The sequence below is a fragment of the Pseudonocardia lacus genome, from assembly GCF_018531445.1.
Classification (GTDB): Bacteria; Actinomycetota; Actinomycetes; order Mycobacteriales; family Pseudonocardiaceae; genus Pseudonocardia; species Pseudonocardia lacus.
The window spans coordinates 54,682-112,078 of sequence record NZ_JAHDTH010000002.1; the positions used below are offsets into that span (position 1 = coordinate 54,682).

Sequence of the window (57,397 nt, forward strand, 5' to 3'; positions counted from 1 at the left end):
CTCGGCCTCGTCGGGCCCGAACCGGCGCGCGACCTCCTCCAGCAGCGCGGCCATGCGCTCGGCGAGCACCGAGACCTGCTGCTTCTCCAGCAGGACGCTGATCGTGCGGGCCTGCTCGACCGCCTGCAGGTAGAAGGAGCGGTCTCCGGGCTCGCCGACGGTGCCGGCGACGAAGCGCTCGGGGCGGCGGAAGACGTGAATGACGCGTGACATGACCCCATCGAGAGTAGACCGCTCCGGCGCGGCTGGCACACCGGATGCGTGCTCAACTACGTGGTGCCGCCCACGACGGCGTCCGACGACGGCGCCGCGTCGGTCACCTCCTCGCCCTCCACCTTCTTCGGCGGCGGCGGGATCAGCCCGGCGACGTCGCCGCCGACGTCGTTGACCCTGGCCACGAACGGCCGGGTCTCGGTGTAGCTGACGACGCTGATCGAGCAGGTGTCGATCATGATCCGCTGGAAGTTGTCCAGGTGGGTGGCCAGGGCGTCGGCCACCAGCGCCTTGATCAGGTCGCCGTGGCTGCAGGCCAGCCAGACCGCGTGCGGCCCGTGCTCGGCGGCCACCTCGGCGTCGTGCCTGCGGACCGCCGCGACCGCGCGGGCCTGCATGGCGGCCAGTCCTTCACCGTCGGGGAACACCGCGGCCGACGGGTGGGCCTGCACGACCTTCCACAGCGGCTCCTTGACCAGGGTCTTCAGCTCGCCCCCGGTCCAGGAGCCGTAGTCGACCTCGGCGAGGCCGGGCTCGGTGACGGGGGTGATCTCGCGCGCCGCGGCCAGCGGCGCGACCGTCTGCTCGCACCGCGTCATCGGCGAGCAGACGATCCGGGCCAGCGGGACGCCCTCCAGCCGCCCGACCACCTTCTCGGCCTGCGCGCGGCCGGTGTCGTCGAGCTCGACGCCCGGGCTGCGCCCGGCGAGCACGCCGGCGACGTTGGCCGAGGACCGGCCGTGGCGGAGCAGGATGACAGTGGGCACGGTGTCCGAGCCTACGTGCGCCGGGCGTCAGATCGCGGCGAGCCAGCCCTGGCTCAGCGCGAGGAACAGCACCGCGCCCAGGACCACCCGGTACCAGACGAACAGGTAGACGCTGTGCCGCTCGACGTAGCGCAGCAGCCAGGCGATGGAGGCGTAGCCCAGCACGAACGCGATGACCGTGGCCACGGTCATCTGCAGGCCGGTCGGGCCGGCGCTCTCGGCGGCGAATACGTCCGGGATCTGGAAGATGCCCGAGGCCACGACCGCGGGGATGGCCAGCAGGAACGAGTAGCGCACGATTGCCGGGCGGGTCATGCCGAGGAAGAGCCCCGCGGTGATGGTGCCCCCGGACCGCGACACCCCGGGGACCAGCGCCATCGCCTGGGCGAAGCCCAGCACCACGCCGTCGACGGGGCGGATCTGGTTGAGCTCGATGCGCTGGCGGCCGAGGTACTCCGCGAGCCCCAGCAGCAGGCCGAAGACGATGAGCGTGGTGGCGATCAGCCAGAGGTTGCGGGCGACGGTCTGGATCTGGTCCTCGAACAGCACCCCGAGCACGCCGATCGGGATCGTGCCGACGATCACCAGCCAGGCGACGCGGTAGTCGTCGGTGCGCCGGACGCTGGCGTCGGTGAAGCCGCGGAACCAGGTGGCCAGCAGCCGCCAGATGTCCTTGGCGAAGAACACCAGCACCGCGGCCTCGGTGCCCAGCTGGGTGACCGCGGTGAACGCGGCCCCCGGGTCGTTGCCGAAGAAGACGGCGGAGGTGATCCGCATGTGCGCCGATGAGGAGATGGGCAGGAACTCCGTCAGTCCCTGCACGATCCCGAGAACGATCACTTCCAGCCAACCCACCGGGGGACCGTACCGGGGCCCCGCGGGCGGCTGCGCATAGGCTCCCGCCGTGCTTCGCCGACGGGTCGGGACCAGCGGACTGGCCGTGTCCCGCCTCGGCCTCGGCACGCTGACCTGGGGAAACTGCGCGGACATCGAGTCGGCGACGGCCCAGCTCGCGACCTTCGTCGACGCCGGCGGCTCGCTCGTGGAGACCTGCGACGGCTACACCGGCGGCGAATCGCAGCGGATGCTCGGCGACGCCATCGCGAAGCTCTCGGTCGGCGGGATGCGCCGCGAGCAGCTGGTACTAGCGGGGCGCACGGACGTGCCGCCGGGCGGCCTGTCCCGCGGCGCGCTGCTGGCCGCGCTGGACACCTCACTGGCCCGGCTCGGCACCGACCACCTGGACCTGTGGCAGCTGCCCTTCCCCGGCAGCGCCGACCCGGGCGGGCTGGACGAGGCCCTCACCGCCGTGCAGGTGGCGGTGCTGTCCGGCCGGGTGCGCTACGCCGGGCTGGTCGGGCCGCGCGGCTGGCAGCTGGCCACGGCGGTGGAACGCGCCCGCGGCATGGGCCAGGCGGTCGTGCCGGTGTCGGCGCAGGTGGAGTACTCGCTGCTGGTGCGGGCGGTCGAGGGCGAACTGCTGGCGGCGGCCGGGCACCACGGCGTCGGGCTGCTGGCCTGGGCTCCGCTCGGGCGCGGGGTGCTGACCGGCAAGTACACCGACGGCACCCCCGTCGACTCGCGCGGCGCCTCCCGCGCCCTGGCCCGCTACGTCGAGGCCCGCCGCACCGGCCCCGCCGCCCGGATCGTGCCGGCGGTGCTGACCGCAGCCGACGGCCTGGGCACCTCGCCGCTGGCGGTGGCGCTGGCCTGGGCGCGCGACCGCCCCGGCGTGGCGGCCACGATCGTCGGCGCCCGCGACCGGGCCCAGCTGGCCGCGGCCCTGGCCTCCGACACGCTCACGCTGCCCGACGAGATCCGCGCCGCGCTCGACGACGTCAGCCGCCCGCACCCGCCAGCCTGAGCGCGTCGCCGGGCCCTCGTCGGCGGCGCGCGGCGAATCTGGTCGACGGCCCGAACCGGGCATATGGTGGTGCCTTCACCCGGGGTTTCATCGGGTCGCCGGTGACCGGGCGCACCGGCGCGACGGCTCCGGGACGAGCTGGTGGGAGGTGAGCCGGTGGCACGAGGCGGTCAGACCGGCGACGTGGACGCGGGTGACGGCGAGGGGAATACGACCGACGGCTGGGAGTACCGGCCGGTCCAGCTGCCCGGGGACGTGTCCCGGATGACGGCGGCGGTCCGGCTGGCCATCCAGGCCGAGTTCGGCGGCTGGGAGCTCTCCCGGGTGCGGCTCTACCCGGGCGGCGTGCGCAAGGTGTGGCTGCGCCGCAGGCGCCGCCCGTCGTCGTTGATGGCCGAGCCGACCATCTGAGCCGCCGGCCACCCGGACCCGTCAGACGTCCTCGCCGGCCCCCGCCGGCGGGGCCTGGTGGTTGCCCGGCCCCGGCACGCCGCGGAACCCGTACGGACCGGGCTCGCGGCCGGGCTGGACGTACCAGCACTCCCCCGGCTGCCCCCGCTCCAGGATCGCGGCCACCGCGTTCGCCACGTCCTCCGCGCTGAGCAGCGGGAACCCGGCGAACCGGTCCTTGGCCGCGGCGATCAGCGGGGTGTCGGCGAAGCCGGGGCACACGGCGTTCACCCGGATGCCCTCCGGGGCCAGCGGGCCCGCGGCGGCGCGCACGTAGCCGACGACCGCGTGCTTGGTCAGCGTGTAGAGCGTGTTCCCCGGGATCGGCACCAGCCCGGCCAGCGAGGCCGTGGCCACGATCGACCCGCCGCCGGCCCGGCGCAGCGCCGGCACCGCGGCGTTCACCCCGAACACCACGTGGTCGACGTTGACGCCGACGATCTTGCGGTAGCCCTCGACGTCGAGATCCTCGATGCCCGATTGGCCGGCGGTGATCCCGGCGTTGAGGTGCACGACGTCGAGCCGGCCGAAGTGCTCCTCGACCTGCCCGACGATGGTGGCCATGGCGTCGACGGCGCTGACGTCGCCGCCGATGGCCAGTCCGCCGACCTCGTCGGCGACCGTCTTGGCGCCGGCCTCGTCGAGGTCGACGACCGCGACCCGGGCCCCCGCCCCGGCCAGCAGCCGGGACGTCGCCGCCCCGATCCCGGACGCTCCCCCGGTGACCAGGGCGACCTTGTTCGACAGGTCCATGCGGGTGTTCCTCCTCGACGAGGTACTGCGGTGACGAGGTACTGCGGTCAGGACGAGCGCAGGAAGCGGTCGAGCACGCGGGCGCCGAACTTCAGCGCGTCCACCGGCACCCGCTCGTCGATGCCGTGGAACAGCGAGGCGAAGTCCAGGTCGGGCGGCAGCCGCAGCGGGGAGAACCCGAAGCAGCGCATGCCCAGGGTGGAGAAGGCCTTGGCGTCGGTGCCGCCGGAGAGCATGTAGGGCGCGGTGTGCGAGCCCGGGTCCTCGGCCTGCAGCGCGGCCACCATCGCGTCCACCAGCGGCCCCGAGAAGTCGGTCTCCACCGGCGGCAGGTCGGTCACCCACTCGCGGGTGACGTCCGGCCCGAGCAGCTCGTCGACCTCCCGCAGGAACGCCTCCTGGCGCCCGGGCAGCACCCGGCAGTCGACCACGGCCTCGGCCGAGGACGGGATCACGTTGGCCTTGTAGCCGGCGCTGAGCATCGTCGGGTTCGCCGTGTCGCGGATGGTGGCGCCGACGATCCGCGACAGCGGGCCCAGCTTGGCCAGCGAGCCCTCCAGGTCGTCCTCGGGGAACTCCAGCCCGGTCAGCTCGGTCATCCGCTCCAGGAAGGCGCGCACGGTGTCGTGCAGGGTGAGCGGGAAGGTGTGGTTGCCCAGCCGGGCGACCGCCTCGGCGACCTTGGTGACCGCGTTGTCGTCGTGCAGGAACGAGCCGTGGCCCGGGCGCCCGCGGGCGCGCAGCCGCATCCAGGCGATGCCCTTCTCGGCCGACTCGATGAGGTAGACGCGCTTGTCCTCGGCGAGGGTCAGCGAGAACCCGCCGACCTCCCCGACCGCCTCCGTGCACCCGGTGAACAGGTCGGGCCGGTTCTCCACCAGCCACTGCGCCCCGTACTTGCCGCCGGCCTCCTCGTCGGCCAGGAACGCGAACACGAGGTCGCGGGGCGGGACGGTCCCGTCGCGCCGGTACTGGCGGGCGATGGCGATCATCATCGCCACCATGTCCTTCATGTCGACCGCGCCGCGGCCCCACACGTAGCCGTCCTGCACGGCCCCGGAGAACGGGTGCACCGACCACTCGCTCGGCTCGGCCGGGACGACGTCGAGGTGGCCGTGCACGAGGAGCGCGTCGCGCGAGGGGTCGGCGCCCGGGATGCGGATGAACACGTTCTCCCGCTTCGGCGCCCCCGACTCGACCCGCTCGACCTCGTAGCCCACCTCGGTCAGCTGCGCGGCGACCCACTCGGCCGCCTCGGCCTCCCCCACCCACGTCTCGGGGTCGGCGGTGTTGGTCGTGTCGATCTGGATCAGCTCGGAGCACAGCCGGACGACCTCGTCCTCGGCCGCGGTGCCCTGTCCTCCCGAAGCGTCCCCAGTCATGCGGATCTTCCTACCACCGGCACGGCGGGCGCGGGGATCTCACGAGCCCGCGCCCGGGGTGACGTCGACCGCCCTCACCCCGCCCGAGTCGGCGTGAACTCCCAGCGCTGACCGGGGTCCAGCGGCACGACGTCCAGGCCCGGCGGGGCGATCCGGACGGCGTCGGCGGCCGATCCGTTCCGCCGGAACAGCAGCGACAGCGGGTCGGCGGCGTGCGCGTCGTGCACCGGCACGAGCACCCGCGCCCCCAGCGCTCGTGCCCCCGCCACCGCCTCGACCGGCCCCGTGACCAGCGACGGCCCGACGAGCGGGCGAAGGCCGTTGGTCGGCAGCAGGGCCACGTCCACCGGCGCGTACCGGCCGAGCCCGCTGACGTCGGCGAGCTCCCCGCCGAAGAACACCCGCAGGTCCCCCGCCGAGAACAGGTAGGCGTTGTTCGGCGCGCCGAGCGTGCGCCCGGACGGCACCGCCTCCACCCACACCCCCGGCGCCACCTCCCGCGACCGCCCCCACCGAAGTTGCTCGACGTCCGGATAGCCCAGCGCCCGCGCCGACCGCGCCATCCCCGCCGTGCTGACCACCACCCGCGTCCCGACCTTCCCGCGGTAGGCCCGCAAGGCCCGCCGGTCCCAGTGGTTGGCGACGGGATTGGTCGCCACGATCGCCGCCAACGCCGGCAGCTCCTCCACCCGAAGCCCCAACGGCTCCCCGCGCCGCAGGAACCACCTCTCGGTGAACCAGGGATCGGTCAGCACGGCGTGACCGCCGAACTCCAGCAGCACGCACGCGTTGGCGACCCGGGTGACGACGAGCGAAGGCTTGGTCATGCGGGGCAGGCTGGTTCTTGATGTGAACATGAAGTCAACCGGCGAGGAGCTCACCATCGGCGAACTGGCCGCCCGCTTCGGCCTCGCCACCCACGTCCTGCGCCACTGGGAGACCGTCGGCCTCCTCCACCCCCGCCGCGCCGCCGGCGACCGCCGCCGCTACACCCCCGCCGACCTCGTCCGCATCGCCGTGATCCTGATCAGCAAGGACGCCGGCTTCACCCTCCCCCAGATCCGCGAACTCCTCACCACCGACAACCCCATGGACCACCCCCACCTCCGCCGCCGCCACGTCGCCGCCCTGGAGCAGCGCATCGAGCGGGCGCGCGCGGCGAAGGAACTGATCGAGCACGCCCTCTCCTGCCCCCTCCCCTTCGACGAGTGCCCCCACGCGCGGGAGCGGATCGAAGCGAGGATGCGGCCCAGCGGCGGGGGTCCCGTGGTGAACCCGCTGGAGCCCATCGGCTAAGCTCCCACCTGCCGGTCGAGAGGCCGCGCAGCAGTCCGAGTGGCGGAATGGCAGACGCGCTAGCTTGAGGTGCTAGTGCCCTTCAACGGGCGTGGGGGTTCAAGTCCCCCCTCGGACACACGAGAATGTCTCTGACCAGCGATTACATATCTTGCCCGTCGTGGATGTTGACAAAGTACCTGGCCAGCACTGTGAGGGTTCATGATCCCCTCCGACTTGCGTTCATCCTCCACGTTGCAGGCGGGCTGCGCGGTCACGGACGAGTACCTTGATCACTCCGGCTGCTCTGGCTGGATTCTCGTGCTCCCAGATCCTGTCCACGAGCCACTCGGGATGGCGCGGGCGTAGCGGGCGGCGAGCAGAGCGATCCGCTCGACCAGCTCCGGCGGCTCGGTGACCTCGAAGTCCACGCCGAGCAGCCCCAGGTGGACGGCGAGGCCGTCGAGGGTGTCCGCGCCGGTGTGCAGGACGCACGAGCCGCCGTCGCGTGCCTCGACGTGCCCGGCTGCGGCCGGGATGCGAGGCGCGACCTGGTCCGCGGGGGCGTGCACGACCACTCGCGCCCGGTACCGCCATGCCGCGGCGGCGACGCGTCCGGAGAGGTAGGCAGCGACGTCGTCGGTCGGCAGCGAGCGCGGGGGGAAGCGCGGCCCGGTCGGGGTGCGCGGGGTGATGCGGTCGGCGCGGAACGTGCGCCAATCGCCGTGCTCCACGTCCCAGGCCAGCAGGTACCAGCGCCGGCCCCATGCGACCAGGCGGTACGGCTCGACATCGCGCCGCGTGGAGTGGCCGGCGTGCGAGCGGTAGTCGAAGCGCAGCCGCTCGGTGTCGCGGCAGACGGCGGCGAGCGTGGTGAGCACCTCGGCGTCGACCTGCGGTGCCGGCGCGTCGTCGGGCACCCGCAGCGCGAACTCTCCCAGCGCGGCGACCCGCCGGCGCAGCCGTCGCGGCAGCACCTGCTCCAGTTTGGCGAGAGCGCGCAGCGAGACCTCCTCGACCCCGGCCAGCCCGGTGGCGGCGCGCAGGCCGAGCACCGCGGCCACGGCCTCGTCGTCGTCAAACAGCAACGGCGGAAGCTGCGCGCCGGCCCCGAGCAGGTAGCCGCCCACCGCGCCTCGGTTGGCGGCCACCGGATAGCCGAGCGAGCGAAGGCGGTCGACGTCGTTGCGGACGGTCCGCTGACTCACCTCCAGCCGCTGCGCCAGTTCCGGCCCGGTCCACTCGCGACGCGACTGCAAGAGCGACAGCAGGCGCAGCAACCGCGCTGAGGTCTCCAACACGGAGGAAAGTCTGCCCGACCATCAGGAACGTTCCTTGCCTGATTGGCTCCTAGCGTTGCGATCATGGAGATCACGCCCTTCCGCATCGACGTCCCACAGGCCGACCTCGACGACCTCGACGACCGGCTCGCCCGCACCCGCTACACCGAGGAGCTCACGACCGGCGGCGACTACGGCGTGCGCGTGGACCCCGTGCGCGAGCTGGTGCGCCGCTGGCGCGACGAGTTCGACTGGCGGGCCGTCGAGAAGCGGCTCAACGAAATCCCGCAGTTCACGACCACGATCGACGGACAGAACATCCACTTCCTGCACGTCCGCTCCCCCGAACCGGACGCGTTCCCACTGATCCTGACGCACGGCTGGCCGGGCTCGTTCGTCGAGTTCCTCGACGTCATCGGCCCACTCACCGACCCGCGGGTGCACGGCGGTGACCCGGCGCAGGCCTTCCACGTCGTGGTCCCGTCACTGCCCGGGTTCGCCTTCTCCGGACCCACCACCGAGCCGGGCTGGAACCGCTACCGCACGGCGCGCGCCTGGGCGCGACTCATGGCGGGGCTGGGCTACGAGCGCTACGGAGCACACGGCAACGACGCCGGGGCATTCGTCGCGCCCGAGCTCGGCCGCGTCGACGCCGAGCACGTCGCCGGCGTGCACGTCGACCAGATCTACTCCTTCCCGTCGGGGGACCCCGCCGAGTTCGCAGGCATGCCCGAGGCCGAGATGGCCGAGCTGACCCGACTGCAGGAGTTCGGCGCCGACAAGCTCGCGTACAACGAGCTGCAGTCGACCCAGCCGCAGAACCTCGCGCACGCGCTCGCCGACTCGCCGGCCGGCCAGTTGGCGTGGAGCTACCAGCTCTTGGGCGACGCCGTCGACCCGGATTTCGCGCTGACCAACGTCGCCATCTACTGGTTGACCCGCACCACGGCGTCCTCCATGCGGTTCTACTGGGAGGACCGGCACACCCCCGAGGAGGAGAAGCCGACCGGGCCGACGACGGTGCCGCTCGGGCTGGCCGCGTTCGCGGACGACTTCTCGGGCATCCGGCGCTTCGCCGAACGCGACCACGCGAACATCGTGTCGTGGAGCGAGTTCGACCGCGGCGGGCACTACCCGGCGCACGAGGTGCCGGACCTCCTGGTCGGGGACCTGCAGCAGTTCTTCGCCGGGCTGCGGGACTGACGCCGTGAGCCAGGTGCTCGGCCCGCGCGCGCTGAACCGGGCCACCCTCGCCCGCCAGTTCCTGCTGGAGCGCACCACCCGACCGGTCCCCGACGTGGTCGAGCACCTGGTGGGCCTGCAGGCGCAGACCCCGCACACGTGGTACGTCGGGCTGTGGAGCCGTGTCGCCGGCTTCCGGCCCGAGGCCGCGGCCGACCGCCTCATGGACCGGACTCTGGTGCGGATCGCGCTGATGCGCTCGACCATCCACCTCGTCACCGCGCGGGACGCCCACGGCCTGCGCGCCCCCGTCCAGCCGGTGCTCGATCGCGACCTGTTCCACAACCAGCTCCACAGGGACGCCGCGCGCGGGCTCGACGTCGAAGCGGTCGTGGCCGCCGCCCGCCCGCTGCTGGCCGAACGGGCCCGTACCTCCCAGGAGCTGGGCGCCCTGCTCCATGCCCAGTGGCCCGACCGGACCGCCGCCGGTCTCGCGTACGTCGTCCGCAACCGGCTGCCGCTCGTCCAGGTACCGCCACGCGGCCTGTGGGGGCGCAGCGGCCCCATCGCGCACACCAGCACCGAGGCGTGGCTGGGTGAGGGCGCCGGGTTCTCCCTCGAGACCCTGGTGCGCCGCTACCTCGCCGCATTCGGCCCGGCGACCGTGATGGACGTGCAGACCTGGTCAGGGCTCACGCACCTGCGGGAGGTGGTCGCGCCGATGCGGCGAGAGTTGCGCCTGCTCCACGACGAGCAGGGCCGCGAGCTCTACGACCTGCCCGACGCCCCCCGCCCCGATCCGGACACCCCCGCCCCGGTGCGGTTCCTCTACGACTTCGACAACCTGCTGCTGTCGCACGTCGATCGCAGCCGCGTCAGCACCACCACGTTCCGCCGCGCCTTCACACGGCGCAGCGGGCAGGTACCGGGCGCGGTGCTCATCGACGGGTTCACCGCAGCGCACTGGACGCTCACCCGCGACCGGGATGCGGCCACTCTGTCGGTGAAACCGCATCGTCGGTTGGCCGACGACGAGGCCACGGCGATCACGGCCGAGGCGGCACGCCTGCTGGAGTTCTCCGCCCCCGGCGCGGACCTCGCGGTGCAGGTGCTTCCCGCCCCGTGAAGCACGCGCTCGGGGCGCCCGCTCTCGACGTCGATGCGACCCAGCCGTGCCGGCTCGCCGCCATCCACGTGAATCCGGCCGACCCCACCGCCCGGGTCGTGGAGCACGTCGAGCTCCCTGCGCAAATCGTCCTACGCCACGCGGAAGCTCCATCGCGTCTCCCGGAGAAGGCCGCCAACCGGGCTGGACCGCTCCTGCAGAGCGTTCAGGCAGCGAGAAGCGTGTGGTTAGCGCAAGTCGCCCCTCGGACACAAGATCGTATCCCTGGACGGCGACTCCAGCTGCCGCCACCTTCCGGCATCTGCCGAGCCTCGGCGAGAACGGCGGGGGTCGATCCCCGTTGACTCCAGCACGGTCGAGACCGCTTCGCGGTCCAGGGCACCTGCTGCGCCCTGGTCATGAAGCCAACCCGCCAGGTCGGGCTGGTCGTGGAGCAGCGCCAACAGCCGGTCGGAGATCGCAAAGACGGCATCGTCGGGCCCGTCGCGCACGATGGCGAGGACCCGCGCCGCGCCGCAGGTGTCCTGCTGGATCAACAACACCTCGGCGGCTGCGACGATCACAGCGAGGTCGGTGTCGTCGTCCAGCAGGGCGATCAGGCGGCTGTGGACGTCCGACCGTGCCGGGAAGAGCGCCAGCTCACGCACGGCACCGACGCGCACCTGCCAGTCGGTGGAACGGGTCCGGTCCAGCGCCTTCTGCACTCGGGAACTCGGTGGGTCGTGAGTCATGGCACCTCGTCGGGAGTGGCCGGGCGGACTTCGCGCGCCCGGGGAAACGTCTCGCCGGCCGGGTTGGTGTTGTGGTCGTACTCGACGGTGCGGGGCGTCGGGATGCCGTTGTGCGCCCGGCCGGTCGGTCGACCCGCCGCAACGCCAAGCCGTTCCCGCCGTACTCCACGAACCGTCCGGGGCGCGCTTGACGAGTATGCCGTTCGGGGCCGTTCATGATCGGCAGCAGCCGGCCGGTACGGGTCCTGAGCCAGCCGTACGCAGGGAGGGTTGAGCATCGGTCAACGCGCTGGACCTCGCCGCCACCACCCAAAGCACTTGCGAAGCTGCGGGTCAGTTCGGGATCGATGCAATGAACGGTGTCGATTCCCGCACGGTCCAGGCCTCCGGGTCGTCCAGCACCTCCGCACCCAGCGGACCCTCGACAGCCTCGCAGTGCGGCCAGGTCACCGCGTAGATCTGAGCCAGTCCCCCGTCGACGAACCGGCGGGCGATCCGGCGGGACAGGTCGATCGCGTCGTGCGGAGCCAACTCGGACGGACCCCCGTTGAGCGTCCAGATGAACTCGTAGAATCCGACCGGTCCCTCGTCGAGATCGTCTCGCATGTCCTGGTCCGACCACGACTCGACGGGCCCATCTCCCATCATGATCCCTCCAGGGTCGGTTCCCGGCGAGCGGGACCTCGGTTCGGGGACCGACGGGTCAAGACCCCATCTCCTCAGAAGAGCGAGTCTCCAGACATGCCGGCCGACCAGGTTCGTCGCCAGGTCGGGAGAGGTGTCATCGGTCGCCCACGCGGAAGCGGTCGGCGAGCTCGTCCATGAGCCGGTCGACGTGGGGGTCGACGACCTTGCGGTCGGGGTCCTCGTCGTGCCATCCGACGATCTCCCGGGCACCGTGCTCGAAGGGCACCGTCGCGACGAAGTCGGGCACGACGCCGCGCAGCTTCGACGTGTCGAACGTCGCCGAGTGCGTCTTGTCGCCGAGCAGCGACGCGCCCCACCCGGGGTCGGCGGCGGCGATGACGTCCGACGGCACGTGGACGATGCGGGCCTCGACGCCGGCTGCGCGCGCGACGGTGCGCGCGATCTCGTCCCAGGTCAGCACGTCGTCGGAGGTGATGTGGAAGGCCTCTCCCAGCGTGCGCGTGTGGCCGAGCAGGGGGACGAAGCCGCGGGCGAAGTCGGCGTGGTGGGTGAGCGTCCACAGCGAGGAGCCGTCGCCGTGGACGACGATCTCCTTGCCGTGGCGCATGCGCTCGACGATGGTCCAGCCGCCGTCGAACGGGACGACGGTGCGGTCGTAGGTGTGCGAGGGCCGCACGATCGTGACCGGGAAGCCCCGGTCCCGGTACGCCTGGAGGAGCACGTCCTCGCAGGCGATCTTGTTGCGGCTGTACTGCCAGAACGGGTTGCGCAGCGGGGTCGACTCGCGGATGGGCAGCCGCGCCGGCGGGGTCTGGTAGGCCGAGGCGGAGCTGATGAAGACGTACTGACCGACCCGTCCCTCGAACGTCTCGAGGTCTGCGCGCACGTGGTCGGGGGTGAAAGCCACCCAGTCGACGACGACGTCGAACTCCCGGCCGCGGAGCGCCTCACGCATCGACCGGGGATCACGGACGTCGGCGATCAGGTGCTCGGCCTCCTGCGGAACCGCGCGTCGGCCGGTGCCGCGGTTGAGCAGGGTCAGGTCGAGGCCGCGCTCGACCGCCAGGCTCGTGCACGCGGAGCTGATGACGCCACTGCCGCCGATGAACAGGACCCGCAACGCCGCCATACCCGCTCGCTTTCCGTGGTCCGTGGGCACCGAAGAGGCTGCCGGCTGCGCGGACGAAGACCCCGACAGCGGGTCCGATCGCCGCCCGGATCGAGCCGGCGCGACGACGCTAACCCAGCGCGTCGGCGTTCGGGCCGGCGACAGGGCAGCGACGGCCGAGCCGAGCAGGACAAGGACGGCGGCCGACCTGCGGGGCCACTCGATTCCGCGCCGTCATCCCCGCTCCCGTTCACGCCCGCAGGGTCGCCTCCAGGAAGGAGAACGGGCTCGGGGTCGCCACGATGCGGTCCAACGCGAAGCCTGCCGAGGAGAGGAGCTGCTCGAACTCGCCCGCGCTGCGCTCCTTGCCGCCCTGCATGGCGAGCATGACGAGGTCGATGGACTTGGTGAGGTGCGGCTCGTCGCCGTCCGGCACGATGCCCTCGACCACCACCAGCCGGGCTCCGGGCTCGGCGGCGGCCTCGATGCTGCCCAGGATGCGCCGGCACCTGTCGTCGTCCCAGTCGTGCAGGATGTAGGACAGGACGTAGACGTCGGCGGGCGGCACCGACTCGAAGAAGTCACCGGCCACCACGTCGATCCGGTCGGTGAGCCCCTGCTGTTCGAGGTGGCGCCGGGCGTCGGGCACCACCTCGGGGACGTCGAACACGATGCCCCGCCGGTCCGGCTCGTTCTCCAGGAGCCGGACGAGCACCGAACCGCTCGCTCCACCGATGTCGGCGACGACCGCACCGCGGGGGAGCCGGTAGCCCTCGAACATCCCGGCGCGCAGGCCGCCGGTCACGTTGGCCATCGCGCCCGACAGCAGCTCGACCAGCTCGGCGTCCTTGACGATCCAGTCGAAGAACGGCTGCCCGAAGTAGTGGGTGGCCGCGGTCTCGCCCGTGCGGACGTTGTGCAGCAGTTCGCTGAACGGGAGGTAGTGGGTCTCCATCCAGAACAGGGTCGCGGCTCGTGCGGAGTCGGCGCCGTTCGCGGACAGGGTGGCGCCGAGCGGTGTGGTCTCGACGGTGCCGTCGGGCAGGTGCCGGAATACGCCGACCGGGGCGAGGGTCCGGATCAGCCTGCCCAGCGGCTCCGGCTGCGCTCCGCAGGCGGCCGCCAGGTCGGCGACGGTCTTCGGGCCGTCGTCGAGCTGCGTGGCGATGTCGAGCTTCGCGACGACGTACAGCGCCTGGGAGAGCTGGAACCCGCCGACGAGCTGGATCATCTGCATCGCCGGGGGAAGCTCGCCGGTGGGCTGATCCGGAGCAGCGCCAGTGGGAGCGGTATCGGACACGTCAGTTCTCCTTGGTCACGTTCGCTTCGACGACCACGCGCGATCGTCGATGAGCACCCGACCACCTTCGGGGCGCGGACGGCTCCTCTCCATCCCGTGACCCAGGGACGGTGCCGATCCCGATCCCCCGATCGTGGGGGGTCCGGGGTCGCGGGCTGCTCCGCTTCGCAGCTGTCGACGGCCGGCGCGTCGGTCGACGTGGCCGGGGGGTGAAGCCCGCGTCACCAGTGCGTGTGCGCGGCCTGCCAGTCGATCCCTGGTCGGACGACGTCATCGAACAGCGTGGCCACGAGCTCGCCGCGGCTGGCCACGCCGACCTTGCGGAAGACCGCCTTGAGGTGGTCGCGCACCGTGTGCGGCGAGAGGTGGAGCTCCGCGGCGATCTCGTTGGTGGACAGGCCACCGGCCACGGCGCGGGTGACCTCCTGCTCGCGCGCGGTGAGGCCGTGGGCGTCGAGGAGGATCGGCGCGACGTGGCTCGACGACGCCGGCATGATGACCAGCGCCGTCGAGGCGGCGGCACCCCCGACCGCCGCCTGCCGGGACGCCGTGACGGTCAGCCAGCGACCGCTCGGCACCCGCAGCCGAACTGTCGCCGGGCCGTCGTCGCGTCCCGCGGTCACCGCCGCGGCCCGCGCGGCGAGGGCGGTGCTCACGGTCCGGAACTGGTACTTGTCCCACCACCCCTCGCCCGCGAGCTCGGTGAACCAGCGTTGGGCCTGCAGGTCCATCGACACCAACGCGTCGTCCGGCCCGAAGACGGCGATCCCGGGGTGGTCCGGGCCGGTGGATGCCGCGTCGGGCTGCGTGACGGCCGCGATCGTCGCCAGCGAGGCGGCGATCCGGGAACCCGCCGCGGCGACCCGGTCCACCTCCCGGGCGGTGAACGGCGGGCGCCCGACCCGGCGCATCAACACCGCGACACCCCACGTGCGACCCCCGGTGCGCATCGCGACGCGCAGCTCGTCGCCGTAGGCGAGCGGGCGCAGGAACTCCCGGTAGCGCGCGCTGCGCCGCAGGTTGCCGTCCGTGGCGGCGAGCAGGGTGGCGGCCGGCTGGTCCGAGCGGGCGAGATCCCGGAAGAGGAGCACGTCCTCCACCGTGTTCTCGCGATGCCAGTAGTCCCTGCACCTGCCCTGCTCGACGTTCTCGATGAGCACCGGGTTGGCGGGCAGCATCGTCGCCGGGTCGACGGCGAACCACCCGGCCGCGTCGAAGGGGACACTGCGACGCAGCCGCACCGACGCCCGGGCGAACACCTGGGCGTCGGGCTCGACCGGCGGAGCGGGCGATACGGCCGGCGGTGCCACGGCGGACGACGACCCGCCGCTCCCCGGGCGCGCTCGGGAGCCACCGCCGAAAACGGCGTGACCCGGCTGGTCGGCCCGGATCACGCCGCTGGGGTCGTAGCCGCTCTGCACCGCCCGGAGCCTACGCAGCGTCGCGATCGGGAGCACCCGCGTGCTCAGGCCGGTTGACGCAGGCGGTCCGGTCAGCACACCCTCGGCCCCGCTGGACGAGCTCAGTGCGACTGCCGGACGATCCGGTCGCGCTCATCGGCTCCGGCGACGCCGGACCGGATCGCCTCGATCAGCAGCCGAACGAGCTGCTCCACGCCGACCCGCCAGGTGTCCTTGGCCAGGTGCCCGCTGAGTTCCAGTTCGGCGATGCCGTGCGCGCTGGACAGCACCAGGGCGCCGTAGCGGTGTGCGTCGGGTTCGCCGACCACGTCCGCGACGAGGGTGAGGAACACACTCTCCAGGCGGCTCGCGGCGGCGGCGGACGCCGGCGTGTCGGCCGGGATGCTGAACATCAACGCGTACAGGTGCGGCTGCCGGCGGGCGACCGCGATCAGGCCCAGGACCGCTCGCTGGAGCCGTGCGCCCGGGTCGGCGTCGAGATCGGCACGCAGCTGCTCCACGTCGTCCGCCAGCGAGTTCCACGCCTCGACCGCGAGCTGGGTGAGCAGGTGCTCCTTGTTCTCGAAGTGCCCGTAGGGCGCGCCGCGCGAGACCCCGGCGAGGGCCCCCACCGCGCGGAGGGTGACGGCCTCGGGCCCTCCCTCGTCGAGCAGCTGGGATGCCGCGCGGATGAGAGCTCGCCGCGTCGCTGCCGCCGTCTCGGCTCGTGTCACCACGCCCGACAGTCTATTTGACAATGTCATCTGAAAGGGCCATCGTCGTTCACATGACACTGTCACATGAACTGCCCGCCGTCGATCCCGCCGTCCGCCGCCTGCATGATCGTGCCGAGATCAGCGATGTCCAGCTCCGGTACGCCACGGGCACCGACTCCCACGACTGGGAGCTCTTCCGCAGCTGCTTCACCGAGGAGGTCGAGGTCGACTTCAGCGACGGCTTCGGTCAGCCCGTCGTCCGGGTGGACGCCGATGACTGGGTCAGGGCCACGGCACCGCGGATGGAGTCCTTCCGGGCGACCCAGCACATGATCACCAATCTCGTCATCACCTTCGACGACGACGACCGGGCCACCTGCGTCGCCTACGTCCGGGCCAGCCACCACCTCCCGAACGGCACCGGCGACAGCGACCAGACCGTGTACGGGTACTACACCAACCGCTTCGAGCGGACCGCGCACGGCTGGCGGATCGCCGCGGTCAAGCTGACCGCTCTCTGGATGACCGGGAACTTCGGCATCTTCCAGGCCGCCATGGCTCCTCAGGAGCACGGTCGCAACAGGTGAGTGGCCGGGTCGGTCGCCGTCGACTCCTCAGCCGGCTCGGCGAGGGCGACGCCCCAGCGCGAGCGACGCCCCCAGCAGCGACAGGCAGAGCGAACCGATGAGGATGTTGACCTCCACACCCATCAACGTGTTGGCCGGCGAGTCGCGGAACTCCTCGTCGACCAGGGCGGTGCCCGGGAACGCGGCGGCGCCGTACATCCCCACCCAGGGTGCGGACAACATCGCCGTCGCGATCAGCCGGTTGTGGTCCGGGTCCCCGTGTGGGGAGGTCAGCAGCCGCAGGCCGACGGCACCGAGCACCGTGCTCATGACGATGTACTGGGCGTTGTGGAACTTGGCGTGCGCGGGCCAGCGGGGATTGCGCAGGTGCTGGCGGGCTGTCACGGGCAGCAGGGCGTCGACGACGAGCGGCCCGACGGCCGTACCGGCCGCGATCAGACCGACCAGTGCGCGCGACGCTCTCTTCCTCGAAGTCATGGGTTCCCCCGATTCAGCGCTTGACGGTGAAACCGGCGTCGACGGGCAGTGCGACCCCGGTGATGTAGCGGGCCTCGTCGCAGGCGAGCCAGGCGACGGCGTTGGCGATGTCGCGTGCCTCGACCATGGTCACCGGCAGCGCGTTCGCCATCGCGTGCCCCTGGAGGGCGGCGTCCCGGAGGAGCTTCTGCGCCGTGTCGTTGAGGATCATCGGGGTGTCCACGCCGGTGGGGTGCACGGTGTTCACCCGGATGCTGTGCCGGGCCAGGATGTTGGCGTAGGAGCGCATCAGACCGACGATCCCGTGCTTCGACGCGGTGTAGGCGAGACCGCCGGGTTCGGCCGCGTGGGCACCCGCACCCATCCCGTTGAGCCCGGCCGTGGAGCTGGTGAGGACGATCGAGCCCCCCTCGCCCTGCTCGACCAGGAGCGGGCGGGCCACCTCGACCGTGTTGAAGGTGCCGGTGAGGTTGACCTCGATCCCGTCGGCCCACTGGGCGGAGGTGCCCTCCCCCGCCTCCGCGAGCGGGAAGACGCCGGCGTTGGCGACGACCACGTCGACCCGTCCGAACCGGCCGACGCCCCGCTCGAAGGCGGCTTGCAGCGCCGCCCGGTCGCGCACGTCCGCGGCTTCGGCGTGGATCCGGCGATCGAGCTTCTCGACCGCGCGCACGGTCTCTTCGAGATCCTCGGTGGTGCCCAGCGGATAGGGCACGGTCCGCATCGGTGCGCAGATGTCGACCGCGATGATGTCGGCCCCCTCCTCCGCCATCCGGACGGCGTGCGCACGGCCCTGCCCGCGCGCCGCTCCGGTGATGAAGGCGACCTTGCCCGCCAGCGTGCCCGTCATGTGCTTCTCCTTCGTCGAATGTGGATGCGGTCGCGCTGGTCGGAGCCCGGCGCCGGTGTCGATGACCGTCGCCGTGCCGTGTAATGCCGACCACTCGCCGCCACGAGGCGGCGGACCGCGGGGCCGGCCGCCTCGAAGGGCCGGCCGGGTGCTCGGGCTGGTCAGCTCGGCTGCGGGATGTCGCTGACCGAGGACCCCGGGATCAGGCCGTGCCGGCCCGACCGGGACGCACGAGGGTTTCGAGCAGGGTCATCGCGGCGTCGTTGAGCTTCGCCAGGTCCGCCCCGCCGTCGCGCTCGACCCACTGGGCGTAGGCGACGGCGAACACCTGGCTGCCCACGCGCGCGGCGAGATGGGCCGCCTTCTCCTCCACTCCGCGGCGCTGCAGGGCGTCGATGAACCCCATCGTGATGTCGTGCTGCTTGATCAGGTCGCGTTCCAGCAGACCCGGGTTGGCCGCGATCACGGCATGGCGCTGGCGTTGCAGCTCCATGCCGGGACCGGTCCAGTCGAACTCGGCCAGGACCGTGGTCACGACGTGCAGCGGCTCCGAGACGTCGGGAGCATCGAGGACCGCCTGGACGAGTGCCGCGCGGATCCGCTCCGACTCGGCGAACAGCACCTCGGCCTTGTCCGAGAAGTACCGGAAGAACGTGCGGGTCGTGACACGCGCACGGTTCGCGATCTCGACGACGCTCGTGCTCTCGAAACCTTGTTCCTCGAACAGCTCCAGAGCGGCCCTCGTCAGTCGGTCCGCGCTGCCCTGTTCCCAGCGGGGCATGGCCTCCACCCTACCGGCGTCATGTCACGCCGTGACGCAGCTCGCCCGCGCTACGCCGGGACCGCGCCGACATGCTGTCGCAGGAACAGCGCCGCACGATCGAGGGCCTGGTCCGCCTCGTCGAGGAGACCCACGAAGTTCTGGAACACGTGGGGCACTCCCGCGGTGACGTCGAGCAGGACGTCCACGCCGGCCGACACCGCGCGCGTCGCCGCGACGACCGAGTCGTCGAGCAGGACCTCGTGGGAACCCGCCTGGAGCAGCATCGGCGGGAACCCGGTCAGGTCGCCGCTGACGGCCGGGCTCAGCAGCGGCTGGCGCACGTCCGCCCCGGGGCCGTACATCGCGACGAACGGCCGCAGCCGCTCGCGGGTGAAGATCGGGTCGATGCCCTCCTTGGCGCTCATGCTCACGCTGCTGAGGGTCAGGTCGAGGCACGGCGAGAAGGCCACGACCGCCGCGGGAACGGGCAGCCCCCGTTCGCGGGCCTGCATGACGGTCGTGACGGCGAGGCCGCCACCGGCCGAGTCCCCGGCGAAGGCGATGTGCGCCGGATCGACTCCGTCATCGAGCAACGCCCGGTAGGCGTCGACGCCGTCGTGGATCGCCGCCGGGAACGGATTCTCCGGCGCCAGCCGGTAGTCCAGCGAGAACGCGCGACTCCGCGAACGCGACACGAGATGGGCGGTCAGGGACAGCGACGTTTCCGGGGACCCGAGTGCCCAGGCGCCCCCGTGGAAGTACAGGATCGTCCCCCGGGCCTGCTGTTCAGCGGGCTCCACCACGAGCGCGCGACGGGTTCCCAACACCGTCTCCGAGGTGCCGACCGCCTCCGGGACGACGCTCATCGCCTGCCGCGCGGCGAACGCGGCGCGCATCTCCGCCAGGTCGCGCGGCACCGGCTGCGGCGCCCGCAGGATCGCGTCGACCTCGGCCCGCTGTTCGCTGCTCACGCCGCGCCCGACCCTGCGGGGACGACGACGACGGTCCGTCCGGCAGCGTGCCCGGCTTCGTTGCGCGCCTGCGCGGCCGCGGTGTCGGCCAGCGGGAACGCCGTCTCGACCGGGATGCGCAGCACCCCCTCGACGTGCAGCGCGGCGGCAGCGCGCAAGGCGGCGGCGATGTCGGTGGGCACGAACGAGACCTGCGCTCCGAGTCGCGGAGCGGTGAAGTCCGCTATGGACACGACCTTGGCCGGATCGCCGGTGAGCCCGATGCAGTCCGCGATGACACCCGAACCGGACACGTCCAGCGCGGCGTCGACACCGTTCGGGGCCAGCGCGCGAACCCGGTCGACGAACCCGTCGCCGTACGTCGTCGGCAGCGCACCGAGCCCGCGGAGGTAGTCCTGGTTGGCCGGGCTCGCGGTGCCGATGACGGTGATCCCCCGCTCCCGGGCGATCTGGACCGCGGCCGTGCCGACGCCGCCGGAGGCGCCACTGATCAGCACCGTGTGGCCGGGCTCCAGGCCGACCTGGTCGAGGATGCGGAACGCCGTCTCGACCGGGATCGGGTACCCGGCCGCTTCCTCGAAGGACAGGCTGTCGGGCTTCACCGCCCAGGCGTCGAGCACCGCGTACTCGGCGAAGACGCCGGTGCCGACACCGAACACCGCGTCGCCGACCTCGACGTCGGACACGCCCTCACCGACCTGGTCGACCACCCCGGACGCGTCCGAACCCGTACCGCTGGGCAGCCGGACATCGATCATCTGGCGCATGTGGCCCGCGCGGATCTTCCAGTCCAGCCCGTTGACCCCGGCCGCGCGCACCTCGATGCGGACCTGACCCGGCCCCGGGCGCGGCTCCTCGACGTCGACGAGAGCGAGCACGTCCGGAGGGCCGTACCGCTCGAATCGAATCGCCTTCATGCCACTCGCTCGCTGTCCAGCGCCGTGACGACCCGGTGGCCGATCCGCCAGTGGCCGTTGTGACGGCGCACAGTGTCCACGTGGTTCACGCTGTTGAGCGTGCCGTCCGCCATGATCATCAAGCCCTTGGAGCGCGCCGTCGCCTCGTCCGGGCCCACCGCGGAGATGACGACGTTCGTCACGTGGTGCGCCCGTGGGGCCGCGGCACCCAGCCTGCGGAACGCGGCCCGCAGGACATCGATGCCCTCGAAGGTCCCCAGCCCGGCATCGGTGAGGTCGTAGACGACGTCCGGGGTGAAGATCTCGCCCAGGCGGTCCAGTTGCGCCCCGTCGAAGATGTGCCCGTGCAAGGACAGGATCTCGGCGATCTGCAAGCGGTCGTCGGTGCTCAATTCCTCGGTGCTCAGCATGGAAGTCATCCGTTCTCGTAGGCTGTTCGTGGTGAGTCGGAGGTCGCGCTCCACGTCCGTGGCGGCCCAGTCCTCGATCACGGCGAGGTAGCCGATCGGCCCGCGCCCGTACTGCCCGCCGTTGACCGACGGCCGGGCGCTTTCGCGCTTTCCTTCGTTGTTGTAGTAGCTCGGCGTGCATTCCGACTCGTAGCGCGAGCGGTCGACGTGCACGCGAGCCATCTCGTCGGCCCAGCGCCGCTCGGCCTCCGGCGTGACCTCGGCGGCGGTGACGCCGGCCCGCCGGAAGCGCGCGATCAGGGCCGCGACGTGCCGCGCCTGGTGGGACGCCACATGCGGAAGGTTGATCGAGATCGCCGCCTGCTCGACGCCGCCGACGAGGAACAGGTTCGGGAACTGGCTGGTCATCATGCCGTGCAGGCTGCGCATGCCGTCGCGCCAGTGGTCGGCCAGCGACACGCCGTCCCGACCGATCAGGTCGTAGCCACCCGCCTCGTAGGTGGGCGCCATCGCGTCGAAACCGGTGCCGTAGATGATCAGATCGACGCCGTGCTCCACCCCGTCGACGACGATCGCGTGCTCGGTGACGTGGTCGACGCCGCGACCGTCGGTGTCGACCAGCGTGACGTTGTCCCCGTTGAACGCGGGGTAGTAGTCGTCGCTGAAGAGCGGGCGCTTGCAGAAGTAGTCGTACCAGGGCTGCAGAGCCGCTGCCGCGGCCGGATCCTCGACGATGTCGGTGACCCGCTGCCGGATCTCCCGCATCTTCTGGAAGTCGACCGCCTGCATCATGGCGACGTCCGGCCTTCCGTTCGCCGCCGTCATCGCCGCCGCCATGCGCCGACCCATGTCGGTGGCTTCGTCGGCGACCAGGTCCTCGACGGGCAGGCCCGCCATCATCTGCACGAAGTTGTCCATGCGCCTGCGCTGCCAACCGGGCTCCTGGTTGCCGAACCATTCCCGGTCGGTCGGCCGGTTGTTGCGGGGATTGACGGTTGAAGGAGTGCGCTGGAACAGGTACACGTGCCGGGCACTCTCGGCGAGGTGCGGAAGGATCTGGATGCTGCTCGCGCCCGTGCCGATCAGCGCGACCCGCTTGTCACCCAGCTTGTCGAGATTTCCCGACCAATCACCACCGGTGACGGTGTAATCCCACCGGCTGGAGTGGAACGACCGCCCCCGGAAGCTCTCGATCCCCGTGATGCCCGGCAGCTTGGCCCGGCTCAGCGGACCGGTCCCGATCGTGAGGTACCGGGCGCGGACCACGTCGTCGCGGTCGGTGCGCACCACCCAGCGCGAGAGGCTCTCGTCCCACGTCACGTCGAGGACCGTCGTGCCGAGCAGGGCCCTGGGGTACAGGTCGAACTTCCGGCCGATCGCCCGGGCGTGCTCCAGCATCTCCGGACCGCCCGCGTACTTCTCCGTCGGCACCGTGCCGACCTCTTCCAGCAGCGGCATGTAGATGTAGGACTCCATGTCGCAGCGCACGCCCGGGTACCGGTTCCAGTACCAGACCCCGCCGAAGTCCCCCGCCTGATCCACGATCAGGAAGTCCGTCGTCCCCGTCTTCTGCAGCTGGACCGCCGTCTGCAGCCCGGACCACCCGCCACCCAGGACGAGGACGTCCACATCGGTGCTCCGCCGCGCGCGCGGCCGCCCACCCGGACTCGACGCCAGGTACGGGTCGGCCGCGAACGCTGCGAGCTCCCCGCTGACGTCGAGGTACTGCGCGTTCCCGTCCGCTCGAAGTCTCTTGTCCCGCTCCTCCCGGTACTTCCGGCGCAGCCCGACCGGGTCGAACTCGCTCGGTGACCTCCGGCCGGCACCCGCGGTGTCCTCCACGTCGACCTCATCCCCATGCTGTTGTCGCGGTGTGACATCACCGTAGCACCGATGTCGCGCCGTGACATCAACGATCTGTGGTTGCGGTCACGCAGCACCCCCGGCGCGAGCGGGTCGTGCGGGGTCGCCGGTGGGGACCCCTGCGGGGACGAACGCCTGCCGCCGTACTGCCCGGGTCAGCGGCCGAGGACCCGCGAGATCGCCAGCCTCGCCGTGCGCAACGCGACGCGGAGGCCGACCTGGGTCCCGCCCTCGTCGGGTGCGACCAGTGACAGCATGCCCCGATCGACTTCGCCGCGGCGGGTACTCCGCTGATCCTCGCGGAGCTCCGGGCACCGTCGCCGGATCCCCGGCAGGTCTTCGCGATCGGGCTCAACTACCGCGACCACGCCGACGAGTCCGGGCTCGACCACCCCACCTCACCGCCGACGTTCACGAAGTTCGTCGGGAGCTTCGCCGGTCCCGTCGGCGAGCTGGTGCTGCCGGCCGCGACCGTGGACTGGGAGGCCGAACTGGTGGTCGTGATCGGCCGGCGGGCCGAGCGGGTGACCGCCGCCGAAGCGTGGTCCCACGTGGCCGGCCTGACCACGGGGCAGGACTACTCGGAGCGGGCCCTGCAGCTCACCGGCCCGGCGCCGCAGTTCTCGCTGGGCAAGTCCTTTGGCCTCACCGTCTCGCCGGCCGGGTTGGTGTTGTGGTCGTACTCGACGGTGCGGGGTGTCGGGATGCCGTTTGCGACCGGGCTCGTAACCGATCTCGACCCGGCGGTTCCCGGCCCGATCTCCCCGTTCGGACGGCCACTCCTGCGAGAGTGGTTGTTCACGACGTGAACCGGCACCCTGTCCGGCCGGCCGCTGTCGACATGGGGCCGTCGGCGACGACGTTCGTGCGAGACGACGGACCGACCGTCGCTTGAGCCCAGGTGGTCCCGATGAAGTACGTGATCCTGATCCACTCCAACCCCGTGCCGTGGGGGCACCCGACCGGGGACTTCCTGCCCGAGTTCCAGGCCCTGCCCGACGACGTCCGGGCCCGGCTGGTGCACGACTTCGAGGAGGTCCTCGGCGAGCTGCAGGCCAACGGCGAGCTGGTCGGCGGCGAGGCGCTCGGCGATCCGGCCGCCGCGACCCTCTACCGCTGGCGCGATGGCGCCCCGCTCGCCGTCGACGGGCCCTACTCCGAGGCGAAGGAGCACCTGGCCGGGTTCTTCCTGGTCGACGTCGAGAGCCGGGAGCGGGCCGAGCAGATCGTGGCGAAGTTCGCCGGACCGGGGGAGACCGTGGAGCTGCGTCCGCTGATGTCCTCCGGCGGCCCGGACCAGTGAACGCGCTGGCCGACGTGTGGCGCCGGGAGGCGCCGCACGTCATGGCCGCGCTCCTGCGCCACCACGGCGACCTCGGTGACTGCGAGGACGCCGCGCTGGAGGCCGCGGAGGCCGCGACGCGGCAGTGGCCGGTCGACGGAGTCCCCGCAGACCCGCGGGCGTGGCTGGTCCGAGTGGCGTCCCGGCGGCTCGTCGACCGCTTCCGCGCCGATCGGGCCCGCACCCGCCGCGAGGCGTCCGACGCGCGGCGGGCCGTGGACACGCCGGTCACCGGCGACGTCCCGGCCGGGGACGACACGCTCCAGCTGCTGGTCCTGTGCTGCCACCCCGCACTGAGCCGCCCGTCACAGGTCGCGCTGTCGCTGCGCGCCGTGGCCGGGTTGACGGTGGCGCAGATCGCGGCGGCCTACCTGGTACCGCCGCGCACCATGACCCAGCGCCTCACCCGGGCCCGCTCCCAGCTGCGCCGGGCCGGAGCCCGGTTCGCCCTGCCCTCGGAGGAGGAGCTGCCGGAGCGGGTCGCCGCGGTGCTCGACGTCTGCCACCTCGTGTTCACCGAGGGCTACACCCGCGCCTCCGGCCCGGAACTGGTCGACGTGGCGCTGGCCGAGGAGGCGATCCGGCTCACCCGCGAGGTGCACCGCGCGCTGCCCGACCACGACGAGGTGGCCGGAGCGCTGGCACTGATGCTGCTCACGCACGCCCGCTCCGCCGCGCGCACCGACCCGCACGGCGACCTGGTGCCGCTGGCCGAGCAGGACCGCGGTCGGTGGCGGCGAGAGCTGATCGACGAGGGCGTCGCCCTGCTGGAGTCGACGCTGCCGCACGGCCACGTGGGCCGCTACCAGCTGCAGGCCGCCATCGCCGCCGTGCACGCGGAGGCGGCGACGTACGAGGACACCGACTGGCGCCAGATCACGATCCTCTACGGAATGCTGCACCGGGTCGCGCCCGGCCCGGCCGTCACGCTCAACCACGCGGTGGCCGCCGCGATGGTGCACGGGCCGACCACCGGCCTGGCGATGCTCGACCCGCTCGCGGCCGACCCGGCGATGCGGCGCCACCACCGCCTCTACGCCGTCCGCGCGCACCTGCACGAGTCCGCCGGCCATCCGGAGGCAGCGACCGAGGACTACCAGCGGGCCGCGCAGCTCACCGCGAGCCTGCCAGAGCAGCGCTACCTGAACCGCCGGCTCGCCCGCCTCACCGAACCTGGCCGGCCCTGACGCTGCCCGAGCCCGACCACTCCTACGACCGGTTCCCCGGGGCGAGCCAGGCCCCGGGCGACCCGCTCGCCACGCTGCGCGGGCTCGCCCCGCAGGGTGCGCGAGCAGGGCATCCGGCAGGTTACGGGCGAGGTGCTGGTGGACACCTCGCTGGTCCAGGAGGGGCAGGAGGACATCGCATCCGGCGCGCAGCCCGACATCGGTTCGGGCGCCTGGAGCGCGGCCGATCCCCGCCCCCTGCTCCCCTGTGCGCGGATCGTCAACGACCGTGCGTCCGCTGGGAATGCCGCGCGACCGATCGGCGCCGAGACTGCGCGGGTGCGGCTGACCGTCACGGTGATCGACCTGGTTCGGGCCGGCAGGGACGACGTCGTCGTCGACGCGCCGGCGGACGCGACGGTGGAAGCGCTGGCCGGCCGGCTGGGATCCGGGCCGGTGCCGCCCGTCCTGTACGTGGACGGTCATCCGGTGGATCCGCGGCTGCCACTGGTCCGGACGCCGATCCGGGACGGCGCCGTGGTGAGCCTGGACGACCCGGCCGGTGCCGCGCCGCCGCACCCGCGCGGCGTCGTCGAGCTGCGGATCACCGGCGGCGGGCAGGCCGGGGTGGTGCACCCGCTCGGCACCGGGGAGCAGCTCGTCGGCAGTGGTCCGGACGCGACGGTGCGGGTGGCCGACCCGTTCCTCGCCCCCGCGGCGTTCACCCTGTTCGTCGGGCCCGACGGGCGGTGTGAGCTGGAGGTGGTCCCGGGCGTGCCGGCCCGGCTGGACGGGGAACCGCCGACCGGCCGTGCCCGGTGGCCGCCGGGCGCCCAGCTGGCGGTGGGCGGGAGCATGTTCGAGGTGGCGACGCCGAGCCGACCGGACGCCGTGCTCGCGGCGGCGCCCGACCGGCCGGAGCTGGACTACAACCGGCCGCCCCGGGTCCGCCCGCCGTACCCGCCGGCCCGGTTCCGGCTGCCCCAGCCGCCGAGACCGCACGAGCGCTCGGCGTTGCCCATCGTGACCGCGCTGGTGCCGCTGGTGGTCGCGGTGGTCGCCGCGGTGGCGTTCCGCAGCCCGGCCTACCTGCTGCTCGGGCTGCTCAGCCCGGTCGGCGTGCTGTTCAACCACCAGGTGGAGAAGCGGCGCGGCCGCACCTCGCACCGCCAACGGATCGCCGAGTACCGGGAGCGCCGGGAACGGATCGAAGCCGACGCGCGGCGCGCGTTCGTGGCCGAACGCCGCTACCGCAGGCGCGCCGCCCCGGACCCGGCGCAGGTGTGGCTGACCGCCGTCGGGCCGCGGGCCCGGCTGTGGGAGCGCCGACGCGGCGACGACGACTTCCTCACGGTGCGGGTGGGCACCGCCGAGGTGGACTCGGAGGTGGTGCTGGAGGACCCGGAGGCGCCCGAGCACCGGCGGGAGAGCGCGTGGCGGATGCCGGACGTGCCGGTCACGGTGCCGTTGCGGGAATGCGGCGTGCTCGGCGTGGCCGGTCGGGGCACGCTGCCGACCGCGCTCGGCCGGTGGATCGTGGCGCAGGTCGCGACCCTGCACAGCTGTCTGGACGTGCGGATCTGGGTGCTCACCGAGTCGCGCGCGCGTCGCGACTGGGAGTGGGTGCGCTGGCTCCCGCACACCAGGACGCACGACGCGGTCCACATCGGCAACGACGGGGAAACGGTGGCGCAGCGGGTCGCCGAGCTGACCGCGATGCTGGTCGCACGCCGGCAGGCGGCCGACAACGCGCACGGGTCGCCGTCCGACCAGGCCGACCACCCCGACGTGCTCGTCGTTCTCGACGGCGCGCGCGATCTCCGGGCGTTGCCCGGCGTGGTGGCGCTGCTGCGGCAGGGGCCGGCGGTCGGCATCGTCGTGGTCTGCCTGGACGCCGATCCGCGCCGGTTGCCCGCGGAGTGCCGGGCCGTGGTCACCGCGACCGGTGCCGCGCTGCGCGTGCAGCAGCCGCAGGCCGACCCGGTCGACCAGGTGCGGCCCGACCTGGTCGGGGCGCGGTGGTGCGACCGGCTGGCCCGCGCGCTCGCCGCGCTGCGCGACGTCAGCGACCGCGGCGGGGCGTCCGAGCTGCCCGACCGGGTGCGGCTGCTGGACGTGCTGGACCTCGAACCGCCGACCGCGGAGGCGGTGACCGCGAGGTGGCTGGCCGGCGGGCGGTCGACCGAGGCCGTGATCGGGGTCGGGGTGGATCGGGCCTACGCCGTCGACCTGCGCCGGGACGGCCCGCACGGCCTGGTCGCCGGCACCACCGGGTCGGGCAAGTCCGAACTGCTCCAGACGCTCGTCGCCGCGCTCGCGATCGCGAACCGGCCGGACGAGATGACGTTCGTGCTGGTCGACTACAAGGGCGGGGCGGCGTTCCGGGAGTGCGCCGAGCTCGTCCACACCGTCGGGCTGGTCACCGATCTCGACGGGCACCTCACCGAACGCGCGCTGGAGTCGCTGGCCGCCGAGCTGCACCGCAGGGAACGGATCCTGCTACGGGCCGGGACCAAGGACATCGACGACTACTGCCGCCTGCGCGACGCCGACGGCGCCACCGGCAGCACGGTCGAGCCGATGCCCCGGCTGCTGATCGTCATCGACGAGTTCGCATCGCTGGTCGGCGAGCTGCCCGACTTCGTGGCCGGCCTGGTCGACATCGCCCGCCGCGGGCGCTCGCTCGGCGTGCACCTGCTGCTGGCGACGCAGCGCCCCGCCGGGGTCGTCACCGCCGACATCCGGGCCAACACGAACCTGCGGATCGCACTGCGGGTGACCGACGAGGCCGAGTCGAACGACGTCGTGGACGCGCCGGACGCGGCGTGGATCGCGAAGTCGACACCGGGCCGCTGCCTCGTCCGCTCGGGCACGTCCTCGTTGGACACCGTCCAGTCCGCGCGGGTGGGCGGTCGCCGCCTCCCGGCGGGACCGGCCGCGGCCCAGCCGCTGCGGATCGTGCCGCGGCCGTGGGAGCAGCTCGGGCGGCCCGTCCCCGACCCGCCGCCGGCGGCGTCCGATGACGGGGCCGGCACCGACCTCGCCGCGCTGGTCGAGGCAATCCGGGAGGCGGCCGACACGATCGGCGTGCCGCGGCCGGCCGGTCCGTGGTTGCCGCCGCTGCCGGACATCGTGACCCTCGACGAGCTGCCGGGCACGCCGGAACCCGCACCGGTCCCGTTCGGCCTGACCGACCTGCCCGCGGCCCAGACCCGCGCCGTGCTGGCGCTGGACCCGGCCCGCGACGGGCACCTCGCCGTCGCCGGCTCACCGCGCTCGGGGCGCTCCACCGTCCTGCGGACGGTCGCCGGGTCGGTCGCCTCCCGCACCGCACCGGACGACGTGCACATGTACGCCGTCGACTGCGGCGCCAACGCCCTCACCCCACTGGCCGAGCTGCCGCACTGCGGAGCCGTGGTCGGGCGCGACCAGCCGGATCGGATGGAACGGCTGCTCGCCCGGCTCTCCGCCGAGGTGGCCGAGCGCCAGCGGCTGCTGGCGGCCGCCGGGTTCGCCGGTATCGCCGAGCAGCGCGCGTCAGCCGAGCCGGCCGACCGGCTGCCCTGGATGCTGCTCCTGCTGGACCGCTGGGAGGGCTTCGTCGCCGCCTACGAGAACTACGACTACGGCCGACTCGTCGACACCGTCGTCCGGCTGCTGCGTGAAGGGCCCGCGGTCGGCCTGCGCGCGATCGTCACCGGCGATCGCAGCGTGCTGTCCGGGCAGATCTCGACCGTCTTCGAGCGGCGGCTGGTGCTGCGGATGTCCGAGCCCACCGACTACGGCTACGCCGGGATCAACGAGCGGAAGGTGCCGCGGTCGATGCCACCGGGTCGCGCCGTCGAGCAGGCCGGCGCGGGCGACACGCTGATCGAGAGCCAGGTCGCGCTGCTCGACCCCGACCCGTCGGGGGCCGCGCAGGTCGCCGCGCTGCGCCGGATCGCGCGGGCCGCGCCACCACCGCGACGGAGCCGGCCGTTGCGCGTCGACGACCTCCCGGCCGAGGTGACGGCCACCGACCTCGACCACGACCTGGCGCCGTCCTCGCCGCTGTGGGCGCTGATCGGGGCCGGCGGTGACGAGCTCGGTCCGGTGGGCGTCGACCTGCTCACCGACGGCCCCGGCTTCACCGTCGCGGGCCCGGCCCGATCCGGCCGCTCCACGGCGTTGCTGACGATGGCGGGCTCGTTGCTGGCGCGGGACGTCCCGCTGGTCCTGGTCACCCCGCGGCGCTCGCCGCTGCGGGAGCTGGCGGGCCGGCCGGGTGTCCTCGCCGTCCTCGACGGGGAGGTCGACCCGGCGGCGCTCGACGAGGTGGTGCGCGAGCACCCGCGGCACGCGCTGATCGTCGACGACGTGGAGCTGGTCGCCGGCACGGCGCTGGACGACGCGCTGGACGACGCGCTGCGCCGGGCCCGCGACGGCGACCACGCGGTGGTCGTCGCCGGCACCGGCGACGACCTGAAGGCCGCCTACCGCGGGGTCGTCGCGACCGCGCTGCGGTCCCGCTCCGGGCTGCTGCTCGCGGTGCGCGGCCCCGAGGACGGCGACCTGCTCGGGGTGCGGCTGCCGCGCGGCGCCGGCGGCGGGCCGGTCGGCCGGGCGGTGCTGGTCCGGGTCGGCGCGCCACAGCCGGTGCAGGTGGCCGTACCCGGGTGAGCGATCGCCGCGGGCCCGGCTACGGCGCGGCGGGCGGCTTGTCCAGCCGCCTGATCGGGTCCGGCGCCTCGGGCGACTCGGGGTCGTAGTGGTCCACGATCGCGATGGGCAGCCGCTGGTTCTTCTGGACGTAGCGCTGCAGCCGGGCGAGGTCGTCGAAGGTGTGGTGCCACAGCACGTTGCCGATCTGGTAGGCCTCCTTGCCGCCCTCCCGCACGATCGGCTTGACGGCCTCGGCGATCGCGAAGCACACGATCCCCGCGCCGCCGGTCTCGACGGTGACCGCCGCGCAGGCGAGCTGCACGCCCTTAGCGGCGAGCTCCCCGGCGATGAACTGGAACCCGGCCGACCCGATGGCGCCGGGCACCGACAGGTTCGTCTTGTCGCGGTTCTGCAGCTCCTCGACCAGGATGCTCAGCGCGTCGACGCCGGTCGTGGCGGTGCCGACGGCACCCAGCCTCGCCTCCAGCTGGGCGAGGTCGATCGCGCCGCCGTCGTCGATCGCCCGGAACAGCAGGTCGATCTGCGAGTCGGTGAAGCCCCGGCCCCGGAGGGGCCCGCGCAGCCCCTCCAGCCCGGCCGCCCCCGCACCGGACGCCTGGTTCGCGACCTCGTTGGCCTCCCCCAGGACCTGCCCCGCCGCTGTGAGCTTCTCCAGCAGCCAGGCATCGGTGGCGCGGTCCTTGGGCGCGTCCGCGAACGCCGCTTCCGACAGCGGCGCGAGGGTGAGCCCGCCCGGTCCCCCGCCGTGGCCGACGTCGAGGATCAGGTACCGGCCCTGGGTCTGCGGGCCCAGCGCGAAGTCGATCATCCGGAGCTGCTCGGCGGCCGCGAACTGCGACGGGTCGTCCGTGCCGGACGAGGCGCCCAACCGGACGAGCACGTCGTGTCGACGGCCCTGCAGGATGACCTGGTTGGCGGCATCGCGGTGCACGGCGGGCAGGCCGTGGGTCTGCCCGACCAGGTTCGGGTGGAGCAGGGCGTAGAGGGCCCGCTCGTCGCCGGTCAGCTCGCTCGTCCAGGCCCGGTGGCGCTCCGCCGGGGTGCGACCGATGATCCCGGCCAGCTGCGGGGGCGGGGGCGAGTCCGACGCGCTGAGCGCCCGCGCCGCGGCGGGGACCGCGGCCAGCAGCGTCTTGAGCTGCTCGGGAGGTATGCCGCGGCGGCGGACGAAGTCCCGGACGGCCTCCGCCCCGCCCCACCGGAACCGCGCCATCAAGGCGGTCAGCTCCGGGGCGTGGTTGCCCGCCTGGGTGAACACGAGGTCCCGGAACCTGGCCACCTCGGCCACGTTGTTGGTGCCCGAGCCGGTGAACGGCATGTCCCGGATCACCTTCTCGCGCTCCCGCACGAACGTGACCTTGGCCAGCAGCTGCTGGCCGTCCACCGCCATCGAGTGGGCGATGCCGGTGGCGAGCCCGAGCCGGCGGACCGCGTCCGCGGTCACCCCGTGGAACGGCTGGACCAGGCGGGCGTTCGGCCCCGCCTCGTACAGCTCGCCCGTCACCGGCGCGACGTCGACGGCGTAGGGGGCGACCTGCTTCCCGAAGGCGTCGACATCGCGCCAGACCCGCCGGACGGCTTCGTCGACCGCGCCGAGCCGCGTCTGCAACTGCCCCGTCCGGCCCATCAGGAACCCGGCGAAGGCCTCCATCGAAGGCAGGTCGTAGTAGTCGTTCACGTGGGGCTCACCGCCGTCCGGTCGCCGAGTGCCCCACGATCGTGCGGGCGAAGTCGGCCCAGCGCGGGTCCTCGGGGGGTGGCAGGCCGCGCAGGTAGTCGGCCACCTGCGCGGGGTCGTAGTGCAGCCGCTCGAAGTAGCGCGGGAGCTCAGCGCGCACCCGCTCCTCGTCGGTGCGCAGCTCCCCGATCCGCCGCACCAGGTCCGCCTCGGCCCGCTCCAGCGCCGAGATCGCCCGGCGCAGCCGGTCGAGGATCCGCTGGAGCCAGTCCAGCGACGGCTGGTGGTACGCCTCGAGGTGCTGGCGGCCGGGTCCGGTCCAGACCAGCTTCGAGCGTTCGGTGCGGTACTCGTCGAGGGCGCCGCGCACCGCGGTCGCCAGCGTGCGCAGCGTCGCCGCGGCGTCGCGCAGCACCTTCGGGTTCGGCGCCGGCACGGGTGGACCTCCGCAGTCGTCGGCCGTCAGCGGGTGGCGTCCTCGATGTTCTGGGCGTTCTTGTTCACCGCGGTGCCGGCCTCGTCGAGCGCCGTGCGCATCTTGTCGAACTGCGGGCGGGCGTCGTTCCACGCGGTTCGGAAGCGCTCGGCCGCCGGGCCGGTCCAGATGCGTTCGCTGTTGCCGGTGTTGGTGTTGAGGTCCCGGATGATCTCGGCGAGCTGCTGGGCGTTGCGGGTGTACATCTTGGCCATCTCGCGCATCTCCGCGACATCGCCGCCGACCTTCGCCATGGTGGTTCTTCCTCTCATCTGATTGCTGTGTCATCCGATCGGTGCGGTGACCGGCTCCCCGCATCGGACGATGCGGTTCGTCGGACGATCTCCGGTGCACGCTTCGACGGTGAGCGCGGCGCCGGCCGACGCCGGCAGGTCCGCTTCGTCGCACGTGCCGTTCCCCCGGCTGGCCCACACGGGCTCCGGGTCGGGACCGCCGGGTCCGGTGATCACGGCGACCCCGGACAGGCCGTCGACGCGGTTGTCGCAGACGACGATCCGACCGCCGGGCTCGACCGTCACCCGGGCGGCGCAGTCCGGTGGCGCGCAGGCCCGCACGTCGGCGGGGGGCGGTCCCGTGGGCGTGGGTGTCCCGGAGGGCGGGGTCGGCGGTGGGGCGCTGCCCCCGTGGTCGTACAGCTCGAACCCGGTGGTTGCGGCGGCGCCGACGACGACGGCGGCGAGCGCGGTGACCACGACGACGGTCCAGCGCCGCGTCCCGGACCGACCCGCTGGCGCTTCCGGCTCGGTCGTGACCGCCCGGCTGGGCACGTAGCCCGGCACCGCTGACACCCCTACCTCGGTCGTCGGCTCCGTGGCCCGGCCGGGCGGGGTCGGCCCGCCATCGAGGAGCAGGTCACGGGCCGTGTCGCGGAGCCGGCGGGACAGGACCGCGGCCGTCGGTCGGGACCGCGCGTCAGCGCGGAGGCAGTCGGTGACCAGCGACCACAGCTGGGCCGGCACGCCGCCCGGGCGGGGTGGCAGCCGCGCGCCGTGACCGGCCGGGGCCCCGACCAGATCGGCGAGCAGCAGGCCCACCTGCGCGATGTCGTCCGGGACGCCGCGCCCGCCGTCGGGCAGACCCGGCCGGACGATCACCGGCCGGTGCCAGCCGTCCGTCTCGACGCGGACGGCCGCCGGCAGCGGCCCCGGGGTCCGGCCCGCGGCGTGCAGCGCGGCGAGCTGGTCGGCCAGCGCACTCGCGAAGACGGCCGCCCGGTACGGCGGCATCGGCGCGTGCCGGCGCAGGTAGGAAGCCAGGTCGACGCCGGTCGTCCGGGGACCCGCGGCGATCGGCCCGCTCGCCGGCGGCGCGCATCTGTCCACGGCTCCCACCGTGGCGCGGGCAGGGGTGGGCGTCATCGCCGACGAGCGCACGGCCGTTGCGCATCCGTGCACTCCGCCGGGTCAGCCGGAGCCGCGCAACCGGTCGGCGGCCACCTCGGGGTCCAGCGGCCACAGCACGACGGTGTGGTCGCCGCACGCGGCGGCGAGCGAGCGCCCGTCCAGGGTGAACGCCACGCCGCTGACGATGTCGTCGGGCCCGGTGAGGGTGGCCCAGCGGGAACGCGCGGCGACGTCCCACACCACGGCGGTCTGGTCCAGGCCGCCGGAGGCGAGGTAGCGGCCGTCCGGGCTGAAGTCCACGGTGGTGACCACCGCGCTGTGGCCGGCCAGCTCGCCGACAACGGTGCGCCGCGCGACGTCCCACAGCAGCACGCGGCCGTCGCCGCCGGCGGAGGCGAGCAGCCGCCCGTCCGGGCTGAACGCAATGTCGTACACCGTCTGCTGGCGGCCGTCGAGCAGCACCGGGTCGGCCGGAGCGGCGATGTCCCACAGCAGCACGCGGCCGTCGTCACTGCCGGTGGCGAGCAGCCGGCCGTCCGGGCTGAACGCGGCCCCGTGCACGAACGGCTCACCGGATTTGAGCGTCGCGACCACGGACGCGCCGGCCACGTCCCACAGCAGCACCCTGCCGTCCAGCCCGGCCGAGGCGATCATCCGGCCGTCGGGGCTGAACGCCGCGCCGTCGACCACGTCGGTGTGCCCGGGCAGGCCCGCGATCGGGCGTCCGTCGGCGGCGTCGAAGAGCCGGACACCGTCCTCCCCGGTCGTGACGATGACGGTTCCACCGGATCCGTAGCCGACCGTCGCCACCCCGCCCCGGCCCACCCGCACGGCCCGCGGCGTGATCGAGGCGCCGCCCGACGGCGTGTCCCACAGCAGGAGCATGCCGTCCTGGCCGACCGAGGCGATCTGGCGTCCGTCCGGGGCGACGGCCACATCGCTCACCCGGTCGGTGTGGCCGATCAGCGGCATCCGCGCGCGGTCCCAGACCAGGATCGCCTCGTCCTCCCCCGCCGAGGCGATGCGTCGCCCGTCCGGGGAGACGGCCACCCCGTAGAGGCTGCCGGCGTGCCCGGTGAGCCGGACCGTCGCCCCCTGCCGGGCCACGTCCCACAGGATGGCGACGCGGTCGTACCCGGCCGAGACGAGGGTCCGGCCGCCGTCGGTGAACGCGAGGTGGCGGATCGGGTCGGCGTGCTCGCTCAGTGTCGCGACCCGCACACCCTGCCGCACGTCCCACAGCGTGATGACGCGGTCGGCGCCGGCCGCCGCCAGCAGCTGCCCGTCCGGGGTGAACGCGACGGCGAACAGGGCCTCGCCGCTGGCGGGCAGGACCCGCACCGCATCGGGACGGGTCAGGTCCCAGAGGACGACGTTGCCGTCGTCGCCGGCGACGGCGAGGGTCAGCCCGCTGAAGGCGACCTCGGTGGCCGGCCCGCCGTGGCCCGGCAGCTCGAAGCGCTTCGCGCCGGTCGCCGTGTCCCACACGATGGTCCCGCGGTCGGCCCCGGCGGAGGCGAGCAGCTGCCCGTCCGGGCTGAAGGCGACGCCGTCGACGATGCCGTCGTGCCCGTCGAGCGTCTGCAGCCGGGTGCCCGAAGCGGCGTCCCACAGCAGCACCTGGCCGGCGCGGTCGGCGGAGGCGATGAGCCGGCCGTCCGGGCTGTAGGCCACCGCGCGCACCGCCGCGGCGTGCCCGTGCAGGGTGGCGCGGTGGGCGTTGTGCGCGACGTCCCACAGCCGCACGGTCCGGTCCTGCCCGGCCGAGACCAGCGTTGCGCCGTCCGGGCTGAACGCGACCGCCTTGACCAGCCCGGCGTGGCCGGTGAGCCGCGCCTGGTAGGGCCGGCGTCCGGCGAGGCTGAGCAGGGTGCTCCTGGCCTCGACGGTCGGGGCGTGTCCGTAGGCCTGCAGCGCGAGGCGGGCGGCGGTGGCGACGTCGAACCGCAGGCTTCCCAGCGCCTCGGCGGCCAGCTGCCGGGAGACCGCCTCCTCGCGCTGGAACCAGGCGCCGGCTCCGGCGCCGACCGCGGCGAGCAGCAGCACGGCGAGCAGGGCGACGAGGGCGCGCAGTCGTCGGGTGCGCCGTTCCGTGCTGGCCCGGTCGGCCGCCTCGGCCGCGGTGCTGGTCTCCAGGAAGGTCCGCTCGGATCCGGTGAGCTCCTGCGGCTCCGCCTGTTCGCGGGCGACCGCGAGCTGGGCCCCGCGGTACAGCGCCCCGGGGTCGCGGCCGAGCTCCTCCCACGCCCGCGCCGCCTCGGCGAGCTTGCGGTGCACGCGCAGCCGCTCGCGGTGCTCGGTGATCCACTCGTGCAGCCGCGGCCAGGAGACGAGCAGCGCCTCGTGCGCCAGCCGGACGCTGTCGCCGTCCCGGGTGAGCAACCGCGCGCCGACCAGACGTTCGAGAACGGCGCCGGCGAGGTCGGCGAGCTCCGCGCCGTCCACGGGGCGCCCGGTGTCCTCGGTGCCCTTCCCCGGCGCGACCATCCGCAGCAGGATCCGCCTCGCGGTGACGCGCTCGTCCGCGGCCAGTCCCCGGTACACCCGCTCGGCCGTGCGGGCCACGGCGCCGTGCAGCCCGCCGGCAGCGTCGTAGGCGGCCATCGCCAGGTGCTTGCCGCGGCGCAACCGCCAGGTCTCCAGCATCGCGTGCGACAGCAGCGGCAGCACCCCCGGCTGATCGCCCGCGTCCCGCACCAGCGTCGCGACCAGCGCCGGGTCCACGCTCAGCCCGGTCCGCACGGCCGGCTTGACGACCGCGGCCCGCAGCTCGTCCGGGCTCATCGGGCCGACCAGCACCGCGGCGTCGCTGATGGCGGCGGCCAGCTCGGCGTGCCGCGCGCAGTGCCCGAGGAAGTCCGCGCGCATCCCGATCACGACCCGCAGCGTGCTCCGCGCGACCAACAGCGCGTCGACGAACCGGGTGCGCTCCTCGGCGGTGCCGGCGCCGGTGAAGAGCTCCTCGAACTGGTCGACGACGAGCAGGCCGTGCGACGGGATGCGCTCCGGCGCCGGGGGCCGCGGTGTGATCAGCGTGGCCGCGCGCCCGTCGGGCAGGCGTCCCGCCCGGGCCGCGGGGATCAGGCCGGCGCGCAGCAGCGACGACTTCCCGCTCCCCGACGGGCCGAACACGGCGAGGAACCGAGTGGTCGCGAGCCGGGCCACCAGCTCGTCGAGCAGCCGCTCGCGGCCGAAGAACAGCCCGGCGTCCTCCGCCTCGTAGGCGGCGAGCCCGCGGTAGGGCGCCGGCACGTCCGCGGTGTCGGCGTCCCGGCTCGCGGTGGCGAGCTCGGCGCTGACCGCGTACCAGCGCAGCGTCCACTCGTCGCGGTCGCCGCCGCAGGCGTCGACGAAGGCCAGGGTGACGTCCAGGCTCGGCAACCGCTCCCCGCGCGCGGCCTCGGACACCGCCGACAGCGAGAACCGGGTCCGCGCTGCCAGCTCGCGGTAGGTGAGCCCGGCGCGCAGCTCGCGCAGACCGTGCGCGAATCGCTGGATCGGGTCGGCGTTCGGGTCGAGCTGGCGGAGCGGGCGCGGCACGAGGGGTCCTGTCAGCGGTTTTGCAGAGATCGACGGGATTGCTGGAAAACCGCTGCCGGAATATACCCAGCGGTGACCGATCGCGCCGGGGGGATGCGATGACGATGACCAGCTACTCCGGAGCGCCGCCGGAGCGACGACGGCGCTGCGAGCCGCACCTCTGGTACGAACAACACGTCGATGACCTCGGCGCCGTGCAGGCCAGGGTGGTCACCAACCGGCCCCTCGGTCGGCGCCTCGGCCGCACGCCGCTGGGCCGACCGCGACCGCGAGGGCTCACCCTCACGATGCCGCTGCGCGGCCGGATCGCGCTGAGCCAGGACCGGCGGCCGGCCGTCCTCGACGCGGGGGACTTCGTGATCCACGACGCGATCCGGCCGTGCCGGGTGCGCGCGATCGGCCCCTTCGACCTCGTCCAGGCGCTCGTGCTGCAGTTCCCGCGGGTCGTGCTGCCGGTACCGGGCGCCCGGCTCGAGCGCGTGCTCGCCGTCCCGGTCCGGTCCGGACCCGGCCTCGGCGAGCTGACCTCGCGGTTCCTGCGACAACTGGCGGGCAACCTCGACGAGGTGCGCCCGGCGCAGGCCGTCCGGCTGGCCACGGCGACGCTGGACCTGGTGGCCGCACGACTCGCGCACGTGTCGGCCGTCGACGGATCGGCGGTCCCCGGAGCCCGGCAGCGGGAGCTGCTGACGCCCATCCACGCGTTCGTCGAGGAGAATCTCGGCGATCCGCGGCTGTCCCCGTCCGCCGTCGCCACCGCCCACCACATCTCCCTGCGCTACCTGCACAAGCTGTTCCGCGACCAGGGCGCGACCGTGGCGGCGTGGATCCGCGAGCGCCGGCTGGAGGGCTGCCGGCGCTCGCTCGGCGATCCCGCGCTGGCCGCCAGCCCGGTCGCGGCGATCGCGGCCCGGCACGGGTTCACCAGCGCCGCGCACTTCAGCCAGGCGTTCAAGGCGGCCTACGGGATGCCGCCGGGCCGTTACCGCAGCTGGATCCTCGGCTCGGTCGCCGGCTGTCGTCCCGACCCGTAGACGATCTCGACCCGGCGGCCGCTCCGGCACGAGCCGGGTCCACACACCTCTGCCCAAGTGAATCGACCGGGTTGAACCATCGCCGGCCCCGGGCCGCGAGAGGCTCCCGGCCCGGTCTGAGCCGCAGCACCGGCGGCCCGCACGCGGTCGAGGTCGTCCACGAGCTGGGCGACGGGGACAACCTGCTGGTCCGGCGGGCGCTGGCCGGGTTCGTCGGGGACGGTCGGCCGGTCACCGCCGAGGCCGTCCTGCGTCGCTCCGACATCGCTGACCGACACGGCCACCAGCGAGCGCCCAGCCCGCCTTGCCGCGACACCGGGAGCGTGCGGCACCGCGCTGATCCCTACGCGCACTCGGCCGCGAGGTCCGCCGTCGCCTGCCGCACCGGGAGGGCGACCACGGGCTCCGGCTCGGCGGTCGGCTCCAGCGGCTCGTCGTCGCGGTAGTGCCGGCTCAGGTTGCGGTAGTGCTTGCTGGTCAGCGCGTAGGTGGTCAGCACCAGCCCGAACAGCGCCGTGATGACGAACAGCAGTGCGACGCCGCGCATCGGGCCGGTGCCGAACCAGCTGCCGATCAGCTGGGCTCCGGCGCCGCCCTCGGCCATGAACGGCATGAAGACGAACTGCGCCAGCGGGCTGATCAGGAACGCGGTCAGCGGCGACGCCGACTGCTCGACGCTCTGCGCGAACCCGAACACGCGCCCCTGGCGCTCGACCGGCACCACCTTCTGCAGCACGGTCTGCTCGGCCGCCTCCACGTAGGGCATCAGGAACATGAACACGGCCATGCCACCGATGAGCAGGACCACCGAGTGCTGGAGCGGGAAGACGAACGTGACCACCCACAGCGCCATGTTCACCAGCAGCACCAGCCGCACCGGGTTGGACGACAGGCCGGTGCGGGTGATCACCAGGCCACCGATGATCATCAGGGCGCTCAGCGCGCCCCAGAGCAGCCCCCACGCCTCGACGGACATCATCGACAGGCCGTAGGGGTCCATCAGCGCCATGAAGGCGCCCATGAGCAGGTTGTTCAGCGTGCTGAAGAAGATCAGCGGGAGCATGCCGGGGATGGCGCGCACCACGCGGATCGTGCCCTTCAGGTCGATGCCCTTGTCGTCCTCGCCCGCAGCGACGCTGTGCAGTTCGGGCACCCGCAGGGTGTGCAGGTGGACCAGGGCGCCGCCGAGGACGACGACGGCGAGCACCAGCACCGGCAGCATCCCGCCCGCGCCGACCAGCACACCGCTGAGCACGGACGTGACCAGCATCGACACGCCGCTGGTGGTGCCGACCATGCCGTTGGCGCGGTCGCGGCGGGACTCGTCGAACAGCGCGGTGACGACGGTGGGCAGGGCGATCGAGCGCAGGTTGCCGACGATCACGCCCAGCATCAGCAGTGTGATCAGCACCCACAGGCGCACGCTCGCGGGGTTCGTCCACTCCTCGGCCGGCGTGATCACGTACAGCGCCAGGCTCGCGGTGTACAGCCCGAGCGACACGGCCGCGGAGCCCTGCATCACGGTCTTCTTGCGGTGGTGGTCGACGATGCTGCCGAACCAGATCCCGGTCAGCGTGGTGAAGACCAGGAAGAGCCCGGCGATGATGCCGGTGGCGAACACCGAGCCGGTCTCCAGGTAGACGAAGAAGGTGATCGCGAACCAGACGGTGAAGTTCGTGACCGACACGCCCAGCACGTTGACCAGCAGCTGCGCGAAGGTCCGAACGGTCGGGTCCGACAGCCGCAGCTGCGTCGAGGCCCGCTCGTCGGTGCTGGTGGCAGTCATGACAACTCCTGTGGTCCGTCGGTTCGCATCGAGCCTCGTAGTTCAAGTCGACTTCATGTCAACCCCGTGCAGCTCGAGCATTCACAGGACAAGACCCGCACCACGGCGAGAACTCATCGCCGGCCGCAGAAGCCGATCCGGCGGGTACTCGCCGGACTTCTTCGCGGCGTTCCTGGGCCACCTCAGCGGCAAGCCGTACTTCCACCCGTGTTCGCCAAGACCGGCACCGGCGTCGGGCGCTTCGACCCGTCGGCCCCGCCGACCACCTACAAGGCGCTCGCCGGCTACATCGAGATGCCGGACGGCGGCTGGGTCACGTTCGCGGAGTTCATGCAGGCCCCGGTCGAGTCGGTCCCGGCGGGCCAGGCGCTGGCGGACTTGGCCGGCGCCGCGATGGGCGAGATCGCCGCCCACGTCTACGAGACGGCCGGCTGATCAGCCCGATCCGCTGACGGCGGGGCCGTCAGCGGACCGAGCCGCGGTCAGCGAGCGGTCTTCCGCGCGGCTTCGAGGATGACGTCGGTGACGGCCCTCGGCTGCGAGACGGTGACGGCGTGCGACGCGTCGACCTCGACCAGGTGGGCGCCCGCCCGGTCGGCCATGAAGCGCGACAGCTCGGCCGGGATGGCGAGGTCCTGGCGCGCCGACAGGGCCCAGCTCTCGATCGACTTCCACGCGGCCCGGGTGGCCGGCGCCTCGAACGCGGCCAGCGCCAGCGGGCGCTGCGTCGCCGCCATCCGCAGGGCGACGTCGGCGTCGACGTCACCGGCGAACAGCTCGTGGAACTGCTCCTGGTCGATGTAGAGCTCCGGCGCCGACGTGCCGTCCGCGGCCGGATACGGGACCGGCTGCGCGGCGTCGCCGAGGCGGGCGCCCGGGAACTTGCCGACGAGGTCGACCAGGTTCTCGCCGGGCTCGGGCAGGAAGCTCGCGACGAAGACGAGGGCCGTGACGTCCGGGTGGCCGTCGGCCGCGTGGCTCATCACCACCCCGCCGTACGAGTGCCCGGCGACGACGATCGGGCCGTCGATGCTGTCGAGGAGGCTGCGGACGTACGCGGCATCGCCTTCGATGCTGCGCAGCGGGTTCGCGGCCGCGATCACCGGGTGCCCGGCCTCGCGCAGCGCCGTGATCGACCCGTTCCAGCTGGACGAGTCGGCGTAGGCGCCGTGGACCAGGACGATGGTCTGCTTCCCGGGGGTGGTGCTCATGGCGGTTCCTTCCATCGGAGGGTGCGGTGGGCTCAGGCCCGGACTTCGACTTCGACTTCCAGTTCGATCTCGACCGGCGAGCCCAGCGGCAGCCAGGCGACGCCGACGGCGGAGCGGACGTGCCGGCCGCGCTCGCCGAAGGTCTGTTCGAGCAGGTGGGAGGCGCCGTCGACGACGGCGGGCTGGTCGGTGAAGCCCTCGGCGGAGGCGACGAAGCCGCCCACCCGCACGACGCGCACGACGTCGTCGAGCCGCGCCTGGGCGTGCACCGCGGCGAGCGCGTTGACCGCGGCCACGCGGGCCAGCGCGTACGCCTCGGCCACCGTCACCTCGGCGCCCAGCCGGCCGATCGCCGCCAGGCTGCCGTCGACCAGCGGGAGCTGGCCCGAGGTGATCACGCGGGTACCGACCCGGAGGGCGGGGACGTGGGCGGCCACCGGGGCGGGTGCGTGGGGCAGCCGGAACCCGAGCTCCGCCAGCCGGGCCAGCGGACCGGCGCGGGGGAAGGGATCGGCCATGGCACCTCGACCTCGGGGGACGCTGCTGGTCTGCGTCGATGCTCGGTCCCCGCGCACCCGCGCCGAGTCCCGCGTTCGCGTAGTCCGGTGATGGCGCGGCCGCCGGCTACGCGCCCCACGAGCTCTGTCCCGGCGATCACCCGTTTGCGTACACTCCCCGATTTGTGAGGATCCGCCGCCGGCTCGCCCGACGAGCCGCGGCGTAGCCGCGTGGGGCTGATCGGCCGCGACGCGGAGCTCGACGCGATCGTGGGCCTCCTCGACGCGGCCCGCTCGGGGCGCAGCGGCGCGGTGCTGGTGCGCGGCGAGGCCGGGATGGGCAAGTCGGCCCTCCTCTCGGCGGTCATCGAGCACGCCCGGACGGCGGGGATGCGGACCCGCGAGGTCCGGGGGGTCGCCGGCGAGGTCGACTTCGGGTTCGCCGCGCTGCAGCGGCTGCTCATCCCGTTCATGGACGGCTACAGCGGCTTGCCGGGCCCCCAGCGCGCCGCACTCGGTGCGGCGATCGGGCTGACCGATGCGAGCGCACCGGACCGGTTCCTGGTCGGTCTGGCCGCGCTCACGCTGCTGGCCGAGACCGAGCCCGACCGCCCCAAGCTGCTCGTGGTGGACGACGCCCACTGGCTGGACCGGGAGTCGCTGGACACCCTGCTCTTCGTCGCCCGGCGCATCCAGGCGGAGTCGCTGGCGATCGTCTTCGGGGCGCGGCCCGGGGGCGCCTTCGACGGGATCACGACCGTCGAGCTGGCCGGGCTGTCGCCGGAGGCGACGACCCGGCTGCTCTCGATCACGTCGGGGTCGGCCGTGGACCCCGAGGTCGGTCGGCGCGTCGCGGCCGGCTCGCAGGGGTGCCCGCTCGCCGTCGTCGAACTCGTCCGGGACCTCTCACCGGGCCAGCTCGTCGGGACCATCGCCCTGCCCGATCCGCTGCCGATCGGCGACCGGCTCGAAGGGCTCTACCTCGACAGGGTCCGCGCGCTCCCGACGGCCACCCGGCAGCTGCTGCTGATCGCCGCCGCGGAACCCGGGGCGCACCTGGCGACCGTGTCGGCGGCGGCCGCGACCGCGGGCCTCACCGCGGACGCGCTGGACGCCGCGCAGCAGGCGGGACTGGTCGACCTGGACGGAACCGTCACGTTCCGCCACCCGCTCGTGCGCTCGGCCGTGTACCGAGGGGCCGCGCCGGCGGATCGCCGGCGCGCCCACGCCCTGCTCGCCCAGGTCACCGATCCGGACGTGGAGCCCGACGCGTGGGTGTGGCACCGGGCCCGCTCGGTCGCGGCCCCGGACGAGGAGGTGGCGTCGGCGCTGGAGGCCCGCGGCGTCGAGGCCGAGCGCAGGGGGCGCTACGCGGCGTACGCGACGCTGCTGTCCCGCGCCGCCGAGCTCACGGCCGACCCGCGGGCCCGCGCCCGCCGCGCGCTGACCGCGGCGAACGCCACGGTCGTTGCCGGTGCGCCGGGCGAGGCGGGCGTGCTCCTCGACCGCATCCGGATGGAGCACGCCGAGCCACTCGTCCAGGTCCACGCGAAGCGGCTGCGGGCAACGCTCACGTCCATCGGCCGGCTGCGAGAGGCGTTGCCGCTGATGCTCGACGCGGCGCACTCCGCCGAGCACCTCGACCCCGCGCTCGCCCGCCTCACCTACGCCGACGGCCTCTTCATGCTGGCGCTCGCCTCGCACCTCGCCCCACCCGGTCTGGCCGAGGAGCTGGCCGCGTCGGCGCTCGCGGCGCTGGAGCCCGCCGACACGTCGGTCATCGACGACCTGGTCCGGGCGTTGGCGGAGCGGCTGACCGGGGACCACGCGCGCGCGGTCGGCCTGCTGCGGACCTCGATGCGTTCGATGCTGCGGCCGGACCTCCCGAACGCGTTCCTGCGCTGGTCCAGCGCCGGCGCCATGGTGGCGGTGGAGCTGCTCGACATCGACCTGTTCCGCCGGTTCAGCGCTGCCTGGGCCGACGAGGCCCGCTCGCGCGGAGCGCTCGACCGGCTCCGCAGCACGCTGGGCAACCAGGCCCAGGGCGAACTGTGGTGCGGCCGGTTCGACACCGCCGCGACCATGTGCGAGGAGGCCGCGGAGATCGCCCGGTCCATGGGCGACGACGTCCTCGTGTGGAGGTTGCTGGGCGCGGAGCTCTACGCCTGGCGCGAGGACGAAGCAGCGTGCCGGGCGATCATCGACGTGATCCGCTCCCCCGCGCTCGCGGAGACGGGCAACGGCCTCCTGATCAACTCCGCGCAGCTTGCCCTGACGGTCCTGGAGAACAGCCTGGGCAACTACGCGGCCGCACTGGAGGCCGCGTGGCCGGTGTTCGAGCGCGACCCGGTCTTCCAGGGCGGGCGGATCCTCGCCGAGATCGTCGAGGCCGGGCACCGGTGCGGCCGCGACGACGCCGCCACCGCGGCGCTGCACCGCCTCGGGGCGAGGTCGGACGCCTGGGGCACGGCGTGGGCCGCCGGTCTGCACGCCCGCGCGACCGCGATCATGGCGGGAGAGGACGCCGAGCCGCACTTCGTCCGCTCGATCTCCGAGCTGGAACGCACGCCCGTCCGCACCGACCTCGCGCGCAGCCACCTCCTCTACGGGGAGTGGCTGCGCCGCCAGAACCGGCGCAGGGACGCCAGGGCGGAACTCACCACGGCCCACGACATGTTCGTCGAGATGGGCGCGCCCCGCTTCGCGAGCCGGGCGGCCCGGGAGATCGCCGCGACGGGGGCGACCGTCCGGCGGAGGAGCTCCGCGGCGGACACCGAGCCCCTGACGCCCCAGGAGGAGGCGATCGCGCAGCTCGCGGCCGGCGCCGCCACCAACCGGCAGATCGCCGCCGGGCTGTTCCTGAGCGCGAGCACGGTCGACTACCACCTCCGCAAGGTCTACCGGAAGCTCGGCGTCGACTCGCGCCGGAAGCTGCGGGACGCGCTCGACCAGCGCCCGGGTCGGTGACGGGGGCGAGATCGCTCGGCGGTGGAAGCGCGTGGTCCGTAGTCGGCACGCAGGTCCCGGTCGCCGCGGTCGATGCCGAGCGCGCCGTGGACGGCGGCCCCGAACGCCGTCCGCCTGCGGTGCCCACCCCGCCGCGACACCGTCGGGGAGCGCGCCGAGCCCTCAGCCCCACCGGTAGCGGGTCTGGGACGACTCGCTACCGGCGGCGAAGGCGAAGGCCTTGTCCGGCTGGACCCGGTAGAGCTGCACGTTCCCGGTCCGGACGGCGTCACCCAGCTGGTACCAGGTCCCGTCCTCGCGGGTGAGGTGCCAGCCGTAGGCCTGCTCGAAGGCGGTCGCCGCGGCATCCCGGGTCGCCCGGTCGGTGACCAGGCTCGCCGTGCCTTCGACGACGTAGTCCATGCCCGTCAGCGTGTCGGTTCCGGTGGTCAACGCGCAGCGCTGGTTGGCGTCGAGGTTCCTCGCCTTCTGCTCACTGTCGCCGGTGGTGAACCACATCGCGCCGAGCGCCCAGATCGCCAGCAGCGGTGTCACGTGGGGGCGGCCGTCGCGGCGCACCGTGCACAGGTGGAACTTCTGGATCCGGCGCAGGGCCCATTCCGTCGCCGCCCACGGCGTCGGCTTGGCCCCTGGTGAGGAGAACGGACCGAGGCTGGTCAGTGGCGCGGGCGGGTCGTCGGTCGTACGAACGGGCATGGTTCTCCTCGTGGTCGTCGCGCATCCGACGACGTCGGACCTCGCGGATCAGGTCGGGATCACCGCGGTGAACGGTGTCGGGGTACTGGTCGGTGGCGTGGGCAACTCGCCCACTACGTCGTCGATGGTGCGGTCCCGAGCCCGGGCGCTGATGGCGTCGGCCCGGGGTCCGAGACGTCGTCGGACCTGGTCGGCCAGGTCCGCGAGCGGTGGCGCGTCGGCGGCGGGCACCGGTATCCCGACGCGGCGGCGCTCCGCGTCGGCCACGGTGAGCAGGGTCAGCGCCTCCTCGTCGGCGCCGGCGGCGTGCAGGGCACCGGCGAGGCACCCCACGCCGTCGCACAACCCACCTCGGTGCCCGATGGCGGCGGCGACGCCGAGGGCCTCGCGCGCCCGCTCCCCCGCCTCCGCGGCGTCGCCCATCGCGGTCGCCGCGCGTCCGAGCAGGGTGAGCGCGTGGATCTCGCCCTCCCGGTAGCCCACCGACCGCCACAGCGACAGGCACTCCCGCGCGGCGGTGGCGGCGGCGGTCGGGTCGCCCGTCAGCAGGGCGCGGCGGGCGACCTGGCTCATGGCCAGGCCCATCTGCTGGTTGTCGCGACCGGGTCGGGCCGCGGCGAGCGCGGCGGCGATGCGGTCGTCGGCGTCGTCCTCGTCGGCGTCGACGGCGGTCCGCGCCCGCAGGATCAGCGCGGCCGTGCGGTGCCACATGTCGCCGCAGGCTTCCGCGCGCTCGGCGGCTTCGTCGTGGGCGGCGGCGGCGCCGGGCAGCTCGCCCATCGCCCAGCGGACCAGACCGAGGGTCACCAGCGCTCCACTGGCGATCCTGTCGTCCCCGATCCGCCGGGACAGCTCCGCGCTGCGCAGGCACGTCTCGTGCGCCTTGCGCAGGTCGCCGCGAGGGGCGGCGATGCGCCCGATCGCGTGCAGGAGCGCGGCCCGCACGGCGTCGTCGTCCGTGCCGGGGACGGCGCGCTCCAGCCAGTGCTCGGCCTCGTCGAGCATCCCCTCCAGCATCCAGAACCAGTGCGCCGTCACGGCGAGCCGGGCCCCGCGTCCGGGTGCGCCGCCGTCCAGCGCCCACCGCAGGGCGGCGCGCAGGTCGGGCAGCGACGCGGACAGCCGCCGCAGCCACCCCGCCTGCTCCGCCGAGCGGAGCCCGCCGTCGGCGGCCGCCACGAGCGCGAAGACGTGGTCGAAGTGGCGCCGTCGCACCTCCTCCCGCCACGGCTGGGCGGCCAGCGCCTCCGCGGCGTAGGCCCGCAGCGAGTGCAGGAGCCGGTAGCGGTCGTCGGCGGTCGGCACGACCAGCGACTGCCGCACGAGCGACGCGACCGACCGGTAGCACTGCCCGGACGAGGTGGCGGTGACGGCGGCGGCCGCATCCAGGTCGAACGACCCCGCGAAGGCGCCCAGCTCGGCGAAGAACCGGCGCTCCCGCTCGTCGAGCAGGTCCACGCCGGACCTGATCGCGGCGCGCAGGGTGCGGTGGCGTGCCGGGGCCTCGCGGGAATCGGACTCCAGCAGCTCGAAGTGGTCGTCGAGCCGGCTGCGGATGCCGCGCGGGGTGAGGACGTCGGCGTGGGCGGCGGCGAGCTCGATGGCCAGCGGCAGGCCGTCGAGGGCCTCGACGATCGCCGCGACGTCGGCGGCGTTGTCGTCGGTCACGGCGAAGCCCGGCCGCACCGCCGACGCGCGCTCGGTGAACAGCCGGACCGCGTCGACGTCGCGCACCTCGCCGGGCGTGGTCGCGCCCGACGGCGGCAGCGGCAGCGGCGGGACCGGCCACACGACCTCCCCGGCGACCCGGAGCGGGCGGCGGCTGGTCGCCAGCAGCACCAGCGCGGGGCAGCCGTCGCGCAGCCGCTTCGCCAGGCCGGCCGCCGCGTCGATCACGTGCTCGCAGTTGTCGAGCACGAGCAGCCCCGCGGTCGCACCGATCCGGCGCACCACGGCGTCGTGCGGGTCCTCGGCGGTGGCCGTCGCCGCGCCCACCGCCCTGGCCGCGGACGCGGCGACGAGGCGATCGTCCTGCAGCAGGCTCAGGTCGACGAACCAGACCGGATCGGACCCGCGCGACCGGGCGAGTTCGAGCGCGAGCCGGGTCTTCCCGGCCCCGCCCGGCCCGGTGAGGGTGACCAGCCGGGCCCGGTCGAGCAGGTCGTGCAGGTCGGCGAGGTGCTCGCGGCGGCCGACGAGGCCGGTCGGCGGCATGGGTGGTCGATCAGGGCCCGGCGGCGGGCCGGCGCTCGTCGTCGGCGGATGGGAGTCCGCGGGCGGTCGCCACCGCAAGGCGTCGTCCTGCGCGAGGACCTGCCTTTCGAGCAGCCGCAGTCGGGGGCCGGGGTCGAGCCCGAGCTCACGGGCGAGCACCCGGCGCGCCGCCTGGTAGGCGTCGAGCGCGTCGCCCTGGCGACCCGCGCGGTAGAGCGCGAGCACCAGGGACGCGTGGAGCCGTTCGCGCAGCGGGTTGTCCGCGACCAGCGGTCGGGCCGCCGCGATCACGTCGAGGTCGCGCCCCAGCGCCAGCAGCGCCTCCAGCCGGGCCTCGTGCAGCTGCAGGTGCAGCTCCTGCAGCCGGGCCACCTCCGGGGCGGCCCACGGCCGCGTCGCCACGTCGGCGAGCGGCTCGCCGCGCCAGAGCGCGAGCGCCTCGGCGGTGTGCTCCAGCGCGCGGTGGGCCCCGAGGGCGGTCCCGGCGCCGGCCAGCGTGGTGGCGGCCCCGACCAGCTCGGTGAAGCGGTGCGCGTCGATCGCGGAGTCGGCGACGGCGAGCGCGTAGCCCGGCGCCCGGCTCACGAGCAGGGCCGCGCCCTCGGCGCCGAGCGCCCGGCGCAGGTAGGAGACGAGGCGGTGCACCGAGTTCGCGACGTCGGCGGGCGGCGAGTCGGCCCAGAGCCGCTCGGCGACGACGTCGACCGGGACGGGGGTGCGCGGATGGGTCAGCAGGAGCACCAGCAGAGCGCGCGGGAGGCCGGGGCGGACCGGGACCGGCGATCCGTGGGCGCTCACCTGCAGCGGCCCCAGGACCGAGAAGTCCACGGTCGGTGAGCGTACGGCAGGGGGCGGGTCCTGAGGAGGGCTCCGGCGCCGGTGACCAGGGCGGAGGGCCGTGTCAGGTGCGGAACAGGTCGGTGACAGGCGCGCGCGGTCTGCTCCCGCACAGCGCCCCCGGTGGGGGCACCCGACCTCCAGGAGGACCGATGTCCACGGCGTCCGCCCCGCTCGACCGCTACGCCGCGCCCGCGCTGTGGCTGCTGCCGGCCCACGGCGTGCTGCTGGCCCTGAGCACCCTCACCCACCAGCCCTCCATCACCGACTTCGACGCCTACGCGCGCTACATCTCCACCGACGTCTTCCTGCTCAGCCACCTGGTCGCCAGCATCGGCGGCGCCGGCCTCGCCGCCGTCGGCGTGACGGCCGCGCTGGTCTTCCTGGGTCGCGGACGGGCGGTCCGCGGCGCGGCGGTCGGGACGGCGCTCACCCTGCTGGCGCTGGTGGTGATGGCCTCGGCGTTCGGCAGCGCCGCGTTCGCGCAGCCCGGCATCGGCCGCGCGCACCTGGCGGGCGCGCCGGGCATGGCGGCGCTGAACCTCGACACGGCCTACGGCCCGGCCCTGGTCGCGACGATCGGCGTCTCGACGCTGCTGTTCGTCGCCGGCGCGATCGTGCTCGGCTCGGCCATCGCCCGCACCGCGCCGGGCCTGCGGTGGGCGGGGATCGCCTACGCCGTCGCACTGCCGCTGTTCGTCGCCACCGGCATGGCCTTCCAGGTCCTGCAGCCGGTGATGGGGCTGGCCGTCGCGGTGGCGACCGCGGTCGTCGCCCTGCGCCTGCCCCACGCCGTGCGCGTCGGGCCCGAACCCGTCGTCGCCCACTCCTGACCACGACACCGACCGGGAGCCGATCATGATCGAGATCCGCGGGCTGACCAAGCGGTACGGCCCGACCACCGCCGTCGACGACCTGTCCTTCCGGGTCGAGCCGGGCCGGGTCACCGGCTTCCTCGGCCCGAACGGCTCGGGCAAGTCGACCACGATGCGGGTGGCGCTGGGCCTGGACCGCGCCACCGCCGGGGAGGCGCTGCTCGACGGCACGCCCTACCGGGACCTGCGGTACCCCTTGCGCACGGTGGGCGCGCTGCTGGACGCGCGCTGGGTGCACCCGAACCGGTCGGCGCGGGCGCACCTGCGCTGGATCGCGGCGTCCAACGCGCTGCCGGCGGGCCGCGTCGACACCGTGCTGGAGCAGGTGGGCCTGACCGCGGTGGCCGACCGGCGGGCGGGGGCCTTCTCCCTCGGCATGTCCCAGCGGCTGGGCATCGCCGCGGCGCTGCTCGGCGACCCCGGGACCCTGCTGTTCGACGAGCCGGTCAACGGGCTCGACCCGGAGGGCGTGCGCTGGATCCGGCGGCTCGTGCAGGGCCTGGCCGCCGAGGGCCGCACGGTGCTGGTCTCCAGCCACCTGCTGTCGGAGATGGCGGTGGCGGCGTCGCACCTCGTGGTGATCGGGCGCGGCCGGCTGATCGCCGAGTCGACCACCGCCGAGTTCATCGACTCGGCCGCGGACGACACCGTGCTCGTCCGCACCCCGCAGCCGGTGCTGCTGGCCGAGGCGCTGCGACGGGCCGGCGCCTCGATCGTCCCGGTGGACGGTGACGACCTCGGGCTGAGCGTCACCGGCGCGACGCCGGAGAAGATCGGCGAGGTCGCCGCGGCGCGCGGCCTGGTGCTGCACGGGCTCACCCCGCAGCACGCCTCGCTGGAGAACGCGTTCCTGCGGCTGACCGGGCACGACGTCGAGTACGTCTCCGGTGGCCCCGATCAGGCCGCGGCCGTGCCCGCGGCGGGGAGGTGAGCGCCGTGGGACCGATCACGGCCGAACGGATCAAGCTGACGTCCACCCGCGCGCCGTGGTGGTCCGCGGCGGCGGCGCTGCTGACGACCACGGGCGCCGGGTTGCTGCTGGCCGCGACGGTGGCCACGACCGAGCCGGTCACGGTGGCGGCCACGCAGTCGGCCCGCGTGGTGGGCACGACCGTGCTGATGGTGCTCGCGGTCCTCGCGGTGACCACGGAGTACGCCACCGGCACGATCGGGACGACGTTCCTCGCCGTGCCCGACCGCGCCGCCGCGCTGCGGGCCAAGGCCGTGGTCGTCGCCGTGCTCGCCGGCCTCGTCGGGCTGGCCGGCGCCCTGGGCAGTTGGGCGGCGAGCGCGCTGCTGCTGCCCGGCGGCGACCTCGCGCTGACCGGACCCGACGAATGGCGCCAGGTGGCCGGAGTCAGGCTGGTCGACGCCGGGGCTGCGGTCGTGGCCGTCGCGATCGGCGTCCTCGTCCGGCGGACCGCGGGCGCCGTCACGCTGGTGCTCGTGTGGCCCGCGGTGGGCGAGTCGCTCATCGGCCTGGTCCCGGTCGTAGGGCCGGCGGTCGGACCGTTGCTGCCCTTCCAGGCCGCCGACCGGTTCCTCGCCGACGCACCGGCCGGTGGCGGGCTGCTCGGTTCGCCCTGGCTGGCGGGGGTGTGGTTCGCCCTGTTCACGGCCATCCTGTTCGCCATCGCGGTCAGGGTCGCCCGCCATCGGGACCTCTGATCGACGAGTCAGGCCGGACCGGCGAGGTGGTCGGCGCCGTACTCCGCGAGGACGAAGTCGACGTCCTTGTCGCCCCGTCCGGAGAGGTTCACCAGGATCCGCTCCGCGGACGGCCGGTCGGCGGCCAGGCGGATGGCGAACGCGAGGGCGTGCGAACTCTCGAGCGCCGGGATGATGCCCTCCGACCGCGACGTGCGGAAGAAGGCCCCGACGGCCTCGTCGTCGGAGACCGCGGCGACGCGGATCCGGCCCGCCGCGTGCAGCATCGCGATCTCCGGACCGATACCGGGGTAGACCAGGCCCGACGCCACCGAGGAGACCGGGGCGGTCGCACCGTCGTCCTCCTGGAGGACGACGGTGCGGGCACCGTGCAGCGTCCCGGAGCGCCCGAACGTCAGCGTGGCCGCGTGCCGCCCGCTCGTCCCGAGGGGTTCGACCGCGTGCAGGGCGACGTCGGGGTCGTCCAGGAAGCCGGAGTACAGGCCCATGGCGTTCGAGCCGCCCGCCACGCACGCGACGACGTGGTCGGGCAGGGCCCCACCCGCGATCGAGAGGAACTGCTCGCGCGCCTCCCGCCCGACGACCGACTGGAAGTCCCGCACGATCCGCGGAAAGGGATGGGGCCCGATCGCCGACCCGATCGCGTAGAGCGCGTGCGCGCGCTGCTCGACGTACGCGCGGAACGCCGAGTCACTGGCCTCCTTGAGCGCGGACTGTCCAGCCACGACGGGCACGACCTGCGCGCCGAGGAGGCGCATGCGTCCGACGTTCGAGCGCATCTTGTCGGCGTCGACCGCACCGATGTGGACCTCGCAGTCGAGGCCGAAGTACGCGGCGGCGCTGGCCAGCGCGACCCCGTGCTGCCCGGCCCCGGTCTCGGCGATCAGCTTGCGCTTCCCCATCGCCCTGGCCAGCAGCGCGAACCCGACGCAGTGGTTGATCTTGTGCGCGCCGGTGTGGTTGAGGTCCTCGCGCTTGACGTAGATGCGTGCGCCACCGACCTGCTCGGAGAGGTTGCGCAGGTGGTGCACGGGGGTGGGTCGGCCCTGCAGCCCGGTGCGCGCGGCGGTGAGCTCGCGCTGCAGGTCCGGTGACTCCCGCAGGTCCCGGTAGCCGGCGGCCAACTCGTCGAGCGCCGCCGACATCTCCAGCGGGTAGTGGTTGCCGCCGAACTCGCCGAAGTACCCGTCGGCGTCCGGGTACCGCTGGTCGTGGCTGCGCCCGAGGTGCGGCATCGCTGGTCAACCCTTCAGTCGGGGTCCGACCGTAGGCACAGCCATCAGGCAGGGTCTTGAACAGGATTTGCGTACCCGGAACCGACGCCGCGGGCCAACGCCCCCGGCGGCACGCCGTAGACCTTCTTGAACTCGCGGGTGAGGTGCGGCTGATCGCAGAACTCGAGCGCCTGCGCGACCTCGCTCAGCCCGAGACCGGCGCAGATGAGGTCCCGGGCCTTCGCGATCCGGACCTGGCGGGCGTAGGTCTGCGGAGCGACGCCGGTCGCGCTCGTGAAGGCCCTGACGAGGTGGCTCGGGTGGACCCCGACCTCGCGCGCGAGGTCCTCGGTGCGGATGGCGCGCGTGCAGTTGTCCTCGATCAGCGAGCGGGCCGTGCGCGCCACCGACCCGTCCGCCGGCGGCTCCGATCCGGCCGAGAACTCGCACGTCTGCACGAGCGCCCGCAGGCACGCCTCGATCGAGGCGTCGTCCGCACCCGGGGTGGACAGCACGTCGACCAGGTCTCGTGACTCGATCCCCCGCGACACCACGGGCGTCCGGATCGTGGGGACGCCGGTGTGCTCCGCGGAGACGCAGTTCCGGATGAACTCGCTGGTCGGGTACAGGATCTCGTACTCGGTGGCCTCGTCGGCGCTCCTGCCGGCGTGCACGTCGAAGGGGTTGAAGACGAACACGTCACCGGCCCGGACGGTCCCGCTCCACCGCCGCGACCGGATCTCCGCCGCCCCGCTCCTGAGCGCGACCACCGAGTAGGTGCTGTGCAGGTGCAGGTCGAAGGAGCGGGCCGCGGCCCGTGCCCGCAGGAGGTCGGGACGCGCGAGCGCGAACGCCATCGAATCGACCCGGGTCATGGCGGTGCGACCTCCGGGCGATCACGCAACCTCGACGACCACCTTGCCGAGCGCACGGCCCTCGCCGACGTGGGCGAGCGCCTGCGGCACCTCGTCGAGCGGGAACGTGCGGTCGATGTGGATCCCGACCTCGCCCGCGGCGCACCGCTCGGCGAGCGGCGCGAAGTGCGTGGGCCCCGTCCTCACCACCAGCACGCCGAGCCGACGACCGGTCAGCAGCCCCAGCGCGGTGCCCGCGGTCAGCACGCGGAGCAGGGCGCGCGTGGTGCCGCCGACGCAGCGGTAGCGCCCGCCGCCGGCGAGGGCGCGGCGGTAGGCGAAGACCGAGCGGTGGGCGACCATGTCGAGCACCAGGTCGTACGGCTCGCCCCGGGTGAAGTCCTGAGTGCGGTGGTCGAGCACCTCGTCGGCGCCCAGCGAGCGCATGAAGTCGAGCTTGCCGTCGTTGTCGACAGCCGTCACGTGGGCGCCGGCCCGCTTGGCGAGCTGGATCGCGAACGAGCCCGACCCGCCGCCCGCCCCGTTGACCAGCACCCGCATGCCCGACCCCGCGGTCGCCGTGCCCTGCACCGCGATCGGGCCGGCCTGCGGGATCGTCGAGGCCTCGGCGAAGGACAGCCCGTCGGGCTTGTGCGCCATCGCGGAGGCGGGCGCCACCGCGTACTCGGCGAAGCCGCCCTTGAGCCCCAGGTTGTCGCCGTACACCTCGTCGCCGACGGCGAATCCGGTGACCTCCGGTCCGACCGCCTCGACCCAGCCGGCGACGTCGGAGCCGAGCACCGGCCGCGCCGGCGCCCGCAGCCCACCGAGGCGGGAGTAGAACGGGCTGCCCCGCAGGGTCTCCCAGTCCGACAGGTTCACCGACGTCGCGGCGACCCGGACCAGCAGCTGACCCCGCCCTGGCGAGGGCACCGGCACGTCCTCGATGCGCAGCACCGAGGGCGGGCCGTAGTCGTCGTAGACGGCCGCCTTCACACCGAACCGCCCCTGGCCCCCGCGCGCACGCCCGCAGCCTAGGACCTACCCGGGTGGCGGCGCGATCACGCCGGCCACGGAGCGCGACGTCCCGCTCATCCCAGCGGTGCCGACGCGCCGCGTCGTTCGACGACCCACACCGCGATCTGGGACCGCGACGAGACGCCGAGCTTGGCCCGGATGTGCTCGACGTGGGCCTCCGCGGTGCGCAGCGCGATCAGCAGCGTGCTGCTGATCTGCTTGTTGGTCTTGCCCTGGGCCACCAGCTCGGCGACCTCGTGCTCGCGCCTCGTGAGCGGGGTGCTGGCCTCCCCCGGGCGCGGGTCGTTCAGGACGAGTTCGACGACGTCGTCGAGGTGCTGGGCGGCGCCGTCGGCGTGGGCCTCGGCGTACCCGTCGGCCCCCAGCCGGCGACGCGCCTCGCGGCAGCAGCGCCGGTGGTGGTCGACGAGCGAGCCGTACCCGGCGAGGGCCGTTCCCGTGCGCGGCCAGCGGCGGTGCAGCGCGCCGAGGATCCGGGCGGCGCGGTCGGGGTCGTCGGCGACCGTGGCCCAGGCGACGACCTCCAGCGCCATGGCCGCGCCGAGCTCGTCGCCGTGCCGGCGGGTGGCCGCGAGGCCCGCGACCGCGTCCGCGAGCGCGGCCCCGCCGTCGCCGCCGCTCCAGAGCGCGACCGCCCTGATCCACCGGGCGTAGCCCGACCACCACTGGGCCCGCCGGTCCTGGCAGAACCGCAGGCCCTCGTCGGCGCAGGCGATCGCCGCCGCGGTGTCGCCCGCGGCGACGTGGCGGACCGCCAGCCGGAACGCGGTGAGGGCGAGCCCGGCCGGGTCCCCGGACTCGCGGTGGGCGCGCAGCGCCCGCCGGAGCCGGTGGTCGGCCTCGTCGAGCCGACCGAGCCGGGTCGCGGCCTGGCCGAGGAACAGGTCGACGAACGCCGACGTCACGCGGTCGTCGTCCGGGGCGGTGTCCGCGCTGCGGTGCAGCAACTCGACGGCGCGCTCGTGGTCGCCCTGGACCAGCGCCAGCCACCCGTCGACCCACAGCGCGGTGGCGGTGAAGCGGTTCGGCCCGGCCACCGCGAGCAGCCGGTCCAACCACTGCCGGCCCTCGCCCACCCAGCCCGCGGCCCGCCACATCAGCCAGAACGTCGTGGCCAGCCGCAGGCCCGCGGCGGCGTCGGCGGCCGAGCGGGTGCAGCTGTCCAGCGCGGCGCGGAGGTTGGCGTGCTCCAGCCGCAGCCGGTCCAGCCGGACGAGATCGCGGGGGCCGAACCAGCCGGCGGCCGCGTCGTCGACGAGCCGCTGCAGGAACTCCCGGTGGCGGCGCCGCAGCCGCTCCTCCTCCCCCGACTCGGCCAGCCGGGCCAGGCCGTAGCGGCGGATGGTCTCCAGCAGCCGGTAGCGGACGTGGCTGCCGCGGTCCTCGGGGAGCAGCACGGACTTGTCGACGAGCCCGGCCACGAGGTCGACGACGCGGTCGCCGTCGATCCCCTCCCCCGCACAGACCTGCTCGGCCGCGCCCAGGTCGAAACCACCCCTGAAGATCGACGCTCGGGCCCACAGCACGCGCTCGGCGTCGCTGCACAGCCGGAAGCTCCAGTCCATGAGCGCCGTCATGCTGCGTTGCCGGGGGTGCGCGCCGCGGTGGGCGCTGGAGAGGATCTCGTGCGGGCCGTCCAACCGGTCGAGCAGCTGAGCAGGCGACAGCACCCGCAGCCGGACGGCGGCGAGTTCCAGCGCGAGCGGCAGGCCGTCGAGGGAGGTGCACACCGCGGCGACCGCCGCGGCGTTCGCCGCGCTGAGCTCGAACTCCGGGGCCGCGGCGCGGGCGCGGTCGAGCAGCAGTTCCACGGCGGGGTAGCGGACGAGCTCGACCGGGTCCGGGTGCTCGCCAGGGGGCGGCACGGCCAGCGGCGGTACGGGCAGGACGTGCTCGCCCGGCACGTCGAGCGGCTGGCGGCTGGTGGTCATCACCGTCACCGAGGGCGCCGTGGCCAGCAGGTCCTCCGCGAGCGCCGCGCACCCCTCGATCGCGTGCTCGCAGCCGTCGAGGACGAGGAGCGCACGCTCGTCGGCCAGCCGGCGGGACAGGCCCTCGGCGGACGGGGCGCCGTCCTCGTCGCGGACGCCGACCGCCTCGGCGACGGTGGCCCCGACCAGCCCCGGATCGTCGAGCTCGGCGAGGTCGACCAGCCGGACGTGCTCGAACGCGGCCGCCGCGGGCTCGGCGAGCAGCCGCGTGGCCAGCCGGGTCTTGCCGACGCCACCGACCCCGACGAGGCTCACCAGCCGCGCGGTGCGCAGCAGCCGGGAGGCCTCGTCGAGCTCGGACGCGCGCCCGACGAGCGTCGTGGGCTCGGCGGGCCGACGACCTGCGGCACCGCGTGCCGGGGTCATCTCCTCCGGGGGCACCCACATGACGCGCCCCAGACTACGACGGCGGGCAGCCGGGACGCAGTCGCTTTCGGGCCGCCGGCCGGTCGCGCGGTCGGGTCAGCCGGTGACCTCGCCGCACGACGTCGGCACCCAGCCCTGCGCGCCGTGGAACCGGACGACGGTCCACTGGTCGTTCGTGGTGGGTGCGCAGGCGCCACCGACGTGGTAGGTCGCGCCCAGGACCGAACCGTCCAGCCGGTTCGTGCAGACCCGCTGCCCCTTCAGCAGCAGCCCGATCACCTTGCCCTCGGCCAGCTCCGACCGGTTCTCCGGCGGGATGCCGTCGTCGGTGGCGTGGACCTTGACCGTCTCCACCGCCTCGTAGCCGACCTGGCACCCCGCGGCGGCGGCCGAGCTCGGAACCGGGCCGGCGAGCACCATGGCGGTGGCCGCCGAAGCGGCGGCCACTGCTGTCCGCAACATGTCCTTTCCCTCCGTTTCCTCGTGGTGCATCGACACGGTAAATCCCGTTCCGGGAGGGATCCTGGCTTTCGGCGTAGATGTGCGGCCACTACCTAGGCCATTCTTTCCGGGCGTAGGTAGTCCTGCCGATGGATTCGCCGATCGCTCACCCATAACGTCGAGTGAGAGACCGCACGCCACCAGCGGAAGGGCACATCGTGCACCCAGCAGCCACCTCGCGCGGCAGGCTCGTCGCGACGGCGGCGCTCGTCCTGACGACCGCCCTGCTCACCGTCCCCGGCACCGCCGCGGCCGAGGCGCAACCCATCACGTGCGACGACACCGTGACCGGCCAGGCCGACGGCTACCCGGGGCCCCGCGCGTCGGACACCTACGACAACCTGTTCGACACCAGCTGGCACGTCCCCGGGCTGGCCACCCACATCCC

51 protein-coding genes and 1 tRNA gene (2 of these 52 running past the window's edge) are annotated in these 57,397 nt (G+C 73.9%); 18 read left to right on the top strand and 34 right to left on the bottom strand.

The annotated features are described in order from the left end of the window. The 3 genes in view from KIK08_RS00970 to KIK08_RS00980 are tightly spaced (at most 56 nt apart) and all read right to left on the bottom strand, a layout consistent with a single transcriptional unit that may run on beyond the window. Positions 1–213 carry the 5' end (the start) of a DUF3090 domain-containing protein gene (locus tag KIK08_RS00970; protein WP_214401010.1) on the bottom strand. The gene continues 354 nt to the left of window position 1, outside the view, so only the first 213 of its 567 coding nucleotides appear in the window; the start codon lies at positions 211–213; its stop codon lies beyond the left edge, outside the window. Between the two features lie 56 nt (positions 214–269). Continuing rightward, positions 270–980, bottom strand: a complete 711-nt coding sequence (locus tag KIK08_RS00975; RefSeq protein WP_214401011.1) for a histidine phosphatase family protein — start codon at positions 978–980, stop codon at positions 270–272. A gap of 27 nt (positions 981–1,007) precedes the next feature. Then, on the bottom strand, positions 1,008–1,835 hold the full coding sequence (locus KIK08_RS00980; protein WP_214401012.1) for an undecaprenyl-diphosphate phosphatase: 828 nt from the start codon (positions 1,833–1,835) through the stop codon (positions 1,008–1,010). Between the two features lie 49 nt (positions 1,836–1,884). Here KIK08_RS00980 and KIK08_RS00985 point away from each other — a divergent pair, with 49 nt between their 5' ends. Further along, complete coding sequence (locus KIK08_RS00985; protein ID WP_214401013.1) at positions 1,885–2,844, top strand: aldo/keto reductase; 960 nt, start codon at positions 1,885–1,887, stop codon at positions 2,842–2,844. A gap of 183 nt (positions 2,845–3,027) precedes the next feature. Then, on the top strand, positions 3,028–3,255 hold the full coding sequence (locus KIK08_RS00990) for a DUF5703 family protein (RefSeq protein WP_214401063.1): 228 nt from the start codon (positions 3,028–3,030) through the stop codon (positions 3,253–3,255). A 21-nt stretch (positions 3,256–3,276) separates the two neighbouring features. Here KIK08_RS00990 and KIK08_RS00995 read toward each other — a convergent pair whose 3' ends face one another. From KIK08_RS00995 to KIK08_RS01005, 3 genes are all read right to left on the bottom strand, one after another. Beyond that, positions 3,277–4,047 carry an SDR family oxidoreductase gene (locus KIK08_RS00995; protein WP_214401014.1) on the bottom strand — a complete coding sequence of 257 codons (771 nt, stop codon included), beginning with the start codon at positions 4,045–4,047 and terminating at the stop codon, positions 3,277–3,279. Between the two features lie 47 nt (positions 4,048–4,094). Continuing rightward, entirely contained in the window at positions 4,095–5,429 is a 1,335-nt protein-coding gene (locus KIK08_RS01000) for a M20/M25/M40 family metallo-hydrolase (RefSeq protein WP_214401015.1), read from the bottom strand. A gap of 74 nt (positions 5,430–5,503) precedes the next feature. Then, positions 5,504–6,256, bottom strand: a complete 753-nt coding sequence (locus KIK08_RS01005) for an MBL fold metallo-hydrolase (RefSeq protein ID WP_214401016.1) — start codon at positions 6,254–6,256, stop codon at positions 5,504–5,506. A gap of 28 nt (positions 6,257–6,284) precedes the next feature. On the opposite strand from KIK08_RS01005, the gene KIK08_RS01010 reads away from it, so the two are divergent. Further along, positions 6,285–6,725 (top strand): MerR family transcriptional regulator, encoded by a 441-nt coding sequence (locus KIK08_RS01010; protein WP_214401017.1) that lies wholly within the window; start codon positions 6,285–6,287, stop codon positions 6,723–6,725. Positions 6,726–6,758: 33 nt separating this feature from the next. Then, positions 6,759–6,843: transfer RNA gene (locus KIK08_RS01015), tRNA-Leu, on the top strand. A 154-nt stretch (positions 6,844–6,997) separates the two neighbouring features. Here the strand turns inward: KIK08_RS01015 and KIK08_RS01020 are convergent. Then, on the bottom strand, positions 6,998–8,005 hold the full coding sequence (locus KIK08_RS01020) for a helix-turn-helix transcriptional regulator (RefSeq protein WP_214401018.1): 1,008 nt from the start codon (positions 8,003–8,005) through the stop codon (positions 6,998–7,000). A gap of 63 nt (positions 8,006–8,068) precedes the next feature. On the opposite strand from KIK08_RS01020, the gene KIK08_RS01025 reads away from it, so the two are divergent. Together KIK08_RS01025 and KIK08_RS01030 are read left to right on the top strand one after the other, a co-directional pair. Beyond that, positions 8,069–9,187 (top strand): epoxide hydrolase family protein, encoded by a 1,119-nt coding sequence (locus KIK08_RS01025; RefSeq protein ID WP_214401019.1) that lies wholly within the window; start codon positions 8,069–8,071, stop codon positions 9,185–9,187. 4 nt (positions 9,188–9,191) lie between these two features. Beyond that, the gene (locus KIK08_RS01030) at positions 9,192–10,292 is read left to right on the top strand and encodes a winged helix DNA-binding domain-containing protein (protein ID WP_214401020.1); all 1,101 of its coding nucleotides are present in this window, start codon (positions 9,192–9,194) and stop codon (positions 10,290–10,292) included. Between the two features lie 227 nt (positions 10,293–10,519). On the opposite strand, the gene KIK08_RS01035 is transcribed toward KIK08_RS01030, so the two are convergent. From KIK08_RS01035 to KIK08_RS01065, 6 genes are all read right to left on the bottom strand, one after another. Then, complete coding sequence (locus KIK08_RS01035; protein WP_214401021.1) at positions 10,520–10,996, bottom strand: hypothetical protein; 477 nt, start codon at positions 10,994–10,996, stop codon at positions 10,520–10,522. Positions 10,997–11,356: 360 nt separating this feature from the next. Further along, the gene (locus KIK08_RS01045) at positions 11,357–11,629 is read right to left on the bottom strand and encodes a hypothetical protein (RefSeq protein ID WP_214401023.1); all 273 of its coding nucleotides are present in this window, start codon (positions 11,627–11,629) and stop codon (positions 11,357–11,359) included. Between the two features lie 175 nt (positions 11,630–11,804). Continuing rightward, on the bottom strand, positions 11,805–12,800 hold the full coding sequence (locus KIK08_RS01050) for an SDR family oxidoreductase (RefSeq protein WP_214401024.1): 996 nt from the start codon (positions 12,798–12,800) through the stop codon (positions 11,805–11,807). 229 nt (positions 12,801–13,029) lie between these two features. Then, a complete protein-coding gene (locus tag KIK08_RS01055) occupies positions 13,030–14,016 on the bottom strand; it encodes a methyltransferase (protein ID WP_214401025.1) in 987 nt (328 codons plus the stop codon). A gap of 284 nt (positions 14,017–14,300) precedes the next feature. Next, complete coding sequence (locus KIK08_RS41425; RefSeq protein WP_214401026.1) at positions 14,301–15,500, bottom strand: helix-turn-helix transcriptional regulator; 1,200 nt, start codon at positions 15,498–15,500, stop codon at positions 14,301–14,303. 101 nt (positions 15,501–15,601) lie between these two features. Next, positions 15,602–16,216 carry a TetR/AcrR family transcriptional regulator gene (locus tag KIK08_RS01065; RefSeq protein WP_308257305.1) on the bottom strand — a complete coding sequence of 205 codons (615 nt, stop codon included), beginning with the start codon at positions 16,214–16,216 and terminating at the stop codon, positions 15,602–15,604. A 50-nt stretch (positions 16,217–16,266) separates the two neighbouring features. On the opposite strand from KIK08_RS01065, the gene KIK08_RS01070 reads away from it, so the two are divergent. Beyond that, positions 16,267–16,782 carry a nuclear transport factor 2 family protein gene (locus KIK08_RS01070; protein ID WP_214401027.1) on the top strand — a complete coding sequence of 172 codons (516 nt, stop codon included), beginning with the start codon at positions 16,267–16,269 and terminating at the stop codon, positions 16,780–16,782. Positions 16,783–16,809: 27 nt separating this feature from the next. On the opposite strand, the gene KIK08_RS01075 is transcribed toward KIK08_RS01070, so the two are convergent. The 6 genes from KIK08_RS01075 to KIK08_RS01100 form a co-directional block, all read right to left on the bottom strand. Then, on the bottom strand, positions 16,810–17,259 hold the full coding sequence (locus KIK08_RS01075) for a DUF6640 family protein (RefSeq protein WP_214401028.1): 450 nt from the start codon (positions 17,257–17,259) through the stop codon (positions 16,810–16,812). A 13-nt stretch (positions 17,260–17,272) separates the two neighbouring features. Then, positions 17,273–18,109 carry a mycofactocin-coupled SDR family oxidoreductase gene (locus KIK08_RS01080; protein ID WP_214401029.1) on the bottom strand — a complete coding sequence of 279 codons (837 nt, stop codon included), beginning with the start codon at positions 18,107–18,109 and terminating at the stop codon, positions 17,273–17,275. 202 nt (positions 18,110–18,311) lie between these two features. Then, positions 18,312–18,890: a TetR family transcriptional regulator gene (locus KIK08_RS01085; protein ID WP_214401030.1), complete on the bottom strand. Its 579-nt coding sequence runs from the start codon at positions 18,888–18,890 to the stop codon at positions 18,312–18,314. Between the two features lie 50 nt (positions 18,891–18,940). Beyond that, the gene (locus KIK08_RS01090; protein WP_214401031.1) at positions 18,941–19,843 is read right to left on the bottom strand and encodes an alpha/beta hydrolase; all 903 of its coding nucleotides are present in this window, start codon (positions 19,841–19,843) and stop codon (positions 18,941–18,943) included. Further along, complete coding sequence (locus KIK08_RS01095; RefSeq protein ID WP_214401032.1) at positions 19,840–20,760, bottom strand: NADP-dependent oxidoreductase; 921 nt, start codon at positions 20,758–20,760, stop codon at positions 19,840–19,842. The genes KIK08_RS01090 and KIK08_RS01095 overlap by 4 nt, the downstream gene beginning before the upstream one ends. After that, a complete protein-coding gene (locus KIK08_RS01100; RefSeq protein ID WP_214401033.1) occupies positions 20,757–23,012 on the bottom strand; it encodes a nuclear transport factor 2 family protein in 2,256 nt (751 codons plus the stop codon). The genes KIK08_RS01095 and KIK08_RS01100 overlap by 4 nt, the downstream gene beginning before the upstream one ends. A gap of 365 nt (positions 23,013–23,377) precedes the next feature. Between KIK08_RS01100 and KIK08_RS01105 the strand changes: the two genes are divergently transcribed. From KIK08_RS01105 to KIK08_RS01120, 4 genes are all read left to right on the top strand, one after another. Beyond that, positions 23,378–23,842 carry a fumarylacetoacetate hydrolase family protein gene (locus tag KIK08_RS01105; RefSeq protein WP_308257309.1) on the top strand — a complete coding sequence of 155 codons (465 nt, stop codon included), beginning with the start codon at positions 23,378–23,380 and terminating at the stop codon, positions 23,840–23,842. Positions 23,843–23,943: 101 nt separating this feature from the next. Beyond that, positions 23,944–24,336 carry a YciI family protein gene (locus KIK08_RS01110; protein ID WP_214401034.1) on the top strand — a complete coding sequence of 131 codons (393 nt, stop codon included), beginning with the start codon at positions 23,944–23,946 and terminating at the stop codon, positions 24,334–24,336. After that, entirely contained in the window at positions 24,333–25,562 is a 1,230-nt protein-coding gene (locus KIK08_RS01115; protein ID WP_328516851.1) for an RNA polymerase sigma factor, read from the top strand. The genes KIK08_RS01110 and KIK08_RS01115 overlap by 4 nt, the downstream gene beginning before the upstream one ends. Positions 25,563–25,880: 318 nt before the next feature. Continuing rightward, a complete protein-coding gene (locus tag KIK08_RS01120) occupies positions 25,881–30,200 on the top strand; it encodes a type VII secretion EssC family protein (RefSeq protein ID WP_214401035.1) in 4,320 nt (1,439 codons plus the stop codon). A 19-nt stretch (positions 30,201–30,219) separates the two neighbouring features. Here KIK08_RS01120 and KIK08_RS01125 read toward each other — a convergent pair whose 3' ends face one another. The 5 genes from KIK08_RS01125 to KIK08_RS01145 form a co-directional block, all read right to left on the bottom strand. Then, entirely contained in the window at positions 30,220–31,881 is a 1,662-nt protein-coding gene (locus KIK08_RS01125) for a hypothetical protein (protein WP_214401036.1), read from the bottom strand. Positions 31,882–31,888: 7 nt separating this feature from the next. Then, the gene (locus KIK08_RS01130; protein ID WP_214401037.1) at positions 31,889–32,317 is read right to left on the bottom strand and encodes a hypothetical protein; all 429 of its coding nucleotides are present in this window, start codon (positions 32,315–32,317) and stop codon (positions 31,889–31,891) included. 26 nt (positions 32,318–32,343) lie between these two features. Then, positions 32,344–32,610 carry a WXG100 family type VII secretion target gene (locus KIK08_RS01135; RefSeq protein WP_214401038.1) on the bottom strand — a complete coding sequence of 89 codons (267 nt, stop codon included), beginning with the start codon at positions 32,608–32,610 and terminating at the stop codon, positions 32,344–32,346. A gap of 30 nt (positions 32,611–32,640) precedes the next feature. Then, positions 32,641–33,699 (bottom strand): hypothetical protein, encoded by a 1,059-nt coding sequence (locus tag KIK08_RS01140; protein ID WP_214401039.1) that lies wholly within the window; start codon positions 33,697–33,699, stop codon positions 32,641–32,643. 81 nt (positions 33,700–33,780) lie between these two features. Then, a complete protein-coding gene (locus tag KIK08_RS01145) occupies positions 33,781–37,260 on the bottom strand; it encodes an nSTAND1 domain-containing NTPase (protein ID WP_214401040.1) in 3,480 nt (1,159 codons plus the stop codon). Positions 37,261–37,358: 98 nt separating this feature from the next. Here KIK08_RS01145 and KIK08_RS01150 point away from each other — a divergent pair, with 98 nt between their 5' ends. Further along, positions 37,359–38,294 carry a helix-turn-helix domain-containing protein gene (locus KIK08_RS01150; protein WP_214401041.1) on the top strand — a complete coding sequence of 312 codons (936 nt, stop codon included), beginning with the start codon at positions 37,359–37,361 and terminating at the stop codon, positions 38,292–38,294. 343 nt (positions 38,295–38,637) lie between these two features. Here KIK08_RS01150 and KIK08_RS01155 read toward each other — a convergent pair whose 3' ends face one another. After that, a complete protein-coding gene (locus KIK08_RS01155; protein ID WP_214401042.1) occupies positions 38,638–40,080 on the bottom strand; it encodes an MFS transporter in 1,443 nt (480 codons plus the stop codon). A gap of 207 nt (positions 40,081–40,287) precedes the next feature. Here KIK08_RS01155 and KIK08_RS01160 point away from each other — a divergent pair, with 207 nt between their 5' ends. After that, positions 40,288–40,515 (top strand): hypothetical protein, encoded by a 228-nt coding sequence (locus KIK08_RS01160; protein ID WP_214401043.1) that lies wholly within the window; start codon positions 40,288–40,290, stop codon positions 40,513–40,515. Positions 40,516–40,562: 47 nt separating this feature from the next. Here the strand turns inward: KIK08_RS01160 and KIK08_RS01165 are convergent, their stop codons facing one another. Both KIK08_RS01165 and KIK08_RS01170 read right to left on the bottom strand, forming a co-directional pair. Further along, entirely contained in the window at positions 40,563–41,291 is a 729-nt protein-coding gene (locus KIK08_RS01165; RefSeq protein ID WP_214401044.1) for an alpha/beta fold hydrolase, read from the bottom strand. Positions 41,292–41,323: 32 nt separating this feature from the next. Next, positions 41,324–41,809, bottom strand: coding sequence for a RidA family protein (locus KIK08_RS01170; protein WP_214401045.1), 486 nt, complete (start codon positions 41,807–41,809; stop codon positions 41,324–41,326). 210 nt (positions 41,810–42,019) lie between these two features. Between KIK08_RS01170 and KIK08_RS01175 the strand changes: the two genes are divergently transcribed. Then, positions 42,020–44,755: a LuxR family transcriptional regulator gene (locus tag KIK08_RS01175; RefSeq protein WP_214401046.1), complete on the top strand. Its 2,736-nt coding sequence runs from the start codon at positions 42,020–42,022 to the stop codon at positions 44,753–44,755. Between the two features lie 162 nt (positions 44,756–44,917). On the opposite strand, the gene KIK08_RS01180 is transcribed toward KIK08_RS01175, so the two are convergent. Beyond that, a complete protein-coding gene (locus KIK08_RS01180) occupies positions 44,918–45,451 on the bottom strand; it encodes a pyridoxamine 5'-phosphate oxidase family protein (RefSeq protein ID WP_214401047.1) in 534 nt (177 codons plus the stop codon). A gap of 48 nt (positions 45,452–45,499) precedes the next feature. Continuing rightward, positions 45,500–48,493: an ATP-binding protein gene (locus tag KIK08_RS01185; RefSeq protein ID WP_214401048.1), complete on the bottom strand. Its 2,994-nt coding sequence runs from the start codon at positions 48,491–48,493 to the stop codon at positions 45,500–45,502. A 161-nt stretch (positions 48,494–48,654) separates the two neighbouring features. Between KIK08_RS01185 and KIK08_RS01190 the strand changes: the two genes are divergently transcribed. From KIK08_RS01190 to KIK08_RS01200, 3 genes are read left to right on the top strand one after another with little or no spacing between them, the layout of a single operon-like run. Continuing rightward, positions 48,655–49,335: a hypothetical protein gene (locus KIK08_RS01190; RefSeq protein ID WP_214401049.1), complete on the top strand. Its 681-nt coding sequence runs from the start codon at positions 48,655–48,657 to the stop codon at positions 49,333–49,335. Positions 49,336–49,360: 25 nt separating this feature from the next. Next, positions 49,361–50,308 carry an ATP-binding cassette domain-containing protein gene (locus KIK08_RS01195; RefSeq protein ID WP_214401050.1) on the top strand — a complete coding sequence of 316 codons (948 nt, stop codon included), beginning with the start codon at positions 49,361–49,363 and terminating at the stop codon, positions 50,306–50,308. 5 nt (positions 50,309–50,313) lie between these two features. Next, positions 50,314–51,045: a hypothetical protein gene (locus tag KIK08_RS01200; RefSeq protein WP_308257307.1), complete on the top strand. Its 732-nt coding sequence runs from the start codon at positions 50,314–50,316 to the stop codon at positions 51,043–51,045. Positions 51,046–51,053: 8 nt separating this feature from the next. Here KIK08_RS01200 and trpB read toward each other — a convergent pair whose 3' ends face one another. The 5 genes from trpB to KIK08_RS01225 form a co-directional block, all read right to left on the bottom strand. Beyond that, the gene (trpB, locus tag KIK08_RS01205; RefSeq protein WP_214401052.1) at positions 51,054–52,280 is read right to left on the bottom strand and encodes a tryptophan synthase subunit beta; all 1,227 of its coding nucleotides are present in this window, start codon (positions 52,278–52,280) and stop codon (positions 51,054–51,056) included. A gap of 44 nt (positions 52,281–52,324) precedes the next feature. Beyond that, complete coding sequence (locus KIK08_RS01210) at positions 52,325–53,134, bottom strand: helix-turn-helix transcriptional regulator (RefSeq protein WP_214401053.1); 810 nt, start codon at positions 53,132–53,134, stop codon at positions 52,325–52,327. A 21-nt stretch (positions 53,135–53,155) separates the two neighbouring features. Continuing rightward, a complete protein-coding gene (locus KIK08_RS01215) occupies positions 53,156–54,109 on the bottom strand; it encodes an NAD(P)-dependent alcohol dehydrogenase (protein ID WP_214401054.1) in 954 nt (317 codons plus the stop codon). A 95-nt stretch (positions 54,110–54,204) separates the two neighbouring features. Continuing rightward, positions 54,205–56,529 carry an ATP-binding protein gene (locus KIK08_RS01220; protein ID WP_214401055.1) on the bottom strand — a complete coding sequence of 775 codons (2,325 nt, stop codon included), beginning with the start codon at positions 56,527–56,529 and terminating at the stop codon, positions 54,205–54,207. Positions 56,530–56,604: 75 nt separating this feature from the next. Continuing rightward, positions 56,605–56,970 carry a hypothetical protein gene (locus KIK08_RS01225; protein WP_214401056.1) on the bottom strand — a complete coding sequence of 122 codons (366 nt, stop codon included), beginning with the start codon at positions 56,968–56,970 and terminating at the stop codon, positions 56,605–56,607. Positions 56,971–57,167: 197 nt separating this feature from the next. On the opposite strand from KIK08_RS01225, the gene KIK08_RS01230 reads away from it, so the two are divergent. After that, positions 57,168–57,397: the 5' portion of a hypothetical protein gene (locus KIK08_RS01230; RefSeq protein ID WP_214401057.1), read on the top strand. 766 nt of this gene lie beyond the right edge of the window; 230 of the gene's 996 nt are visible here — the first part of the coding sequence; the start codon lies at positions 57,168–57,170; the stop codon falls past the right edge of the window.

What these genes read in the sequence shown, in the direction of transcription:
- trpB (WP_214401052.1), bottom strand. Translation starts at nt 52,280, where the DNA reads ATGCCGCACCTCGGGCGCAGCCACGACCAGCGGTACCCGGACGCCGAC.
- KIK08_RS01000 (WP_214401015.1), bottom strand. Translation starts at nt 5,429, where the DNA reads ATGACTGGGGACGCTTCGGGAGGACAGGGCACCGCGGCCGAGGACGAG.
- KIK08_RS01195 (WP_214401050.1), top strand. Translation starts at nt 49,361, where the DNA reads ATGATCGAGATCCGCGGGCTGACCAAGCGGTACGGCCCGACCACCGCC.
- KIK08_RS01135 (WP_214401038.1), bottom strand. Translation starts at nt 32,610, where the DNA reads ATGGCGAAGGTCGGCGGCGATGTCGCGGAGATGCGCGAGATGGCCAAG.
- KIK08_RS01165 (WP_214401044.1), bottom strand. Translation starts at nt 41,291, where the DNA reads ATGAGCACCACCCCCGGGAAGCAGACCATCGTCCTGGTCCACGGCGCC.
- KIK08_RS01080 (WP_214401029.1), bottom strand. Translation starts at nt 18,109, where the DNA reads ATGACGGGCACGCTGGCGGGCAAGGTCGCCTTCATCACCGGAGCGGCG.
- KIK08_RS01025 (WP_214401019.1), top strand. Translation starts at nt 8,069, where the DNA reads ATGGAGATCACGCCCTTCCGCATCGACGTCCCACAGGCCGACCTCGAC.
- KIK08_RS01075 (WP_214401028.1), bottom strand. Translation starts at nt 17,259, where the DNA reads ATGACTTCGAGGAAGAGAGCGTCGCGCGCACTGGTCGGTCTGATCGCG.
- KIK08_RS01210 (WP_214401053.1), bottom strand. Translation starts at nt 53,134, where the DNA reads ATGACCCGGGTCGATTCGATGGCGTTCGCGCTCGCGCGTCCCGACCTC.
- KIK08_RS01070 (WP_214401027.1), top strand. Translation starts at nt 16,267, where the DNA reads ATGACACTGTCACATGAACTGCCCGCCGTCGATCCCGCCGTCCGCCGC.
- KIK08_RS01010 (WP_214401017.1), top strand. Translation starts at nt 6,285, where the DNA reads ATGAAGTCAACCGGCGAGGAGCTCACCATCGGCGAACTGGCCGCCCGC.
- KIK08_RS01085 (WP_214401030.1), bottom strand. Translation starts at nt 18,890, where the DNA reads ATGCCCCGCTGGGAACAGGGCAGCGCGGACCGACTGACGAGGGCCGCT.
- KIK08_RS01045 (WP_214401023.1), bottom strand. Translation starts at nt 11,629, where the DNA reads ATGCGAGACGATCTCGACGAGGGACCGGTCGGATTCTACGAGTTCATC.
- KIK08_RS01170 (WP_214401045.1), bottom strand. Translation starts at nt 41,809, where the DNA reads ATGGCCGATCCCTTCCCCCGCGCCGGTCCGCTGGCCCGGCTGGCGGAG.
- KIK08_RS01095 (WP_214401032.1), bottom strand. Translation starts at nt 20,760, where the DNA reads ATGAAGGCGATTCGATTCGAGCGGTACGGCCCTCCGGACGTGCTCGCT.
- KIK08_RS01055 (WP_214401025.1), bottom strand. Translation starts at nt 14,016, where the DNA reads ATGCAGATGATCCAGCTCGTCGGCGGGTTCCAGCTCTCCCAGGCGCTG.
- KIK08_RS01155 (WP_214401042.1), bottom strand. Translation starts at nt 40,080, where the DNA reads ATGACTGCCACCAGCACCGACGAGCGGGCCTCGACGCAGCTGCGGCTG.
- KIK08_RS01150 (WP_214401041.1), top strand. Translation starts at nt 37,359, where the DNA reads ATGACGATGACCAGCTACTCCGGAGCGCCGCCGGAGCGACGACGGCGC.
- KIK08_RS01220 (WP_214401055.1), bottom strand. Translation starts at nt 56,529, where the DNA reads ATGTGGGTGCCCCCGGAGGAGATGACCCCGGCACGCGGTGCCGCAGGT.
- KIK08_RS01180 (WP_214401047.1), bottom strand. Translation starts at nt 45,451, where the DNA reads ATGCCCGTTCGTACGACCGACGACCCGCCCGCGCCACTGACCAGCCTC.
- KIK08_RS01005 (WP_214401016.1), bottom strand. Translation starts at nt 6,256, where the DNA reads ATGACCAAGCCTTCGCTCGTCGTCACCCGGGTCGCCAACGCGTGCGTG.
- KIK08_RS01190 (WP_214401049.1), top strand. Translation starts at nt 48,655, where the DNA reads ATGTCCACGGCGTCCGCCCCGCTCGACCGCTACGCCGCGCCCGCGCTG.
- KIK08_RS01050 (WP_214401024.1), bottom strand. Translation starts at nt 12,800, where the DNA reads ATGGCGGCGTTGCGGGTCCTGTTCATCGGCGGCAGTGGCGTCATCAGC.
- KIK08_RS01225 (WP_214401056.1), bottom strand. Translation starts at nt 56,970, where the DNA reads ATGTTGCGGACAGCAGTGGCCGCCGCTTCGGCGGCCACCGCCATGGTG.
- KIK08_RS01110 (WP_214401034.1), top strand. Translation starts at nt 23,944, where the DNA reads ATGAAGTACGTGATCCTGATCCACTCCAACCCCGTGCCGTGGGGGCAC.
- KIK08_RS00995 (WP_214401014.1), bottom strand. Translation starts at nt 4,047, where the DNA reads ATGGACCTGTCGAACAAGGTCGCCCTGGTCACCGGGGGAGCGTCCGGG.